51 protein-coding genes (1 of these 51 running past the window's edge) are annotated in these 57,671 nt (G+C 72.6%); 40 read left to right on the forward strand and 11 right to left on the reverse strand.

The window, feature by feature from the left end; translation table 11 throughout:
* The 3 genes from IE217_RS31270 to IE217_RS31280 all read left to right on the forward strand — a co-directional run.
* Positions 1-1,336: vitamin B12 dependent-methionine synthase activation domain-containing protein (locus IE217_RS31270; protein WP_190181332.1), on the forward strand; the 1,336-nt coding region annotated here is incomplete at its 5' end.
* A 202-nt stretch (positions 1,337-1,538) separates the two neighbouring features.
* The gene (locus IE217_RS31275; protein WP_190181333.1) at positions 1,539-2,240 is read left to right on the forward strand and encodes an HAD family hydrolase; all 702 of its coding nucleotides are present in this window, start codon (positions 1,539-1,541) and stop codon (positions 2,238-2,240) included.
* 434 nt (positions 2,241-2,674) lie between these two features.
* Complete coding sequence (locus IE217_RS31280; protein WP_190181334.1) at positions 2,675-4,279, forward strand: ABC transporter substrate-binding protein; 1,605 nt, start codon at positions 2,675-2,677, stop codon at positions 4,277-4,279.
* A gap of 80 nt (positions 4,280-4,359) precedes the next feature.
* On the opposite strand, the gene IE217_RS31285 is transcribed toward IE217_RS31280, so the two are convergent.
* Both IE217_RS31285 and IE217_RS31290 read right to left on the reverse strand, forming a co-directional pair.
* Positions 4,360-5,031 carry a response regulator gene (locus tag IE217_RS31285; RefSeq protein WP_190181335.1) on the reverse strand — a complete coding sequence of 224 codons (672 nt, stop codon included), beginning with the start codon at positions 5,029-5,031 and terminating at the stop codon, positions 4,360-4,362.
* Positions 5,032-5,075: 44 nt separating this feature from the next.
* A complete protein-coding gene (locus IE217_RS31290; RefSeq protein ID WP_373298172.1) occupies positions 5,076-5,993 on the reverse strand; it encodes a RecB family exonuclease in 918 nt (305 codons plus the stop codon).
* 713 nt (positions 5,994-6,706) lie between these two features.
* Here IE217_RS31290 and IE217_RS31295 point away from each other — a divergent pair.
* The 3 genes from IE217_RS31295 (at position 6,707) to IE217_RS31305 (ending at position 10,095) form a co-directional block, all read left to right on the forward strand.
* On the forward strand, positions 6,707-8,275 hold the full coding sequence (locus IE217_RS31295; RefSeq protein WP_190181336.1) for a site-2 protease family protein: 1,569 nt from the start codon (positions 6,707-6,709) through the stop codon (positions 8,273-8,275).
* A 70-nt stretch (positions 8,276-8,345) separates the two neighbouring features.
* Positions 8,346-9,248 carry a tRNA (adenine-N1)-methyltransferase gene (locus tag IE217_RS31300; RefSeq protein ID WP_190181337.1) on the forward strand — a complete coding sequence of 301 codons (903 nt, stop codon included), beginning with the start codon at positions 8,346-8,348 and terminating at the stop codon, positions 9,246-9,248.
* A gap of 265 nt (positions 9,249-9,513) precedes the next feature.
* Positions 9,514-10,095: a hypothetical protein gene (locus IE217_RS31305; RefSeq protein ID WP_190181338.1), complete on the forward strand. Its 582-nt coding sequence runs from the start codon at positions 9,514-9,516 to the stop codon at positions 10,093-10,095.
* A gap of 122 nt (positions 10,096-10,217) precedes the next feature.
* Here IE217_RS31305 and IE217_RS31310 read toward each other — a convergent pair whose 3' ends face one another.
* Positions 10,218-10,523, reverse strand: coding sequence for a ferredoxin (locus tag IE217_RS31310; protein ID WP_190181339.1), 306 nt, complete (start codon positions 10,521-10,523; stop codon positions 10,218-10,220).
* 243 nt (positions 10,524-10,766) lie between these two features.
* On the opposite strand from IE217_RS31310, the gene arc reads away from it, so the two are divergent.
* The 5 genes from arc to prcA all read left to right on the forward strand — a co-directional run bounded on the left by arc (position 10,767) and on the right by prcA (position 16,500).
* Positions 10,767-12,533, forward strand: coding sequence for a proteasome ATPase (gene arc / locus IE217_RS31315; protein WP_190181340.1), 1,767 nt, complete (start codon positions 10,767-10,769; stop codon positions 12,531-12,533).
* Positions 12,534-12,767: 234 nt separating this feature from the next.
* On the forward strand, positions 12,768-14,279 hold the full coding sequence (gene dop, locus IE217_RS31320; protein ID WP_373298170.1) for a depupylase/deamidase Dop: 1,512 nt from the start codon (positions 12,768-12,770) through the stop codon (positions 14,277-14,279).
* A 188-nt stretch (positions 14,280-14,467) separates the two neighbouring features.
* On the forward strand, positions 14,468-14,686 hold the full coding sequence (locus IE217_RS31325; protein WP_189706951.1) for a ubiquitin-like protein Pup: 219 nt from the start codon (positions 14,468-14,470) through the stop codon (positions 14,684-14,686).
* A 150-nt stretch (positions 14,687-14,836) separates the two neighbouring features.
* A complete protein-coding gene (gene prcB, locus IE217_RS31330; protein WP_190181341.1) occupies positions 14,837-15,682 on the forward strand; it encodes a proteasome subunit beta in 846 nt (281 codons plus the stop codon).
* Between the two features lie 62 nt (positions 15,683-15,744).
* Positions 15,745-16,500 carry a proteasome subunit alpha gene (gene prcA / locus IE217_RS31335; RefSeq protein ID WP_190181342.1) on the forward strand — a complete coding sequence of 252 codons (756 nt, stop codon included), beginning with the start codon at positions 15,745-15,747 and terminating at the stop codon, positions 16,498-16,500.
* A 74-nt stretch (positions 16,501-16,574) separates the two neighbouring features.
* Here prcA and IE217_RS31340 read toward each other — a convergent pair whose 3' ends face one another.
* Positions 16,575-17,591, reverse strand: coding sequence for a LacI family DNA-binding transcriptional regulator (locus IE217_RS31340; protein ID WP_190181343.1), 1,017 nt, complete (start codon positions 17,589-17,591; stop codon positions 16,575-16,577).
* A 185-nt stretch (positions 17,592-17,776) separates the two neighbouring features.
* Here IE217_RS31340 and IE217_RS31345 point away from each other — a divergent pair, with 185 nt between their 5' ends.
* The 16 genes from IE217_RS31345 to IE217_RS31420 all read left to right on the forward strand — a co-directional run bounded on the left by IE217_RS31345 (position 17,777) and on the right by IE217_RS31420 (position 34,582).
* A complete protein-coding gene (locus tag IE217_RS31345) occupies positions 17,777-19,045 on the forward strand; it encodes an MFS transporter (protein WP_190181344.1) in 1,269 nt (422 codons plus the stop codon).
* 9 nt (positions 19,046-19,054) lie between these two features.
* Positions 19,055-20,416: a Pup--protein ligase gene (pafA, locus tag IE217_RS31350; RefSeq protein WP_059125684.1), complete on the forward strand. Its 1,362-nt coding sequence runs from the start codon at positions 19,055-19,057 to the stop codon at positions 20,414-20,416.
* Between the two features lie 130 nt (positions 20,417-20,546).
* Positions 20,547-21,557: an FKBP-type peptidyl-prolyl cis-trans isomerase gene (locus IE217_RS31355; protein WP_190181345.1), complete on the forward strand. Its 1,011-nt coding sequence runs from the start codon at positions 20,547-20,549 to the stop codon at positions 21,555-21,557.
* A gap of 112 nt (positions 21,558-21,669) precedes the next feature.
* Positions 21,670-22,041 carry an FKBP-type peptidyl-prolyl cis-trans isomerase gene (locus IE217_RS31360; RefSeq protein WP_190181346.1) on the forward strand — a complete coding sequence of 124 codons (372 nt, stop codon included), beginning with the start codon at positions 21,670-21,672 and terminating at the stop codon, positions 22,039-22,041.
* Between the two features lie 501 nt (positions 22,042-22,542).
* Positions 22,543-23,496 (forward strand): helix-turn-helix transcriptional regulator, encoded by a 954-nt coding sequence (locus IE217_RS31365; protein ID WP_190181347.1) that lies wholly within the window; start codon positions 22,543-22,545, stop codon positions 23,494-23,496.
* Positions 23,497-23,514: 18 nt separating this feature from the next.
* The gene (locus IE217_RS31370; protein ID WP_229865744.1) at positions 23,515-24,639 is read left to right on the forward strand and encodes a helix-turn-helix transcriptional regulator; all 1,125 of its coding nucleotides are present in this window, start codon (positions 23,515-23,517) and stop codon (positions 24,637-24,639) included.
* Positions 24,636-24,929: a hypothetical protein gene (locus IE217_RS31375; RefSeq protein ID WP_190181348.1), complete on the forward strand. Its 294-nt coding sequence runs from the start codon at positions 24,636-24,638 to the stop codon at positions 24,927-24,929. The genes IE217_RS31370 and IE217_RS31375 overlap by 4 nt, the downstream gene beginning before the upstream one ends.
* 10 nt (positions 24,930-24,939) lie before the next feature.
* Positions 24,940-25,134: a hypothetical protein gene (locus IE217_RS31380; RefSeq protein WP_190181349.1), complete on the forward strand. Its 195-nt coding sequence runs from the start codon at positions 24,940-24,942 to the stop codon at positions 25,132-25,134.
* A gap of 257 nt (positions 25,135-25,391) precedes the next feature.
* Entirely contained in the window at positions 25,392-25,673 is a 282-nt protein-coding gene (gene tatA, locus IE217_RS31385; RefSeq protein ID WP_189706972.1) for a Sec-independent protein translocase subunit TatA, read from the forward strand.
* 48 nt (positions 25,674-25,721) lie between these two features.
* Positions 25,722-26,672 carry a twin-arginine translocase subunit TatC gene (gene tatC, locus IE217_RS31390; protein ID WP_190181350.1) on the forward strand — a complete coding sequence of 317 codons (951 nt, stop codon included), beginning with the start codon at positions 25,722-25,724 and terminating at the stop codon, positions 26,670-26,672.
* Between the two features lie 157 nt (positions 26,673-26,829).
* Positions 26,830-29,637, forward strand: a complete 2,808-nt coding sequence (locus IE217_RS31395) for a DEAD/DEAH box helicase (RefSeq protein ID WP_190181351.1) — start codon at positions 26,830-26,832, stop codon at positions 29,635-29,637.
* 385 nt (positions 29,638-30,022) lie between these two features.
* A complete protein-coding gene (locus tag IE217_RS31400; protein ID WP_190181352.1) occupies positions 30,023-31,639 on the forward strand; it encodes an ATP-binding protein in 1,617 nt (538 codons plus the stop codon).
* Positions 31,636-32,043 (forward strand): roadblock/LC7 domain-containing protein, encoded by a 408-nt coding sequence (locus IE217_RS31405; RefSeq protein ID WP_190181353.1) that lies wholly within the window; start codon positions 31,636-31,638, stop codon positions 32,041-32,043. Before IE217_RS31400 ends, IE217_RS31405 begins: the two co-directional genes overlap by 4 nt.
* Positions 32,040-32,447, forward strand: coding sequence for a DUF742 domain-containing protein (locus IE217_RS31410; protein ID WP_190181354.1), 408 nt, complete (start codon positions 32,040-32,042; stop codon positions 32,445-32,447). Before IE217_RS31405 ends, IE217_RS31410 begins: the two co-directional genes overlap by 4 nt.
* Positions 32,428-33,048 carry a GTP-binding protein gene (locus IE217_RS31415; RefSeq protein ID WP_190181355.1) on the forward strand — a complete coding sequence of 207 codons (621 nt, stop codon included), beginning with the start codon at positions 32,428-32,430 and terminating at the stop codon, positions 33,046-33,048. The genes IE217_RS31410 and IE217_RS31415 overlap by 20 nt, the downstream gene beginning before the upstream one ends.
* 43 nt (positions 33,049-33,091) lie before the next feature.
* Entirely contained in the window at positions 33,092-34,582 is a 1,491-nt protein-coding gene (locus tag IE217_RS31420; RefSeq protein ID WP_190181356.1) for a cytochrome P450, read from the forward strand.
* Here IE217_RS31420 and IE217_RS31425 read toward each other — a convergent pair.
* On the reverse strand, positions 34,576-35,526 hold the full coding sequence (locus IE217_RS31425; protein ID WP_190181357.1) for an RluA family pseudouridine synthase: 951 nt from the start codon (positions 35,524-35,526) through the stop codon (positions 34,576-34,578). The genes IE217_RS31420 and IE217_RS31425 overlap by 7 nt on opposite strands.
* Before the next feature lie 142 nt (positions 35,527-35,668).
* On the opposite strand from IE217_RS31425, the gene IE217_RS31430 reads away from it, so the two are divergent.
* The 3 genes from IE217_RS31430 (at position 35,669) to IE217_RS31440 (ending at position 38,377) form a co-directional block, all read left to right on the forward strand.
* Entirely contained in the window at positions 35,669-36,310 is a 642-nt protein-coding gene (locus IE217_RS31430; protein ID WP_190181410.1) for a PadR family transcriptional regulator, read from the forward strand.
* 184 nt (positions 36,311-36,494) lie between these two features.
* The gene (locus IE217_RS31435) at positions 36,495-37,604 is read left to right on the forward strand and encodes an ATP-binding cassette domain-containing protein (protein WP_190181358.1); all 1,110 of its coding nucleotides are present in this window, start codon (positions 36,495-36,497) and stop codon (positions 37,602-37,604) included.
* The gene (locus IE217_RS31440) at positions 37,601-38,377 is read left to right on the forward strand and encodes an ABC transporter permease (protein ID WP_190181359.1); all 777 of its coding nucleotides are present in this window, start codon (positions 37,601-37,603) and stop codon (positions 38,375-38,377) included. The genes IE217_RS31435 and IE217_RS31440 overlap by 4 nt, the downstream gene beginning before the upstream one ends.
* 75 nt (positions 38,378-38,452) lie before the next feature.
* Here IE217_RS31440 and IE217_RS31445 read toward each other — a convergent pair whose 3' ends face one another.
* Positions 38,453-39,298: a siderophore-interacting protein gene (locus IE217_RS31445; RefSeq protein ID WP_190181360.1), complete on the reverse strand. Its 846-nt coding sequence runs from the start codon at positions 39,296-39,298 to the stop codon at positions 38,453-38,455.
* 104 nt (positions 39,299-39,402) lie between these two features.
* Positions 39,403-40,332: a 5'-3' exonuclease gene (locus IE217_RS31450; protein ID WP_229865751.1), complete on the reverse strand. Its 930-nt coding sequence runs from the start codon at positions 40,330-40,332 to the stop codon at positions 39,403-39,405.
* Between the two features lie 294 nt (positions 40,333-40,626).
* Here IE217_RS31450 and IE217_RS31455 point away from each other — a divergent pair, with 294 nt between their 5' ends.
* From IE217_RS31455 to IE217_RS31470, 4 genes are all read left to right on the forward strand, one after another.
* On the forward strand, positions 40,627-41,715 hold the full coding sequence (locus IE217_RS31455; RefSeq protein ID WP_190181362.1) for a quaternary amine ABC transporter ATP-binding protein: 1,089 nt from the start codon (positions 40,627-40,629) through the stop codon (positions 41,713-41,715).
* Positions 41,708-44,332, forward strand: a complete 2,625-nt coding sequence (locus IE217_RS31460) for an ABC transporter permease/substrate binding protein (protein ID WP_190181363.1) — start codon at positions 41,708-41,710, stop codon at positions 44,330-44,332. Before IE217_RS31455 ends, IE217_RS31460 begins: the two co-directional genes overlap by 8 nt.
* A 449-nt stretch (positions 44,333-44,781) precedes the next feature.
* A complete protein-coding gene (locus IE217_RS31465) occupies positions 44,782-45,372 on the forward strand; it encodes a helix-turn-helix domain-containing protein (RefSeq protein ID WP_190181364.1) in 591 nt (196 codons plus the stop codon).
* Positions 45,372-46,094, forward strand: coding sequence for a helical backbone metal receptor (locus tag IE217_RS31470; RefSeq protein ID WP_190181365.1), 723 nt, complete (start codon positions 45,372-45,374; stop codon positions 46,092-46,094). Before IE217_RS31465 ends, IE217_RS31470 begins: the two co-directional genes overlap by 1 nt.
* Here the strand turns inward: IE217_RS31470 and IE217_RS31475 are convergent.
* On the reverse strand, positions 46,006-47,178 hold the full coding sequence (locus IE217_RS31475; RefSeq protein ID WP_190181366.1) for a TDT family transporter: 1,173 nt from the start codon (positions 47,176-47,178) through the stop codon (positions 46,006-46,008). The genes IE217_RS31470 and IE217_RS31475 overlap by 89 nt on opposite strands.
* Before the next feature lie 124 nt (positions 47,179-47,302).
* On the opposite strand from IE217_RS31475, the gene IE217_RS31480 reads away from it, so the two are divergent.
* Complete coding sequence (locus tag IE217_RS31480; protein WP_190181411.1) at positions 47,303-48,226, forward strand: LysR family transcriptional regulator; 924 nt, start codon at positions 47,303-47,305, stop codon at positions 48,224-48,226.
* An 83-nt stretch (positions 48,227-48,309) separates the two neighbouring features.
* Here the strand turns inward: IE217_RS31480 and IE217_RS31485 are convergent, their stop codons facing one another.
* Together IE217_RS31485 and IE217_RS31490 are read right to left on the reverse strand one after the other, a co-directional pair.
* Complete coding sequence (locus IE217_RS31485) at positions 48,310-49,041, reverse strand: gamma-glutamyl-gamma-aminobutyrate hydrolase family protein (protein WP_190181367.1); 732 nt, start codon at positions 49,039-49,041, stop codon at positions 48,310-48,312.
* An 86-nt stretch (positions 49,042-49,127) separates the two neighbouring features.
* Positions 49,128-49,865, reverse strand: a complete 738-nt coding sequence (locus tag IE217_RS31490) for a FadR/GntR family transcriptional regulator (RefSeq protein WP_190181368.1) — start codon at positions 49,863-49,865, stop codon at positions 49,128-49,130.
* Between the two features lie 119 nt (positions 49,866-49,984).
* Between IE217_RS31490 and IE217_RS31495 the strand changes: the two genes are divergently transcribed.
* Genes IE217_RS31495 through IE217_RS31505 form a run of 3 tightly spaced genes read left to right on the forward strand, consistent with a single transcriptional unit; the run spans position 49,985 to position 53,522 of the window.
* Positions 49,985-51,355 (forward strand): glutamine synthetase family protein, encoded by a 1,371-nt coding sequence (locus IE217_RS31495; protein WP_190181369.1) that lies wholly within the window; start codon positions 49,985-49,987, stop codon positions 51,353-51,355.
* Positions 51,356-51,363: 8 nt separating this feature from the next.
* On the forward strand, positions 51,364-52,743 hold the full coding sequence (locus tag IE217_RS31500) for an aldehyde dehydrogenase family protein (RefSeq protein ID WP_190181370.1): 1,380 nt from the start codon (positions 51,364-51,366) through the stop codon (positions 52,741-52,743).
* On the forward strand, positions 52,740-53,522 hold the full coding sequence (locus IE217_RS31505; protein WP_190181371.1) for a 3-oxoacyl-ACP reductase: 783 nt from the start codon (positions 52,740-52,742) through the stop codon (positions 53,520-53,522). Before IE217_RS31500 ends, IE217_RS31505 begins: the two co-directional genes overlap by 4 nt.
* Before the next feature lie 6 nt (positions 53,523-53,528).
* Here IE217_RS31505 and IE217_RS31510 read toward each other — a convergent pair whose 3' ends face one another.
* A complete protein-coding gene (locus IE217_RS31510) occupies positions 53,529-54,731 on the reverse strand; it encodes an amino acid deaminase/aldolase (protein WP_190181372.1) in 1,203 nt (400 codons plus the stop codon).
* 1,249 nt (positions 54,732-55,980) lie between these two features.
* Between IE217_RS31510 and IE217_RS31515 the strand changes: the two genes are divergently transcribed.
* The gene (locus IE217_RS31515; RefSeq protein ID WP_190181412.1) at positions 55,981-56,796 is read left to right on the forward strand and encodes a hypothetical protein; all 816 of its coding nucleotides are present in this window, start codon (positions 55,981-55,983) and stop codon (positions 56,794-56,796) included.
* Positions 56,793-57,671, forward strand: the 5' portion of a protein-coding gene (gene mycP, locus IE217_RS31520; RefSeq protein ID WP_190181373.1) for a type VII secretion-associated serine protease mycosin. Its footprint extends 345 nt past the window's final position; only the first 879 of its 1,224 coding nucleotides appear in the window; its start codon is at positions 56,793-56,795; its stop codon lies off the right edge, out of view. The genes IE217_RS31515 and mycP overlap by 4 nt, the downstream gene beginning before the upstream one ends.

Raw genomic sequence — 57,671 nt, forward strand, 5'->3', positions numbered from 1 at the left:
CATGGAGAAGACCGACGAGGCCGGCAAGGGCACGATCGTGCTCGCCACGGTGCGGGGCGACGTCCACGACATCGGCAAGAACCTGGTCGACATCATCTTGTCCAACAACGGCTACAACGTGGTCAACCTGGGCATCAAGCAGCCGGTCTCGGCGATCCTGGAGGCCGCCGACGAGCACAGGGCCGACGTCATCGGCATGTCGGGCCTGCTGGTCAAGTCGACGGTGATCATGAAGGAGAACCTGGAGGAGCTCAACGCCCGTGGTCTGGCCGCCACTTACCCGGTCATCCTCGGCGGCGCCGCGCTGACCCGGGCGTATGTGGAGCAGGACCTGCACGAGATCTACCAGGGTGAGGTCCGCTACGCCCGTGACGCCTTCGAGGGGCTGCGTCTGATGGACGCCCTCATCGGCGTCAAGCGCGGCGTGCCGGGCGCCAAGCTGCCCGAACTGCGGCCCCGCCGCGTCCGCGCCGCCACCGTCGAGATCGAGGACCGCCCGGAGGAGGGCCACGTCCGCTCCGACGTCGCCACCGACAACCCCATCCCCGCCCCGCCCTTCTGGGGCACCCGCGTGATCAAGGGCATCCAGCTCAAGGAGTATGCCTCCTGGCTGGACGAGGGCGCCCTGTTCAAGGGCCAGTGGGGTCTGAAGCAGGCCCGCACCGGCGCCGGGCCCACCTACGAGGAGCTGGTGGAGACCGAGGGCCGGCCCAGGCTGCGCGGCCTGCTCGACCGGCTCCAGACGGAGAACCTGCTGGAGGCCGCGGTCGTCCACGGCTACTTCCCGTGCGTCTCCAAGGACGACGACCTGATCATCCTCGACGAGCAGGGCAACGAGCGCACCCGGTTCACCTTCCCGCGCCAGCGCCGCGGCCGCCGGCTGTGCCTGGCCGACTTCTTCCGGCCCGAGGAGTCGGGCGAGACGGACGTGGTGGGCTTCCAGGTCGTCACCGTCGGCTCGCGGATCGGTGAGGAGACCGCGCGGCTCTTCGCGGCCGACTCCTACCGCGACTACCTCGAACTGCACGGACTGTCCGTGCAGTTGGCCGAGGCGCTGGCCGAGTACTGGCACGCCCGCGTGCGCGCCGAGCTCGGCTTCGCGGGCGAGGACCCGGCCGGCATGGAGGACATGTTCGCCCTGAAGTACCGGGGCGCCCGCTTCTCCCTCGGCTACGGCGCCTGCCCCGATCTGGAGGACCGCGCCAAGATCGCCGAGCTGCTGCACCCCGAGCGCATCGGGGTCCAGCTGTCGGAGGAGTTCCAGCTGCACCCCGAGCAGTCCACGGACGCCATCGTGATCCACCACCCGGAGGCGAAGTACTTCAACGCGCGCTGAGCCTCAGCGCAAGCCGGGCGGCACCCGCCATGCCCGGCCGGTGGTGCCCGGTGGTGCCCCAGGGCCGGGCGGCGCGCGGTTCCCCGGGCCGAACGGTTCAAACGAGGCGTTCGGCCCGCACAAGTCGTACACTGGTCGGTCCACTGCAGGCCGGTTCCCCGCGCGGGAACCGGCCTGATCGTCCCTCAAGGAGGTAGGCCGGATGACCAGCACGGTCCCCGCGCTCGGAACCCGTACGGCCGAAGGCTCGGCCCTTCAGGCGGTACTCCTCGACATGGACGGAACCCTGGTGGACAGCGAGGGCTTCTGGTGGGACGTCGAAGTGGAGGTCTTCGCGTCCCTCGGACACCGCCTCGACGAGTCCTGGCGGCACGTCGTGGTCGGCGGCCCCATGACCCGCAGCGCGGGGTTCCTCATCGAGGCCACCGGGGCCTCCATCACCCTCGGCGAGCTCACGGTGCTGCTGAACCAGGGCTTCGAGGAGCGCATCGAGAGCGCCCTGCCCCTGATGCCCGGAGCCGCCCGGCTGCTGGCCGAGCTGGCGGAGCACGAGATCCCCACCGCCCTGGTCTCCGCCTCCCACCGGCGCATCATCGACCGGGTCCTGCTCTCGCTCGGCCCGCACCACTTCTCCCTGTCGGTCGCGGGCGACGAGGTGGCGCGCACCAAGCCGCACCCCGACCCGTACCTGCTGGCCGCCTCCGGGCTCGGCGTGGACCCGGCCAGGTGCGCGGTGGTCGAGGACACCGCGACCGGGGTCGCGGCCGCCGAGGCCGCCGGCTGCCGGGTCATCGCCGTGCCGTCCGTGGCGCCCATCGCGCCGACGCCCCGGCGCACCGTGGTCACCTCCCTCCAAGAGGTGGACGTGCCATTCCTGCACGGTCTGATGACGCAAATGCCCTGACCGTTCACCGAGCGTGCAAAGATCGCCCGGACCCGTGGCGGGAATTACGGGCGAGGGCGCGTACGAAAGAATTCGAACCGCTGCGGATGGCTGAATTCCGGTCGACTCCCGCAGAGTTGGCCGTGTGACGTTCCCCACTCCGTGAGGGGTCGACAAGGGGCACGAGGTGTGCTGTTCACCCCCTTTCGGGCGGCGCTCGCGCGCCCTTGTGTCCCGATTGGCGGAACGCTGCACTAATCGTTCCGCGGACGGGTTTTCGGTCCGTCCGCACCCGGTTCCGCTGCGTGATGGGAACTCAACTCCAGCGGCCGCGAACCCTCCTGCGGACGCGGACTAATCTCGTCGCGAGAACATCGCCCCTACCCCCGTGATCCGCCGCACCAACCCTCTGCATGCCGGGTACACGGACATCACAGCTCTGGAGAAACTCGAGCATGAACCGCAAGACTTTGGTGCTGCCGGCGGTGGTCGGCCTGCTCGCCCCGGTACTCGCCGCGTGCGGCGGGTCCGACAGTGGCAGCAAGAGCGGCGACGCCATCGTCGTCGGCACCACGGACCGGTTCACCGCCTCGAAGGAGGACCCGGCGCCCCTGGACCCGGCGTCCGCCTACGACGTCGGCACCTGGAACATCCTGCGTCAGACCGTGCAGACGCTGATGATCCTGCCCAAGGGCGACGGCGACCCCGTCCCCGAGGCCGCCGAGAAGTGCGGTTTCACCGACAGCGGCAACGAGCGCTACGCCTGCACGCTGCGCGAGGGCCTGAAGTTCGCCAACGGCGACCCCGTGACCGCGGCCGACGTGAAGTTCTCCATCGACCGCGCGATCGCCCTCAAGGCGATCAGCGGCGTGGCCGGCCTGCTCTCGACGGTCGACACGGTGGAGACCCAGGGCGACCGCGAGGTCATCTTCCACCTCAACACCGCGGACGCCACCTTCCCGTACAAGCTGTCGACGCCCGTCGCGGGCATCGTCGACCCCAAGGACTACGAGAAGAACAAGCTGCGCGACGGCCTGACGGTGGACGGCTCCGGTCCGTACACCATGAAGGGCACCGTCAAGGACGGCGAGCTCGTCGACGTCGTCTTCACCAAGAACCCCAACTACAAGGGGACGCTGAAGCTCAGCAACAGCAAGGTGGAGATGCGCTCCTTCGACGACGCCGACGCGATGGGCGCCGCCCTGGACAAGGGTGACATCGACGTCATGACCCGCACGATGTCCCCGGATCAGATCCGCAAGCTCTCCAACGCCTCCGGCGGCAACGTCGACCTCGTCGAGATGCCCGGCCTGGAGATCCGCTACCTGGGCTTCAACACCAACGCCCCGACCGTGAAGAGCAGGGCCGTCCGCCAGGCGATGGCCCAGGTCATCAACCGCAGCGCCCTGGTCTCCAAGGTCTACGGCACCCAGGCCGAGCCGCTGTACTCGATGGTCGCGGCCACCGTCACCGGCCACTCCAACTCGTTCTTCAACAAGTACGGCGACCCCAGCGTCTCCAAGGCGAAGAGCACGCTGAGCCAGGCCGGCATCACCACCCCGGTCAAGCTGACGATGCACTACACGACCGACCACTACGGCTCGGCCACCAAGAAGGAATTCGAGATCCTTCAGCAGCAGCTCAACGCCAGCGGCCTGTTCGACGTCCAGATCGAGGGCGCGCCGTGGAAGACCTTCCGCACGGCGGAGCAGAAGGGCCTCTACGACGTCTACGGCATGGGCTGGTTCCCGGACTTCCCGGACGCCGACAACTACCTGGCGCCGTTCCTGGACAAGGACAACACCCTCAACACCCCGTACGTCAACAGCAAGATCCGCAACACGCTGATCCCCGCGTCCCGTCGTGAGGCCGACCGGCTGTCCGCCTCCTCGAGCCTGACGGATATTCAGGACATCGTCGCCAACGACGTGCCGCTGCTGCCGCTGTGGCAGGGCAAGCAGTACGTCGCCGCCCGCGACGACATCACCGGCACCGCCTACGCCATCAACTCCTCGGCCACCCTCCAGCTGTGGGAGCTCGGCCGCGGTGTGAGCGGCTGACGCCCGCCGGACCCCGGCACCAACGAGGGCGCCCCCTCCCGGACTTCCGGGAGCGGGCGCCCTCGTCGCCGCTCGTTTCCCTACTGCGCGCCGGGGCGCACCAGGCCGCTCTCGTACGCGTACACCGCGGCCTGCACCCGGTCGCGCAGACCGAGCTTGGTCAGGACGTGCCCGACGTGCGTCTTGACGGTCGTCTCGCTCACGAAGAGGTCGGCGGCGATCTCGGCGTTGGACAGGCCGCGCGCCACCAGCTTCAGCACCTCGACCTCGCGCTCGGTCAGCGTGTGCAGGGTGTCCGGCACCGGCTCGTCGCCCGAGGGCAGGTGGGTGGCGTACTTGTCGAGCAGACGGCGCGTGATGCTCGGCGCCAGCATCGCCTCGCCGCCCGCGACCACCCGGATCGCCTGCACCAGCTCGTTCGCGGGGGCGTCCTTGAGCAGGAAGCCGCTCGCCCCGGCGCGCAGCGCCTCCACCACGTACTCGTCGAGGTCGAAGGTGGTCAGCACCAGCACCTTCGCCGGGCCGTCGCGCTCCGGGCCGGTGATCTGGCGGGTCGCCTCCACGCCGTCCATCCGCGGCATGCGGATGTCCATCAGCACCACGTCGGGCTGGAGGGCGCGTACCTGGTCCAGGGCCTGAAGGCCGTCTCCGGCCTCGCCCACGACCGCGATGTCCTGCTCCGCCTCCAGGATCATCCGGAACCCTGTGCGCAGCAGTGGCTGGTCGTCGACCAGTAGGACGCGGATGGCCACGTGAGTCTCCTTCGCTAGTCCGGCCCCATTCTGCCCTGCACCGCTCATGTGGCCCGGGTCAGGGGCAGCGGGTAGGGCGGGGGAGTGCCGCCGAACTCCGGGCAGTGCGCGCGGTGGTCGCACCAGCCGCACAGCTTCGTGGGGCGCGGCCGCCAGTCGCCGGTCTCGGTGGCCAGCCTGATCGCCTCCCACAGCGCCAGCAACTTGCGCTCCACGCGCTCCAGATCGGCCAGGACCGGGTCGTACGTCAGCACGTCGCCGCTGCCGAGGTAGACCAGCTGGAGGCGGCGGGGCACGACGTTCTTCAGCCGCCAGACCACCAGGGCGTAGAACTTCATCTGGAACAGGGCGCCCTCGGCGTACTCGGGGCGGGGAGCCTTGCCCGTCTTGTAGTCGACGATCCGCACCTCGCCGGTGGGCGCCACGTCCACCCGGTCGATGATCCCGCGCAGCCGCAGCCCCGACTCCAGCTCGGCCTCGACGAACAGCTCCCGCTCGGCGGGCTCCAGCCGGGTCGGGTCCTCGAGCGTGAACCACCGCTCGACCAGCCGCTCGGCCTCCGTGAGCCAGCGCGCGAGCCGCTCGCCGTCCGCGTCGTCGGCGAACAGCTCCAGCAGCTCGGGCCTGCTCTCGCGCAGCCGGTCCCACTGCCCGGGGATCAGCGCCTTGGCGCGGGGCGCGGTGCGCTCGGCGGCCGGGGCGTCGAAGAGGCGCTCCAGCACCGCGTGCACCAGCGTGCCGCGCGTCGCCGCCTCGCTCGGCTTCTCCGGCAGCCGGTCGATCACCCGGAACCGATAGAGCAACGGACACTGCATGAAGTCCCCGGCCCGGGAAGGCGAAAGCGACCCCGGCCTCCTGGCGACCCCCTCGCCCCGACCACTGGCTCCGTCCGGGCCCGCGACGCCGTCACCTGCGCCTTGCGGGCCCACAGCGCCGTCACCTGCGCCCTGCGGCGCGTCCACGGTGCTGTCGTGCGTGCCTTGCGGGTCCGATGTGCTGTCGTCTGCGCCTTGTGGGTCCACGGTGCCGCTGCCTGTGCCCTGCGGCGCGTCCACGGTGCCGCTGCCCGTGCCCTGCGCGCCGTCCTCGGCCGGCGGGGCGTCGGCGGTGCCGGCGTACGCCGCCTCCGCGCGCGGGCCCGTCGCGGCAGCGCCGAGGGCCGCGGCCGGAGCGTCCGCCCCGGTGAGGGCGACCCCGTCGGGGGCGACGCCCGGGCCGGATCCGGTGGCCGGGCCGGTGGCTCCGGGAGCGGCGGCCGGCCCCGCGGCGGCCGGCACCGCCGCCGCGGCGCCCACCGCGTCCGCTGCCGGCGCGCCCGCCCCCTCCGCCGAGCCCGCTGCCGGCGCCGGCTCCGCCGAGCGCGGCGCCGGTGCCGCCTCCCGCGCCGGTGCGGGGGCCGGGGCCGGGGGTGCCGGCTCCGGCGAGGGCGAGGTTCGCTTCGGCGCGCGCTCTCCTGCGCCTTCGTCGCGGGGCGCCGCCTCGCCCTCCGTGGTCGTCTCCATGCCACAGACCTTACGGCCGGCCACCGACAGTGAGCCGGCCGCGGTCATGAACCGCACGAAGAGGGGAAAACACAGGGGGTGCCGGGCGGAACCGTCCGCCCCGGCCGCATACCATCGACCCGAGACCTTCCGGCCGCCAGGCGCGGGAGACGCGCTTCGAACGAGGGGACACCGTGGACGTGAGCGGCGGGAACGGGCAGCCGCGGTCCGGCAGCGACGAGTCGGCCGAGCGCCCCACGGGCCCGACGGCCCCGGCCGCCGGCTCCGCGCGCCCCGGCACCGACCCGGCCGCGCCCGCGGACCCGGCGGGCCCCGCGGAGGCCGGTGCGGGCGCCGCCGGTCCGGAGCGGCCCACGCAGCCGGCGGACACCCCCGCCGATCCACCGCAGGAACGCTCCGCCGCCGCACCCCCCGAGAAGCCCCCCGCCCATCCGGACACCCATCCCGACCGCGCCCACGCCCACCACTCCGGTGAGCCCGGCGCGCCCCACGCCTCCGGCCGTTCCGACACCCACCCCGACCGCGGCCACGCCCACTCGGGCGCCGGGCAGGCCGGGCCGCCGCGGAGGCGGCGGGAGCCCGGGGGCGGGCTGCTCATGGGGCGGCCCTTCGGCGTGCCGGTGTACGTGGCGCCCAGCTGGTTCCTGGTGGCCGCCCTGATCACCTGGGTGTTCGGCGGCCAGCTCGACCGCGTGCTGCCCGAGCTCGGCGCCGCCCGCTACCTCGTCGCCCTCTTCTTCGCCGTCGCCTTCTACGGCTCCGTACTGGTCCACGAGCTCGCCCACACCATCGCCGCGATCCGCTTCAAGCTCCCGGTGCGCCGCATCCAGCTCCAGTTCTTCGGCGGTGTCTCCGAGATCGAGAAGGAGGCCGAGACACCGGGCCGCGAGTTCGTGCTGGCCTTCGTCGGCCCGCTGCTCTCCCTGGTCCTGGCCGGGGTCTTCTACCTCGCCCTCCTGCCCGTCCAGAGGGGCACGGTCCCCGGTGTCCTGCTCGCCGGCCTGATGATCTCCAACCTCATCGTCGCCGTCTTCAACCTGCTGCCCGGCCTGCCCCTGGACGGCGGCCGCATGCTCCGCGCCGTCGTCTGGAAGATCACCGGCAAGCCGATGAGCGGCACGGTCGCCGCCGCCTGGGTCGGCCGCGCGCTCGCCGTCTCCGTCCTCATCGGGCTGCCGCTGCTCACCCAGTCCGGCACCCTCGGCTCCACCGCCGAGGACAGCGTCGGCATGGACACCGTCACCGACGCCCTGCTGGCCGCCATCCTCGCCGCGATCATCTGGACCGGCGCCGGCAACAGCCTGCGCATGGCCCGCCTGCGCGAGCACCTGCCCGAGCTGCGCGCCCGCACCCTCACCCGGCGTGCCGTGCCCGTGGAGACCGGCACCTCCCTCGCGGAGGCCCTGCGCCGCGCCAACGAGGCCGGGGCCCGCGCCCTGGTCGTCGTGGACGCCCAGGGAGAGCCCCTCTCCCTCGTCCGCGAGTCCGCCATCGTGGGCGTACCCGAACACCGCCGCCCGTGGGTGCAGGCCAGCGAGCTCGCCCAGGAGCTGACCGACGGCATGCGGGTGTCCGCCGAGCTGTCCGGCGAGGACCTCCTCGACGTCCTGCGCGCCACCCCGGCCACCGAGTACCTGGTGGTCGAGGACACCGGCGAGATCTACGGCGTCCTGTCGGCGGCCGACGTCGAGCGCGCCTTCGTGAAGGCCATGGGCCGCCCCACAGCGGCGGCCCCCCGCTGACCGCCCGGCCCGCCCCCGGCGGCGCCGCGAGGTGGTCGGTGGCCCTCCGGGGGACCGGTAGGCTGGTCACATGTCCGAACCGACCGGTGCCGCCCGCCGTCGCGGGCCCTTCAAGGTCGGGGACCAGGTACAGCTGACCGACCCCAAGGGCCGCCACTACACGTTCACGCTCGAAGCCGGGAAGAACTTCCACACCCACAAGGGGTCCTTCCCGCACGACGAACTGATCGGCGCACCCGAGGGCAGCGTTGTCCGCACCACCGGCAACGTCGCCTACCTCGCGCTGCGTCCCCTGCTCCCCGACTACGTCCTGTCCATGCCCCGCGGGGCAGCCGTCGTCTACCCCAAGGACGCGGGGCACATCCTGGCCTTCGCCGACATCTTCCCCGGCGCACGCGTCGTGGAGGCCGGCGTGGGCTCCGGCTCGCTCAGCAGCTTCCTGCTGCGGGCCATCGGCGACCAGGGCATGCTGCACAGCTACGAGCGCCGCGCCGACTTCGCCGAGATCGCCCAGGCGAACGTGGAGCGCTACTTCGGCGGCCCGCACCCCGCCTGGCAGCTCACCGTGGGCGACCTCCAGGACAACCTGTCCGACACGGACGTCGACCGCGTCATCCTCGACATGCTGGCCCCCTGGGAGTGCCTGGAGGCCGTCTCCAAGGCGCTCGTGCCCGGCGGCATCCTGTGCTGCTACGTCGCCACCACCACCCAACTCGCGCGGACCGTGGAGTCCATCCGTGAGATCGGCTGCTTCAACGAGCCGACCTCCTGGGAGACGATGATCCGCAACTGGCACGTCGAGGGCCTGGCCGTCCGCCCCGACCACCGCATGATCGGGCACACCGGCTTCCTGCTCACCGCGCGCCGCCTCGCGGACGGCGTCGAGCCGCCCATGCGCCGCCGCCGCCCCGCCAAGGGCGCCTACGGCGAGGACTACGAGGGTCCCAACGCCGACGGAGGAGCCGGCCGCTGACGCGGCCCGTCGCCGCACCAACGAACGGGCGCCGTGGCGCAGTTCCCGCACCGAGCCGGGAACTGCGCCACGGCGCCCGCGCATTGACCCCGCACCAGGCCCGCACCAGGCCCGCGCCGCGCCCGCACCACGTACCCGCCCGCATCCCGCGCGGACGCGCGACGGCGAACCCGCGCGGGTACCCGCCCCACCGTTCCCCCGCACTGTGACGTGTGGCACGATGCTGGCCACCCCACCGGCACAGCCCTCACGGGAGACACTCCTAGTGCAGCACTCCGCCGTCCCGGAACTGGCACACACGCACACCCGGCCCATCCACTGGGTGGCCACCGCCGCCGCCGTGGCCGGCGTGATCGCACTCTCCCCGCTGCTCCAGCCCGGCTCGGCCACCGCAGCCCAGTCGGCGGGCGGCCCGGCGCCGAAGCCCGCCCGGGCCGCCGCGGCACCCCCGAGCACCACCGGCGTGACGTTTCCCGTGCAGTGCGGCCCGCTCAAGCCCGTCGTCGTGAAGAAGGCCTCCGGGGACCTCGACGGCGACGGCCGCCCCGAGACCGTCGCCGTGGTGCACTGCGACGGCTCCATGGGCACCCCGCCCGACGGCGTCTACGTCCTCACCGGGGCCGCCGGCGCCACGACCCCGCGCGTGGTCGCCACTCTCGTCGCGCCCAAGGACCGGTACACCGTCACGGACTTCGCGGTGCGCGACGGCGCGGTCACAGCCACCCTGCTCGGCTACTCCTCGTCCGACGTGCCCAATTGCTGCCCCGACCTCAAAGAGGGCGTGAAGTGGCAGTGGCGCAACGGCGCGTTCGTCCGCTCCACGCCCGGCCGGGCGCGCGGCGTGTGACCCCACGCCCCACGGCCCCGCGGCACCTCACCACAATTCGCCCCGCCTCGTCGGAGCCCACCGCCCGCCGGAGCGGCGCCCTGTGAGAAATCAGACAGCGGTCACCACCAGCACGCACGCGGTCACGACGCGTCAGGTCCGTACACCTCGACCTTGTCCGAGACGCGCCGTACATGGATGCACTCGCCGGGGCACTCCTTCGCCGAGTCGGCCACGTCCGTGAGAAGCGGCAGCGGCACGGGCGTTGTGGCCCCCTTGGCCTGCAACAGCTCGTCGTCCGCGCCCTTCACGTAGGCCAGGCCGTCGATGTCCAGCTCGAACACCTCCGCCGCGTACTGCGCGCAGATGCCGTCGCCGGTGCACAGGTCCTGGTCGATCCAGACCTCCAGTGCCTCGCCACCGTCCGAGGTCCGCTGCTGCACGTTCATCTCTCCTGCCGTGTACGTCGAGCCGTACGGGGAATCAGGCCAGCTCTGACGGGTGTTGAACGTCTCGACCCTACCTCCGGCGGCTTTCCAATCATGTTCGGTGGGTATTCCCCTGGCGTGAGGGAGAGCGCAAGGGTGAAGATCGGACACACCCCGACAGACTTTGTGATCTAGGGGTTTCAATCGACACCCGCCCAGGTAGGGTCTGGAAGCGTCCAGCTCCCCTTGGAGGAGGTGAGGACCGTGGCAGCCCACGACGACGACATGAACCGCGGCATCCGCCCGGGACGAGGGTCCGAGGACCCGTCCGGGCAGATCGCCTACCTTGAGCAGGAGATCGCCGTCCTGCGACGCAAGCTCGCCGACTCTCCGCGACACACGAGGATTCTCGAAGAGCGGATCGTCGAGCTGCAGACCAACCTGGCCGGCGTGTCCGCGCAGAACGAGCGGCTGGCGAACACGCTCCGCGAGGCGCGCGACCAGATCGTGGCCCTCAAGGAGGAGGTCGACCGGCTCGCCCAGCCTCCGGCCGGCTTCGGCGTCTTCCTTCAGGCCAACGAGGACGGCACGGCGGACATCTTCACCGGCGGCCGCAAGCTGAGGGTGAACGTCAGCCCGAGCGTCGAGCTCGACGACCTCCGCCGTGGCCAGGAAGTGATGCTCAACGAAGCGCTCAACGTGGTCGAGGCCATGGAGTTCGAGCGCGTCGGCGACATCGTGACCCTCAAGGAGATCCTCGAGGACGGCGAGCGGGCCCTGGTGCTCGGGCACACCGACGAGGAGCGGGTGGTGCGGCTCGCCGAGCCGCTGCTGGACGTCACCATCCGCGCCGGCGACGCCCTCCTGCTGGAGCCCCGCTCCGGGTACGTCTACGAGGTCGTGCCCAAGAGCGAGGTCGAGGAGCTCGTCCTCGAAGAGGTCCCCGACATCGGCTACGAGCAGATCGGCGGCCTCGGCAACCAGATCGAGGCCATCCGCGACGCGGTCGAGCTGCCGTACCTCTACCCGGACCTGTTCAAGGAGCACGAACTGCGTCCGCCCAAGGGCGTCCTGCTCTACGGGCCCCCCGGATGCGGCAAGACGCTCATCGCCAAGGCGGTGGCCAACTCTCTGGCCAAGAAGGTCGCCGAGGTGACCGGCCAGGCCGCCGGCAAGAGCTTCTTCCTCAACATCAAGGGCCCCGAGCTGCTGAACAAGTACGTCGGCGAGACCGAGCGGCAGATCCGCCTGGTCTTCCAGCGGGCCAGGGAGAAGGCATCCGAGGGCACCCCCGTCATCGTCTTCTTCGACGAGATGGAGTCCCTCTTCCGCACCCGCGGCTCCGGCGTCAGCTCGGACGTGGAGAACACCATCGTCCCGCAGCTGCTCGCCGAGATCGACGGCGTGGAGGGCCTGCAGAACGTGGTCGTGATCGGCGCCTCCAACCGCGAGGACATGATCGACCCGGCCATCCTGCGGCCCGGCCGGCTGGACGTGAAGATCAAGATCGAGCGTCCGGACGCCGAGGCGGCCAAGGACATCTTCGGCAAGTACCTCACCGAGCGGCTCCCGCTGCACGGCGACGACCTCGCCGAGCACGGCGGCGACAAGGACTCGACGGTCCAGGGCATGATCCAGACCGCCGTCGAGCACATGTACGCCGAATCCGAGGAGAACCGCTTCCTGGAGGTCACCTACGCCAACGGCGACAAGGAAGTCCTGTACTTCAAGGACTTCAACTCCGGCGCCATGATCGAGAACATCGTGGGCCGCGCCAAGAAGATGGCGATCAAGGACTTCCTCGAGAAGAACCAGAAGGGCCTTCGCGTCTCCCACCTGCTCCAGGCTTGCGTGGACGAGTTCAAGGAGAACGAGGACCTGCCCAACACCACCAACCCGGACGACTGGGCCCGGATCTCCGGAAAGAAGGGCGAGCGGATCGTCTACATCCGCACCCTCATCACCGGAAAGCAGGGCGCGGACACCGGACGCTCCATCGACACGGTGGCGAACACCGGTCAGTACCTGTAAAAGCGGGGCGGCTGCGGGTGCCCTCAGCGGGTACCCGCAGCCGGCTGTTTTCCGGGGCCACCGCATGGAGCAGGCAATGACGCAAATGATCTCCCCACCAGCGCAAAGGCGTTCTAGGCTCTTTCGTACCGCCGGATCGCGCAGTGCGGGGACGGGCACCGCACAGGCACCTGCGTCCCAGCGGTACTTGAGCGGCGCCCACGACCGAGGCCGCCGCCGGGCAAGGAGGGCCGCATGACCGTACGGCGAGTAATGGGCATCGAGACCGAGTACGGGATCTCCGTCCCCGGCCACCCCAACGCCAATGCCATGCTCACCTCGTCCCAGATCGTCAACGCCTACGCGGCGGCGATGCACCGGGCCCGCCGGGCCCGCTGGGACTTCGAGGAGGAGAACCCGCTCCGGGACGCCCGAGGCTTCGACCTCGCCCGCGAGGCCGCCGACTCCAGCCAGCTCACCGACGAGGACATCGGCCTGGCCAACGTCATCCTCACCAACGGCGCACGGCTCTACGTCGACCACGCCCACCCCGAGTACAGCGCCCCCGAGGTCACCAACCCCCGCGACGCCGTCCTGTGGGACAAGGCCGGCGAGCGGATCATGGCCGAGGCCGCCGAACGGGCCGCCCAGCTGCCCGGCGCGCAGCCGATCCACCTGTACAAGAACAACACCGACAACAAGGGCGCCAGCTACGGCACGCACGAGAACTACCTGATGAAGCGGGAGACCGCCTTCTCGGACATCGTGCGCCACCTCACGCCCTTCTTCGTCTCCCGCCAGGTCTTCGCCGGCGCCGGCCGCGTCGGCATCGGCCAGGACGGCCACGAGCACGGCTTCCAGCTCAGCCAGCGCGCCGACTACTTCGAGGTCGAGGTCGGGCTGGAGACCACGCTCAAGCGCCCCATCATCAACACCCGCGACGAACCGCACGCCGACGCCGAGAAGTACCGCCGGCTGCACGTGATCATCGGGGACGCCAACCTCTCCGAGATCTCCACCTACCTCAAGCTGGGCACCACGGCCCTGGTCCTGTCCATGATCGAGGACGGCTTCATCGCCGTCGACCTGGCCGTCGACCAGCCCGTGCGCACCCTGCACCAGGTCTCGCACGACCCCACGCTCAAGCGCCTGGTCACGCTGCGCAGCGGCCGCACACTCACCGCGGTGCAGCTCCAGATGGAGTACTTCGAGCTGTCGCGCAAGTACGTCGAGGAGCGCTTCGGCGCCGACGCCGACGAGCAGACCAAGGACGTCCTGGCCCGCTGGGAGGACACCCTCAACCGCCTGGAGAACGACCCGATGAGCCTGTCCGGCGAGCTGGACTGGGTCGCCAAGCGCGAGCTCATGGAGGGCTACCGGCGCCGTGACGGCCTGGACTGGGACGCGGCCCGGCTGCACCTGGTCGACCTCCAGTACTCCGACGTGCGCCCCGACAAGGGCCTCTACAACCGTCTGGCGGCCCGCGGGCGGATCAAGCGCCTCCTGGACGAGTCCGAGGTCGACACGGCGCGTACGAAGCCGCCGGAGGACACCCGCGCCTACTTCCGCGGCCGCTGCCTGGAGCAGTACGCCGACGACGTGGCCGCGGCCTCCTGGGACTCGGTGATCTTCGACCTGCCGGGCCGTGACTCGCTCCAGCGGGTCCCAACCCTGGAACCGCTTCGCGGAACGCGTAATCACGTCAAGGAGCTCCTGGACCGCTGCCGTACGGCCGAGGACCTGGTCAGGGTCCTGTCCGGCGGCTGAGTGGGTACCCGGGGCGAGCAGGCCGGACGGGGTGAAATCCCGGCGTCCGGGAATCATCGAGGTGGGCCTCGTACGTTGGAGAAACTGCGGGGCCGATGTCGGACCCGGCTTGTAGGGTCTGATCATCACCGATCGACCGATCGGCCGTAATGCCGACCATGTCGGGCGAACTGAGCGGGGTGAGGGTTATGGCAACGAAGGACACCGGCGGCGGACAGCAGAAGGCCACGCGGTCCTCCGAGGAGGTCGAGGAGCAGGCCCAGGACGCACAGGCCTCGGACGACCTCAAGGAACGCCACGAGAAGCTGAGCGACGACGTGGACGACGTCCTGGACGAGATCGACGACGTCCTGGAGTCCAACGCCGAGGACTTCGTGCGCTCCTTCGTGCAAAAGGGCGGCGAGTAACGCCCGGCGCCCGTCCCGGCGCGGGCCCGCGGCGAGCGGGTCGGCGCCGGGACGGATGACCGGCGCCGGTACGGGTATGGTCCGTGCACGGATTTGATGATCGGCTCGGCCGTTCCCGGCGGGGCCGCAGCCTTACGTGGAAGGAATCGCGTGGAACCCAACCCTCGTAGCACCGGGCGTCTGCCGGCTGCCTTCCTGACGCCCGGGTCCTCCTCCTTCATGGACTTCCTCTCCGAGCACCAGCCGGAGCTGCTGCCCGGCAGGCGGCAGCTGCCGCCGGTCCAGGGCGTGATCGAGGCGCCGCACGGGACGACCATCGTGGCCGCCACGTTCCCGGGGGGCGTCGTGCTGGCCGGCGACCGGCGGGCCACCATGGGGAACGTCATCGCGCAGCGGGACATCGAGAAGGTGTTCCCGGCGGACGAGTACTCGGCCGTCGGAATCGCCGGCACCGCGGGCCTCGCGGTGGAGATGGTCAAGCTGTTCCAGCTCGAACTGGAGCACTTCGAGAAGGTCGAGGGGGCGCAGCTCTCGCTCGAGGGCAAGGCGAACCGGCTGTCGACCATGATCCGTTCCAATCTGGGGATGGCCATGCAGGGCCTGGCCGTGGTGCCCCTCTTCGCGGGCTACGACCTCGACCGCGACAAGGGCCGCATCTTCTCCTACGACGTGACGGGCGGCCGCTCCGAGGAGCACGGCTACGCGGCGACGGGCTCCGGCTCGATCTTCGCGCGCGGCGCCATGAAGAAGCTCTTCCGCGAGGACCTGTCCGAGGCCGAGGCCACCACGCTGGTGGTCCAGGCGCTGTACGACGCGGCAGACGACGACTCGGCGACCGGCGGTCCCGATGTCGCCCGCCGGATCTATCCGATCGTCACCGTGATCACCGAGGACGGCTTCCGCCGGCTCACCGAGGACGAGTCCTCCGAGATCGCCCGGTCGGTGCTCCAGCGGCGCCTGGAGCAGCCTGACGGCCCGAGGGCCGCGCTGCTGTAGGGCCGGCGAGGGTCCGAGCCGAGGGTGATCGAGTGACTTCCACAGAAAGGGATGGATGACCGGTGTCGACGCCGTTCTACGTCTCACCCCAGCAGGCGATGGCGGACCGGGCGGAGTACGCCCGCAAGGGCATCGCCCGCGGCCGCAGCCTGGTCGTGCTGCAGTACGCCGACGGGATCGTCTTCGTCGGTGAGAATCCGTCCCGCGCGCTGCACAAGTTCAGCGAGATCTACGACCGGATCGGCTTCGCCGCGGCCGGCAAGTACAACGAGTACGAGAACCTGCGCATCGGCGGCGTCCGCTACGCCGACCTGCGCGGCTACACCTACGACCGCGACGACGTGACCGCCCGCGGCCTGGCCAACGTCTACGCCCAGACGCTGGGCACGATCTTCTCCAGCGCGGCCGAGAAGCCGTACGAGGTGGAGCTGGTGGTCGCCGAGGTGGGGGAGACCCCGGAGGGCGACCAGATCTACCGGCTGCCGCACGACGGCTCGATCGTGGACGAGCACGGCTCGGTCGCGGTCGGCGGCAACGCGGAGCAGATCAGTGGCTATCTCGACCAGCGGCACCGCGACGGCATGACGCTGGCCGAGGCGCTCAAGCTCGCCGTGCAGGCCCTGTCCCGCGACACCAACGGCAGCGAGCGGGAGATCCCCGCCGAGCGGCTGGAGGTGGCGGTCCTGGACCGTACGCGCCCGCAGCAGCGCAAGTTCCGGCGCATCGTCGGCCGTCAGCTCGCCCGCCTGCTGGAGGCGGACGGCGCGGCGACGGCGGCGGACGCGGACGCCGAGGCGGACGGCTCCGAGGAGGAGTAGCCGGCAGGCCCACTCGCCCGTCACGCACGTGGTGCGCGCCCCGGCCGGATTCACCGGCCGGGGCGCCACGCGTCTCAGGAGGCCCTGGGCGGCGCCGTGGAGCCCCGAACGACGAGTTCCACGGGGATGTCGCCGCCCTCGGGCGTACGGCCGTCCATGACCGCCAGCAGGGCCCGCATGCCGCGCTCGCCGAACAGCTCGGCGTCCAGCCGGACCGTGGTCAGCTCCGGGTCGATGGCCGTGGCCAGGGCCAGGTCGTCCAGGCCGGTGACGGACATGTCGTCGGGCACCCGCAGCCCGAGCCGGCGCAGTGCCTTGTAGGCGCCGGCGGCGAGTTTGTCGTCGTCGCAGACGAGCGCGGTGGGACGCGGCCCGGGCGCGGCGAGCGCGGCCTCGGTGGCGGCGCGGGCGTCCTCGATGGAGATGGGGGCCCGCGCGGTGCGGACCGAGCCGCCGGGCACCGCGCCCACGCGCGCGGACAGCTCCCGCGCCCGCACCTCGAAGGTCCAGGAGGGCACGTCCGCCGCCAGGTGCAGGAAGCGCCGGTGGCCGAGCCCGAGCAGGTGCCCGGCGACCTGGCGCACCCCGTCCGCGATGTCCAGGTTCACGGTGGCGGCGCCGAGGCTGCCCCCCGGGTCGCTGTCCAGCATGACCAGTGGCAGCGCCTCGCCGCGGATCGCGGTCAGCGCGTCGGCCGCCATGGAGGAGGCGATGACGCCGTCCAGGGCCGCCTGGGCCGAGGCGAAGGGGTTCCTGGCGGGGCCTACGCCCTCGGGGGAGGGGTACAGGACGACGCCGAAGCCGTGCTCGGCGGCCACCCGCGCGGCGCCGGTGTAGACGCCGGCGAAGAACTCCGTGGTCAGCGCGGGCACGACGAGGAGGACCGTACGGGTGCGGCCGAGGCGCAGGTTGCGGGCGGCCAGGTTGGGCCGGTAGCCGAGTTCGAGGGCGGCCCGCCGTACCCGCTCCGCGGTCGCCTCGGCCACCCGGCCGCGCCACTTGTCGCCGAGGACGAGGGAGACGGCGGCCTGGGACACCCCGGCGGCCCGGGCGACGTCACGGCTCGTGGGGCGCGTGCTGGCTGGTGCCACCGTACGGCTGCTCCTCTTCGTCTCCTCGCCGGGCGGGCGCCGTCCGGCGACTGTGTCCGCCAGGTCGTACGCCTGGACTGCCGAACAGCGCACATGGTACGTATGACAGAGCACGTTATACGTACAACCTGACCCTGGGCCGGACCGGCGCCCCCGGGCGGGGCGAGGCCGACGGGGGCTGGGCGATGGCCGCGGGATTCGCGGGATACCTGGAGATCCTCCGGGCGCGGCACGCCGCCCGGCTGCTGGCCGGCACCCTCGTGGGGCGGCTGCCCAACGCCACCGCGGCCATCTCGATCGTGCTGTTCGTCCGCGCCGAGGGCGGCACCTACAGCCTCGCGGGGGCCCTGGCGGCGGTGTACGGCGTGGCCAACGCGGTGGGCCAGCCCGTGCTCGGCCGGCTCGTGGACCTGTACGGGCAGCCCCGCGTCCAGCTGCCCGCCGCGCTCGCCGCGGCCCTGGCGATGACCGTGTTCGCCCTCACCGGCACCGGGCCCCGCGCGCTCGCCTGCGCCGCCGTGGCGGCCGCGGGACTGTTCACACCGCCCCTGGAGGGCGGCCTGCGCGCACTGTGGCCCGGCGTGCTGCGCCGGGAGGAGCAGGTGCACACGGCGTACGCGATGGACGCGGTCGCCCAGGAAGTCATGTTCACCGCCGGACCGTTGCTCGTGACCCTGTGCGTGTCGCTGTGGTCCGCGCGCACCGCGCTGGTGGTGCTCAACGCCATCGGCGTCCTCGGGGCGCTCAGCGTGGTCTGCTCGCCGCCCTCGCGCGCGTGGCGGTCGGCGTCGCGCGAGGCGCACTGGCTCGGCGCGCTGCGCTCGCCCGGGCTGCTGGCCCTGCTCGGCGCGTTCCTCTTCGTCGGCCTCGCGCTGGGCTCCATCACCGTGGCCGCCGTGCCCTACGCGGACGGTCACGGCGGCGACGCGGTGTACGGCTGGCTGATGGCGGCGCTGGGCCTCGGCGCGCTCGCCGGCGGGACGGTGTACGGGGCGCGGCAGTGGCGGGGGCGGCCCGAGCGGCGACTGCTGGTGCTGGTGGCCCTTCTGGCGGTGTGTTACCTGCCGCTGACGCTGATGCCGGGCGCGGTGGCCATGGTGGGGCTGACGGTGCTGTCCGGGGTGTTCCTGGCGCCCTGCATCGCCTGCGCGTTCGTCATCGTGGACCGGCACGCGCCGGCCGGGACGGTGACGGAGGCGTTCTCCTGGCTGGTGACCACGTTCACCGTCGGCGCGTCGGTGGGAACGGGCGTCGCGGGCCCCGTGGTCCAGGCTGGCGGCGCGCTGTGGGGCTTCGCGGTGCCCGGCGCCGCGGGGGCCGTCTCGGCGCTGGTGCTGCTGGCCACCGGAAGGGTCCTCGCAGCTCCCGCCGGGCGGGCGGTCGTTGCGGCTTCATCGGAAAATGATCCAAATCGTGCTGCCGAACCCCGTTTCAGCTCGGGGGATCGGGCGTAATGTTCACTCATGGACCGCCGCATTTTCGGGCTGGAGAACGAGTACGGCGTCACGTGCACGTTCAGGGGACAGCGCCGCCTGTCGCCTGACGAGGTGGCGCGGTACCTCTTCCGCCGTGTCGTGTCATGGGGCCGCAGCAGCAATGTCTTTCTGCGAAACGGCGCCCGGCTCTATCTCGACGTGGGGTCACATCCGGAATACGCGACACCCGAATGTGACAATGTGATCGAACTGGTCACCCACGACAAGGCCGGCGAGCGCATTCTCGAAGGACTCCTGGTAGACGCGGAACGACGCCTGCACGAGGAGGGAATCGCGGGCGACGTCTACCTCTTCAAGAACAACACGGACTCGGCGGGCAACTCCTACGGCTGCCACGAGAACTATCTGGTGGCACGGCACGGGGAGTTCTCGCGGCTCGCGGACATCCTCATCCCCTTCCTGGTCACCAGGCAGCTGCTGTGCGGGGCGGGCAAGGTCCTGCAGACCCCGCGCGGGGCGGTGTACTGCGTGAGCCAGCGGGCCGAGCACATCTGGGAGGGCGTCTCCTCGGCGACGACCCGCTCCCGGCCCATCATCAACACCCGCGACGAGCCGCACGCGGACGCCGAGCGCTACCGCCGGCTGCACGTCATCGTGGGCGACTCCAACATGTCCGAGACCACGATGCTGCTCAAGGTCGGCGCGACCGACCTGGTGCTGCGCATGATCGAGGCCGGCACTGTCATGCGCGACCTCACCCTGGAGAACCCGATCCGGGCGATCCGCGAGGTCAGCCACGACATCACGGGCCGCCGCAAGGTGCGCCTGGCCAGCGGCCGCGAGGCCTCCGCGCTCGAGGTGCAGCGGGAGTACTACGAGAAGGCCGTGGACTTCTGCGAGCGCCGCGGCATCCGCACCGGCACCGTCGAGCAGGTGCTGGAGCTGTGGGGCCGCACGCTGGACGCGATCGAGAGCGAGGACCTCGACCGCATCGGCACCGAGATCGACTGGGTGATGAAGTACAAGCTCATCGAGCGGTACCGGGCCAAGCACAACATGACGATGTCGCACCCGCGGGTCGCCCAGATAGACCTCGCCTACCATGACATCCACCGCCGTCGTGGCCTGTACTACCTGCTGGAGAAAAAGGGCCAAGCCACCCGGATCTGCAACGACTTGAAGATCTTCGAAGGCAAGTCGGTCCCCCCGCAGACCACTCGGGCGAGGCTGCGCGGCGACTTCATCCGGCGGGCCCAGGAACAGCGCCGGGACTTCACCGTCGACTGGGTGCACCTGAAGCTCAACGACCAGGCACAGCGCACCGTGTTGTGCAAGGACCCGTTCCGTTCGGTGGACGACCGGGTGGAGAAGCTGATCGCGGGAATGTGAGACAGGCTCCGGCGCAATTGCCCGCCGGGACGCAACACGGGCGCCGTACGTTTCCCGTACGGCGCCCTTGTCACGCCGTAGAGTTGCGCGCACGCCATCAACAAGATCGACCGATTACGAGGCCCCCACCGTGCGTCGACGCTCACTCCTCCTTTCCGTCCCCGCGGGACTGATCACGCTGGCCGCCTGCGGCAATGACAAGGCCGATTCCAGCAAGCCCAGCGACAGCGCGTCGCCGTCCGCGTCGGCCACCTCCGCCCCGCCGCCGCCCAAGCTCGTCTCCGGGCCGCTGCCGGCGATCACCGCGGGCACCAAGTTCGGCGAGAAGCCGACCGTGGCCAAGGGCAGCGGCGAGCCGTCCAAGGACCTCGCCGTCAGGACGGTCATCGCCGGCGGCGGCCGCACGGTCGCGGAGAACGACTTCATCAAGGCCAACTACCTGGGCCAGATCTGGAGCTCCGCGAAGGTCTTCGACAACTCCTACGACCGCAAGTCGCCCCTGCTCATCCAGCTCTCCCAGGGCAGCATCATCGACGGCTGGCGCTACGGCCTGACCGGCAAGAAGGTCGGCAGCCGCGTCGAGATGGCCGTCCCCCCGACCTGGGGCTACGGCGCGCAGGGCAACGCGCAGGCGGGCATCAAGGGCACCGACACCCTGGTGTTCGTGATCGACCTGATCGACAGCTTCAACACCAAGAGCTCCGCGCACGGCAAGGTGGTCGCGCGCAAGGACGCGAGCCTGCCGACGGTGGGCACCAACACCGACGGCCAGGCCCCCGAGGTCAAGGTGCCCAAGACGGCCGCGCCGAAGAGGCTCGTGTCGGAGTACGTCCTGGAGGGCGACGGCGCCGAGGTCAAGGCCTCGCAGACCGTGCTGTGCCAGTTCGTGGGCGTGGTGTGGGAGAGCGGCAAGACGTTCGAGTCGACGTACCGGCAGGGCCGGCTCAGCCAGTTCGCGCTGCCGCAGATGGAGCAGGTCGTCAAGGGGCTGGCCCAGGGCGTGGCCGGCAAGAAGACGGGCAGCCGTGTGCTGATCGTCGTACCGGCGAACCTGGCCTACGGGGACAACCCGCCGCCCAACAGCGGCATCCAGAAGGGCTCCACCCTCGTCTTCGCGGTGGACATCCTCGCCGCGATGTGACGGGGCCGCCACGCGCGGCGCGCGGGCCGGCGCGGGCTCGTGCGGGCGGCCTGGCGGTGGTGATGAAAGACTGTGCGCGTTGCCTTGTCGTAGATGAGCAGGAGCGAAAGACGTGAACATCGAGAAGCCCGAGATCGACTTCCCGGGCGGCGAGCCCCCGGCCGACCTCGAGATCAAGGACATCTGGGAGGGCGACGGTCCGGAGGCCAAGGCGGGCGACACCGTCTCCGTCCACTACGTCGGAGTGGCCTTCTCCACCGGCGAGGAGTTCGACGCGTCGTGGAACCGGGGCACGCCGCTCCGCTTCCAGCTGGGCGTCGGCCAGGTCATCGCCGGCTGGGACCGGGGCGTGCAGGGCATGAAGGTCGGCGGCCGCCGCCAGCTGATCATCCCCGCCCACCTCGCCTACGGCGACCGCGGCGCCGGCGGCCGCATCAAGCCCGGCGAGACGCTGATCTTCGTCTGCGACCTGGTCGGAGTCTGACAGCACCCGCCCGCGCCGGGGCCCCGGTCGCGGCCGGCGCCCCGGCCCGCTGAGCCGACCCCGGCGCGGGCACGGGGCCACGGTCGTGGGTGCGCCCCCCTACCGGGGCCGGCCTCTTGCACGGGGGCGGGCCCGGCACGCTGAGCGCCAGCGAGCCGCCCGTGCCCGGTGGCGACGCCGGGCACGGGCGCGGCCCTCCCGGCCGTGCGGTGGCCGGCGGCCTCGGCCCTCGGGCTCCAGCCGTCGCCGCGCCGGTTCTGGTCGCCGCCGACGTGATCGTGGCCGACGGTCTGGGAGCGGCGCAGTCCGGTGGTGGCCCCCGGCCCGTGATCGGTGGCGTTCGGGCGTGGGCTGTTGGTGATCGGCGGGGGTCGGGGGGCGGCTGGAAATGGCCGGGTGGGGGGCGGGCCCGTGTGGGCGTGGGGTCTCGGCTTTTGCCTGCGCAGTTCGGGGCGGTACGGTCATCGGTCGTAAGCACCATAGGGAAGGTGACGGGCGTCGATGGCCATTGCCAAGGCCGAGCGGCTGATGAACCTGGCGCTGTGTCTGCTCGGGACGCGGCGTCCGCTCAGCAAGCGCGAGCTGCGCGAGTCCATCGAGGCCTACCTCGAGGCGGGCACCGACGACTCCTTCAACCGCATGTTCGAGCGCGACAAGGACGACCTGCGCGAGCTCGGCCTGGTCATCGCGACGGTCGAGGGCCTGGACGGCGAGGTCGGCTATCTCGCCCGCCGCGACAGCAACCGCCTGCCGCCCATCACCCTGGACGCCGAGGAGGCCGCCGCGCTCGGGCTGGCCGCCAAGGTCTGGCAGCAGGCCCGCCTCGCCGGAGCGGCCAGCGGCGCCCTCCAGAAGCTGCGCGCGGCCGGACTGCCCGAGGACGTCGACCCCTACGAGGCGCACGGCGCCCTGGAGCCGCGCATCCCGGTCCACGAGGCAGCCTTCGAGCCGCTGATGCTGGCCTGCCGCGACCGCCGCCCGGTCGTCTTCGACTACCGCAAGGCCAACGCCGCCCACCCCGAGACCCGGCACGTCGAGCCGTGGGCCCTGGAGTGCTGGCGCGGCCACTGGTACCTGGCCGGCTTCGACCGCGACCGCGGTGCCGAGCGCGTCTTCCGGCTCTCCCGGATCACCGGCAGGGTGCGCAGCCGCGGCACCGGCTTCACCGCCCCGGTGCCCGACGTGGTCACCGTGCGCGAGACCGTCGCGAGCTGGGCGGGCGAGAGCGCCGACCGCTCCGCCCTGATCCGGCTGCGCGCCGGCGCCGGCTACCCGCTGCGGGCGAGGGCGAGCTCCGTACGGGAACTCGGCGACGGCTGGGACGAGTTGGAGATCCCGTACGGGCACGGGCTGGACGCCTGGCTGGTGGAGTTCGGGCCGGACGTGGTGGTGCTGGAGCCGGCCGAGCTGCGGGCGGACGTCGTGGACCGGCTGCGTGCCGTGGCCAAGGGCTGAGGGGGAGCGAGCGACACAGTGGCAGGCAAACCGGTCAGGCCCGTCAACGCCATCGACCAGACCCGGCGGATGCTCTCCCTGGTGACGTATCTGCGCGAGCGCCCCGGCGCCCGGGTCGAGGACGTCGCGCGCGCCTTCGGCATCACCGAGGACGAGCTGGTCTCCGACCTCGACGTGCTGCCCATGTGCGGCACCAGCTTCCGCGGCGGGGACCTGCTGGACATCGACACCGACGGCGAGCGCATCTGGTGGCACAACCCCGCCGCGCTCGGCGCCGAGGCCGCCGAGCCGCTGCGGCTGGCCGCCGACGAGGCGACCGCCCTGCTGGTGGCGGCCCGCGCCGTGGCCACCCTGCCGGGCCTGCGCGAGGGCGACCGGCAGGCGCTGCTGCGCGCGACCGCCAAGGTCGAGGCCGCGGCCGGGGAGGCCGCCGGGGCCAGCTCCCGGCTGTCGGTCACCTTCGAGTCCGAGGGCGGCGTGTTCGCCGACGTGGACCGCGCGATCTCCGAGCGCCGCCGGCTGTGGATCCGCTACTACTCGCCCGCCCGCGACGAGGTCACCGAGCGCGAGATCGACCCCATCCGCCTGGTCAGCGTCGGGCACACCTACGTCGAGGCCTGGTGCCGCCGCTCCGAGGCACGCCGCACCTTCCGGCTCGACCGGGTCGCCGAGATCAAGATCCTCGACGAGCCGTCCGCGCCGCCCGAGATCGAGCTGCGGGACCTGTCGCAGGCGCTGGTGCAGCCCGCCGCGGAGGACCCGGAGGTCGTCGTCGAGGTCGGTCCCGGCGGCCGCTGGGTTGCCGAGTACTACCCGCACGACAGCGCCGATGAGCTTCCCGACGGCGGTCTGCGTATTACCCTGCGCACCCCCGATCCGGCGTCCCTGCGGCGCCTGGCGCTGCGCCTGGGCCGGGACGGCCGGATCGTCGCTCCGAGCGAGCTGGCCGACAGCGCCCGCCGGGCCGCCCGCGAGGCCCTGGCCGCGTACGAAACCGCCTACGAGGTCGGGTACGACGCCGCGTACGGCACCGGGCAGGGCACCGGTCGTGGCGCGGCGGACGCCGGTGACGCCGGCGCCGGGGTGCCGGCCGGGGCCGACCCGGCAGGCGGGCCGCACGACAGGCAGGAGCAGGGGCTTTGAGCGACTCGGCGGCGAGCGGTGTGCGGGGGATCTCGGTGGCGGCCGCGTTCGCCGGGATGAGAAGCGTGGCCCCCGTGATGTTCAGGGCCGGGTGCCCCGACTGCCGCGGCCGCTTCGAGCTCGCCGCGAGCGCGCTGCGCCTGGCCATCGGCGCCAGCAGCCGGACCACGTTCTACTCCTTCACCTGCCCCGAGTGCGGCGCCGCGGTGCGCAAGCCGGCCGGGGAGCGCGTCGTCGAACTGCTCACCGGCGGCGGGGTGCGCACCCTGCGGCTGCACTCCACCCTTTAGGCTTCTGGGCATGTTCTGGCCGATGTTCGCGGTAGCCGCGGGGTTCGTGGGTCTCGCCGTCCTCGGGGTGCTCGCCGTGCGGGTGTTCCTGGAGGCGCAGCGCCTCGGGAGGCAGGTCACGGAGTCGGCGCGCCGCATCAGCAGGGCCGCGGACGACTTGGAGCGGGCGACGGTGAGCGCGGCCCGGTCGGTGGACTCGCTGTGAGGGCCCGCGGCCGACGTGTGAGTCCGGTGAGACGGCCGGTTTGCGCCGCTTCGCCCTGTCATGCTGTCGCTCCCGGCAGGTACGCTGCTGCTCGCGGACCGGAGAACGAGGCCCGGCCGCGGACGGGAGTACGCACGGGGATTGCCTCACGTTCACCCCTGAGCGTTACGATCGCTGCCATGGCGATTGATCGGACATCTGTCCGGCCGGTCGGACAGCATCCCACCCCAGCCGCCTCGGTGAGAAGGTAAAGACTTATGTTCGGAAGGCTCGGAGCTCCCGAGATCATTCTCATCCTCGTCGTCATCGTCCTGCTGTTCGGCGCGAAGAAGCTTCCGGACATGGCGCGCTCGCTCGGCAAGTCCGCCCGCATCCTCAAGAGCGAGGCCAAGGCGATGAAGGAGGAGGGCAACACCGCCTCCGCCCCGGCCCCCACGGGCAACGAGCAGCCTCCCGCGCAGCGCACCATCAAGGCCGCCCCGGGCGACGTGACGAGCTCGCGCCCGGTCAACGAGCCGACGGACACCACCCAGCGCTGACGCGCGGCCGGAGCGATCCGGCCGTGCCGCACGAGATGAGGACGTGGGTTGCTCAAGCCTGCCCGCAAGAAGGAGAAGGACCCCGAGGGGCGGATGCCCCTCGCGGACCATCTTCGTGAGCTCCGCAACCGGCTCGCGAAGGCACTGCTGGCCATCGTCCTGGTGACGGTCGTCGCCGCCTTCTACTACAACGACATCATCAACTTCCTCACCAAGCCGATCCTCGACTCGGTCGGCTGCACCAAGAGCTTCGCGGAGCTGACGAACTCGACCGCGCAGTCCCAGAGCTGCGCGCGGATCACGATCAACGGCCTGCTCGCGCCGTTCACCCTGGCCCTCCAGGTCTCCCTGATGACCGGTGTCGTCTTCGCCTCGCCGGTCTGGCTCTACCAGCTGTGGGCCTTCGTCGCGCCCGGCCTGCACCGGCACGAGAAGAAGTACGCCTACGGGTTCGTCGCCAGCGGCGTCCCGCTCTTCCTCGCCGGCGGCTTCTTCGCGTACAAGGTGCTGCCCACCACCGCCAAGGTGCTGATCGGCTTCACCCCGCACGACGTGGACAACCTGCTGCCGCTGGACGACCTGCTCCAGCTCGTGACGCGCATGGTGATCGTCTTCGGGCTCTCCTTCGAGCTGCCGCTGCTGCTGATCATGCTCAACCTCACCGGGATCCTCAGCGGCCGGCGCATGCTCGGCTGGTGGCGCGGCATGATCCTCGGCATCACGATCTTCGCGGCCGTGGCCACGCCCAGCACCGACCCGCCGACCATGCTGGCCCTCGCGGTGCCGATCTGGGTGCTGTACTTCGGCGCGGTCCTCTTCGCCCTGGGCAACGACCGCCGCAAGCGCCGCCGCGAGGAGGCCGGCCCCGGCGACGACGAGGCCTCCGAGCTCGACCTCACCCCCGAGGACATCGGCGAGATCGAGTCCGTCAACGCCAGCCGCGCCCTGCCCGAGCAGACCGGCACGGACCGGGTCAACGGCTACGACGACGCGACCTGAGCCCGTCCCCGCTCCTCCGGCACGCCCCGGCGACGAGCCGGCCGCCCCGCACCCGGCGTGCGAGCGGCCGGCTTCCCTGTTCAGGGGCCTGTGACCGGGCCTGATCCAGATAAAGATCGTCCTGTTGTCAGTGCGGCCCGGTACGCTCGAAAGCACGATGACACAGGACCTCTCACCGGCCGAGCGGTACGCGGCAGCGCGCAGGCGAGCTGCCGAGCAGGCCACCGCGCTCGCGGGCTTCAGCGAGATGTACGACTTCGGCCTCGACCCCTTCCAGATCGAGGCCTGCCGGGCGCTCGAGGCCGGCAAGGGCGTGCTGGTCGCCGCGCCCACCGGCTCCGGGAAGACGATCGTCGGCGAGTTCGCCGTCCACCTCGCCCTCCAGCAGGGCAAGAAGTGCTTCTACACGACCCCCATCAAGGCGCTGTCGAACCAGAAGTACTCCGACCTGTGCCGGCGCTACGGCAGCGGCAAGGTCGGCCTGCTCACCGGCGACAACAGCCTGAACTCCGACGCCCCGGTGGTCGTGATGACCACCGAGGTGCTGCGCAACATGCTCTACGCGGGCTCCCAGACCCTCCTGGGCCTCGGGTACGTGGTCATGGACGAGGTGCACTACCTCTCCGACCGCTTCCGCGGCGCGGTCTGGGAAGAGGTGATCATCCACCTGCCCGAGTCGGTGACGCTGGTGTCGCTGTCGGCGACCGTCTCCAACGCCGAGGAGTTCGGCGACTGGCTGGACACGGTCCGCGGCGACACCGAGGTCATCGTCTCCGAGCACCGGCCCGTGCCGCTGTTCCAGCACGTGCTGGCCGGGCGGCGGATGTACGACCTGTTCGAGGAGGGCGAGGGCCACCGCAAGGCGGTCAACCCCGACCTGGTGCGCCTGGCCCGCATGGAGGCCAGCAGGCCGTCGTACGCGGACCGCAGGCGCGGCCGCGCCATGCGGGAGGCCGACCGCGAGCGCGAGCGCAGACAGCGCTCGAGGATCTGGACCCCGGGCCGCCCCGAGGTCATCGAGCGGCTCGACGCCGAGGGCCTGCTGCCCGCGATCACCTTCATCTTCAGCCGCGCCGCCTGCGAGGCCGCCGTCCAGCAGTGCCTGTACGCGGGGCTGAGGCTCAACGACGAGGAGGCGCGCGAGCAGGTCCGCGCCCTGGTCGAGGAGCGCACCGCCGCCATCCCGCCCGAGGACCTGCACGTCCTCGGGTACTACGAGTGGCTGGAGGGCCTGGAGCGGGGCATCGCCGCGCACCACGCGGGCATGCTGCCGACCTTCAAGGAGGTCGTCGAGGAGCTGTTCGTGCGCGGACTGGTCAAGGCGGTCTTCGCCACCGAGACCCTCGCGCTCGGCATCAACATGCCCGCCCGCTCGGTGGTCCTGGAAAAGCTCGTCAAGTGGAACGGCGAGCAGCACGCCGACATCACCCCCGGCGAGTACACCCAGCTCACCGGCCGGGCCGGCCGCCGCGGCATCGACGTCGAGGGCCACGCGGTGGTCCTGTGGCAGCGCGGGATGAACCCCGAGCAGGTGGCGGGCCTGGCCGGCACGCGCACCTATCCGCTGCGCTCCAGCTTCAAGCCGTCGTACAACATGGCGGTCAACCTGGTCGAGCAGTTCGGCCGGCATCGCTCGCGCGAGCTGCTGGAGACGTCCTTCGCGCAGTTCCAGGCCGACAAGTCGGTGGTCGGGATCTCCCGGCAGGTGCAGCGCAACGAGGAGGGCCTGGAGGGCTACAAGGAGTCGATGACCTGCCACCTCGGCGACTTCTCCGAGTACGCGCGGCTGCGCCGGGAGCTGAAGGACCGCGAGACGGAGCTGGCCCGCCAGGGCGCCGCCCAGCGGCGGGCCGAGGCTGCCGTCGCCCTGGAGCGGCTCAAGCCCGGCGACATCATCCACGTGCCCACCGGCAAGTACGCGGGCCTGGCCCTGGTCCTCGACCCGGGGCTGCCCGCCGGCCGGTCCAACGGCCACCGCGGCCTCGAGCACCACGACGGCCCGCGCCCCCTGGTGCTCACCGCCGAGCGGCAGGTCAAGCGGCTGGCGGCGATCGACTTCCCGGTGCCCGTCGAGGCGCTGGAGCGGATGCGGATCCCCAAGTCCTTCAACCCCCGCTCCCCGCAGTCCCGCAGGGACCTGGCGTCCGCGCTGCGCACCAAGGCCGGGCACATCCCGCCCGAGCGGCACCGCAAGCGGCGCTCCCAGGCGGCCGACGACCGGGAGATCGCCCGGCTGCGCGCCGCCCTGCGCGCCCACCCCTGCCACGGCTGCAACGACCGTGAGGACCACGCCCGCTGGGCCGAGCGCTACCATCGGCTGCTGCGCGACACCAAGCAGCTCGAGCACCGCATCGAGGGCCGTACGAACACCATCGCCCGGACCTTCGACCGGATCGTCGCGCTGCTCACCGAGCTCGACTACCTGCGCGGCAACGAGGTGACCGAGCACGGCAAGCGCCTGGCCCGGCTCTACGGCGAACTGGACCTGCTGGCCAGCGAGTGCCTGCGCGAGCGGGTCTGGGAGGGCCTCGCCCCGGCCGAACTGGCCGCCTGCGTGTCGGCGTTGGTCTACGAGGCGCGGGTCAGCGACGACGCCATGGCGCCCAAGCTGCCCTCGGGCAGGGCGAAGGCCGCGCTCGGCGACATGGTGCGGATCTGGGGCCGGCTGGACGCCCTGGAGGAGGAGTTCCGCATCAGCCAGACCGAGGGCGTCGGCCAGCGCGAGCCCGACCTGGGCTTTGCCTGGGCCGCGTACATGTGGGCGTCCGGCAAGGGCCTGGACGAGGTGCTGCGCGAGGCGGAGATGCCGGCCGGCGACTTCGTGCGGTGGTGCAAGCAGGTGATCGACGTCCTCGGGCAGATCTCGGCCGCCGCCCCCGGCGAGGGCTCCACGGTCGCGAAGAACGCGCGCAAGGCCGTGGACGGCCTGCTGCGCGGAGTGGTCGCCTACTCGTCCGTCGGCTGACGCCCCGAGACGTCCAGCGGAAGCGGTCCCCCGCCCTGTGCCAAGGGCGGGGGACCGCTTCGTGGTTACGGGCCCGGGCGACGCGGAATCCCTATTCACCCGTCACGGTGAGTCGTTTTCGTACGCCCGTACGCCGTGACCCTCCGCGTTCGAACGGAGTCACAGCGTGTAAACGACAGGAGCGTACTCCTGTCGCGAGGGCCGTTTCAGGTGCTTGCTGAATATGACATGGCGATGATCCGGTCGGACTAGGCTCGCCCGCGGCGCACCGGGTTGAGCCAATTCGCGCGCCTGTTCCCAAAGGTCTGGAAAATCCCGTCAGTTCTCTGACATACCCCCCGCAAGCTGCCCCGAACCCCCCAGCCGATTCGTTGAGAAGGCCTACATGGTGAGTGTTCAATCGCCTCCCGGCGGCCGCGAACTTCCCTACGCGCGCGTGCTGTTGCTGCCCGTCATAGTCATGGCGGCGGTCACCGGAGCCGCCGTCGCCCTGGTGGCGGACCCGGCCCGCCTCGCCGTCGGCTGCTGCGGCGCCGTCGCCACCCTGCTCGTGCTCGCCACGGCCGCCGAGGCCGCGCGCCGCGGTCGTGTCATCCGCGCCGGACAGGCCGAACACGCCCGTCACAGCCAGTATCTGGAGCGGCGCCTGGCCGCCCACGACGCGGACATCGCCCGCCTCGGGAACGAGATCATCCCCACCGCCGTCCGGCACCTGCGGTTCAACAACACGCCCCAGGAGACGATGCGCGACATCGTCGACGCCAACCCGGAGTGGCGGCGCATCCCCGAGTCCCAGCGCGCGGTGCTCTGGACGATCCTGAACATCGTCGACACCGAGGAGAACCTGCGCGACTCCACCCAGCGCTCCTTCGTCGCCCTCGCCCGGCGCGTGCAGGCGATCGTGCACCAGCAGGCCAAGGAACTGCGGGAGATGGAGGAGGACCACGGCCGCAGCCCCGAGGTCTTCGACGACCTGCTGCGCATCGACCACGGCACCGCCCTGATCGGCCGCCTCGCCGACTCCATCTCCGTCATCGGCGGCGGCCGCCCCGGCCGCCAGTGGCCCAACCCCGTCACCCTCTACAGCGTGCTGCGCGGCGCCATGTCGCGGATCCTGGAGTACCGCCGCATCGAGCTGCACTCCATCGCCAAGGTCAACATCAAGGGCACCGACGTAGAGCCCGTCATCCACGCCGCGGCCGAACTCCTCGACAACGCCACCCGCTACTCCCCGCCCCAGACCAAGGTGCACGTCACCGCGATCGAGGTGCAGAGCGGCGTCGCCATCGAGATCGAGGACGGTGGGGTCAGCCTCAACGAGGAGTCCCGCAACCGGCTGGAGAAGATCCTCGAGGCCGCCAAGGCCGGCGTCGACCTCCAGGAACTCGGCGAGAGCCCGCGCCTGGGCCTCGCGGTCGTCGGCCGCCTGTGCTCCAGGTACGACATGCAGATCTCCCTGCGGGCCTCCGCCTACGGCGGCGTCCGGGCCGTACTGGTGGTGCCCGGCAACATGATGACCACCGACCCGGCGCCCGGACTCGCCCACGGCATCGGCGCCACCTCCATCCCGCGGCCCGGCGAGGACGCCGTGGAGGGACCCAAGCGCGCCCCCAAGCGCCGCCGCCCCACCAGCCCCCGCATCCCCGCCTCGGTGTCCCTGGAGGACGACGACGTCCCCGAGGTCACCGAGTGGACGGAGAACGGGCTGCCGCAGCGCCGCAGCCGCGTCAAGATCCCGCTCAGCCAGCGGATCGCCGAGCAGGCCGCCGCCGAGCGCGCCGAGAAGGAGGGCCGCTCGGTGTGGCCGACGCCGGAGCCCGAGCCGGCGCCCGCCGAGAAGGAACCCGAACCGGGCCTGTGGGTCGAGGCCTTCTGGGACGGGCTGAAGAAGGACAACCCGGGCCCCGACCCGACCGCGTTCACGCAGAACCCGACCGCTTTCACCCACCTGATCGAGAAGCCGGCCCGTGCCGAGGCCGACGACGAGGGGGACCTCAAGTGATCCAGCAGCGAGCCAACTTCGACTGGATGCTCAAGGAGCTCAACGACGGTGTACCGGGCATCGAGATGATCGTGGTGCTCTCGTCCGACGGGCTGCGCATCGCCCGCTACGGCGGCGACCCCGACGCCGCCGACCGCGTCGCCGCGGCCTGCGCCGGACTGCAGAGCCTGGCCAGTGCCGTCGCCGTGGAGATCCCCGACAGCGACGGTCGGATGAAGCTGGTCATCATCGAGATCGACGGCGGCTACTTCTACCTCATGTCCGCCGGCGCCAACGCCTACCTCGCGGTGCTCGCCGACATCCGCACCGAGCCCGGTCTCATGAGCGCCCGCATGCGCGACCTCGTGGTCCGCATCGGCGCCCACCTGACCAGTCCGCCCCGGCGGAACGGGCAGACCGTATGACTCCTCCGCGACGCACGAGGCGCTACCCCCGGCACGAACCGACGCCGCCCCCCAAGCCCGCCAAGGAGGGCGAGGAGAAGAACCCCGAGCGGCTGTACGTGGTCGCCGGGGCGGCGGAGGACGGCGCCCGCGCGGCCCTCGACCTGGTGACCCTGATCGTGGCACGCGCCGAGGCGCCGCCCTCGGCCACCCCGGAGCAGGCGGCCGTGCTGCGGCTGTGCACCGCCCCGCTGTCGGTGGCCGAGCTGTCGGCCTACCTCAGCCTGCCGTTCAGCGCGATGACGGTCCTGATCACCGAGCTGCTCACGGCCGAACTGGTGCAGGCGCGCGCCCCGATCGTCCGCCAGGCGGTACCCGACCGTTCCCTTCTCGAAGCGGTGATGCATGGACTTCAACGGCTCTGACACCATCCCCGGCCCGCGCACCGAGGACCACCTGCCGCACACGGCCCAGGCCGCGGCGAAGATCGTCATCGTCGGCGGGTTCGGGGTCGGCAAGACCACGATGGTCGGCTCGGTCAGCGAGATCAGGCCGCTGACCACCGAGGAGACCATGACGCAGGCCGGCGTCGGGGTCGACGACAACTACGGCTCCGAGACCAAGACGGCCACCACCGTGGCGATGGACTTCGGCCGCATCAGCATCACCGACCAGCTGGTGCTCTACCTCTTCGGCACCCCCGGCCAGCAGCGCTTCTGGTTCCTGTGGAACGGGCTGTTCGAGGGGGCGCTGGGCGCGGTCGTGCTGGTCGACACCCGCCGGCTGGAGGTCAGCTTCGACGTCATAGGGCGCCTGGAGGAGCGCGGCGTGCCCTTCGTCGTGGCCATCAACTCCTTCCCGGACGCGCCCCGTTACCCGATCCCCCAGCTGCGCACGGCGCTCGATCTGACCGAGGACATCCCGATGGTCGAGTGCGACGTACGCCGCCGGGCCTCCAGCCGGGACGTACTGCTGACCCTGATGCGCTTCCTGCACTCCCTGACCATGACCGGCTCGCTCACCTGACCGCCTCTTCCCCGCTTCCTCATACGTCCCGAAAGCGACCGCTGTGACGCCTGAAACCCACTACCCGACCGGTCCGGACGACCTCGCCCCCACCCCGCCCCCCGGCTGCCCCGCGCACGGCGCCGGACCCGGCGGGCTGCACCGGCTCCAGGAGGCACGGGACCTCAAAGCGCTCTACGCCCGGCTGCGCGAGCGGTACGGCCCGGTGGCGCCGGTGCTGCTCCACGACGACGTGCCGATGTGGGTGGTGCTCGGCCACGCCGAGAACCTGCACATGGTGCGCACGCCCTCGCACTTCACCCGGGACAGCCGCATCTGGACCCCGCTGGCCGAGGGCATGGTCAAGCCCGACCACCCGCTGATGCCGCACATCGCCTGGCAGCCGATCTGCTCCCACGCCGAGGGCGACGAGCACAAGCGGCTGCGTGGCGCGGTCACCGCGGCCATGGCGACGATCGACCACCGCGGACTGCGCCGCCACATCGGCCGCGCCACCCAGCGGCTGGTCAACCGCTTCTGCGAGACGGGCCGCGCCGAGCTCGTCGACCAGTTCTCCGAGCATCTGCCGATGGCGGTGATGTGCCAGGTCCTCGGCATGCCCGAGGAGTACGACGACCGGATCGTGCACGCGGCCCGGGACATGCTCAAGGGCACCGAGACCGCGATCGCCAGCAACGAGTACATCATGGGCTGCCTGCGGCGCCTGGCCGCCCGCCGCCGGACGCAGCCCGAGGACGACTTCGCCAGCCACCTGGTCAACGACCCGGCCGGACTCACCGACGACGAGGTCGGCCAGCACCTGCGGGTGGTGCTGATCGCCGCGTACGAGGCGACCGCGAACCTGCTCGCCAACACGATCCGCCGGGTGCTCACCGAGCCCGGCTTCCGCGCCCAGCTCAACGGCGGCCAGATGACGGTGCCGGAGGCGGTCGAGCAGTCCCTGTGGGACGAGCCGCCCTTCAGCACGGTCCTCGGCTACTTCGCCAAGGAGGACACCGAACTCGGCGGGCAGCGCATCCGCAAGGGCGACGGGCTGCTGTTCGGCATCGCGCCCGGCAACGTCGACCCGCGGGTGCGCCCCGACCCCACGGCCGACATGCAGGGCAACCGGTCCCACCTCGCCTTCGGCGGCGGACCGCACGAGTGCCCCGGCCAGGACATCGGGCGGGCCATCGCCGACGTGGGCGTCGACGCGCTGCTCATGCGGCTGCCGGACATCCAGCTGGACTGCGAAGAGGACGAGCTGCGCTGGAAGGAGTCGATCGCCTCGCAGCACCTCGTGGAGCTGCCGGTGCGCTTCACCCCGCGCCCGCAGCAGTCCGAGACGGCCAAGCCCAGCCACACCCCGGTGGAGATCCCCGAGCGCCGGATCGTGTGGGACATGAGCGACATGCCTCCCCGCACGGTCCCCGACGAGGAGCCGCCTCCGCCCGAGTGGCGGACCGGTCCGATGCCGCCCGCCGGCCAGGAGGACGCGGCGGCACGTCCGCCCGGCCGCCTGCGGCGCTTCCTGCGCTGGTGGCGCGGCTACTGACCGGCCCAGCCGCCGGGTGAGGACCAGGCCGCCAGGTCCCGCCCGCTGCGGAACCGGTGTTCGGCGCCGGTGACCGGGTCGGTGAACTCCAGCGTCCGCGCGAGCAGTTGCAGCGGACGCCGGAAGTCGCCGGCCGGCGCCGGGCCGGTCACCACCGGATAGAGCGGGTCGCCGAGGATGGGCACGCCCAGCGCGTTCATGTGCACCCGCAGCTGGTGCGTCTGCCCGGTCGCGGGCGCCAGCCGGTAGCGGGCGAGGCCGTCCGCGCGGTGCTCCACCGCCCGCACGAGGGTGACCGCGTTGGGCTCGCCCGGCACCTCGCGGGCGGTCAGCACCCCGCGCTCCTTGACGATCCGGCTGCGCACGGTGCGCGGCGCGTCGAGCGCGGGGTCGTGGGGTGCGACGGCCTCGTACTCCTTGCGCACCCGCCGGTCGCGGAAGAGCGTCTGGTAAGCGCCGCGCTCCTCGGGCCGCACGGTGAACAGCACCAGTCCGGCGGTGAGCCGGTCCAGGCGGTGCGCGGCGGTCAGCTCCGGCAGGCCGAGCTCGCGGCGCAGCCGCGCCAGCGCCGTCTCGGCCACGTGCGCGCCGCGCGGGGTGGTGGCGAGGAAGTGCGGCTTGTCCACGACGACGAGATGCTCGTCGCGGTGGACCACCTTAAGCGGGAACGGCACCGGCACCTCCTCCGGCAGCTCCCGGTGGAACCACACGAACAGACCCGGTTCGTACGGCGTCCCGGCCGCGACCGGACGCCCGTCGGCCCCGACGATCCGCCCGGCCGCCAGCATCTCCTCGACCACTCCGGGACCGGCCCCCGACAGCCGCTCCACCAGGTGCTCGCCCACGGTGGCCCACGGGCCCGCCGCGGGCAGCCGCACCCGCACCGCGTCCACCCCGCGCCGCTGCGGCAGGGGAGAGGGCGGTGCCCCTGACCTTCGCCTCATCCCACGAACCCTACGGCGGACTCGACAAGCGCCCCGAAACGCGATACATCGTGTGCGTTGACGCACCTCGACGGACGCGATATGTTCGGCTACGGATATTCGGTAGCAAGGATCTAGGGAAAGCGGGGTGGTCCTCGTGGCGATGAAGCGGCGCAAGCTGGGCAATCCGCTGGCGCTCGCCGTGATGGCGACCCTCAGGCAGAAGCCGATGCACCCCTACGAGATCGCGCAGACCCTGCGCCGCCAGGGCAAGGACGCGAGCACGAAGATCAACTACGGCTCGCTCTACACGGTCGTGCAGAACCTGGAGAAGCACGGCTTCGTGGCGGTCACCGAGGTCGAACGCCAGGGCAACCGGCCCGAGCGCACGATCTACGGCCTGACCGACGCCGGGCGCGAGGAGATGGTCCAGTGGATGTCGGACCTCGTGGCCGTCCCGGCCAAGGAGTTCCCCATCTTCGAGACGGCGCTCTCCCTCCTCGGCGTCCTGCACCCCGATGACGTCGTACGCCTCCTGCGGGAGCGGCTGAACGCGCTGGAGGTGCAGGCGGCGAGCGCGCGCGGCGGACTCGAGAAGCTCTACGAGACGCTGCCGCGGCTCTTCCTGATCGAGAACGAGTACCAACTGCACATGATCGAGGCCCAGGCCGGCTGGGTGCGCGGCTTCCTCCGGGAACTCCAGGAGGGCTCGCTGCCCGGCATCGAGCAGTGGCGGCGCTTCCACGAGACGGGACAGGTCCCGCAGGACCTCGACGACTGGGAGGCGCCCGGCACCGAGAACTGACGCGAGCGAACGACCCCGGCGGAGCTGTTGCAGCAGCCCCGCCGGAGTCTCGAACCCCGAGCCGAATCCACCGTGAGGCTTCCTCCGGGCGATCGAGGTGCGGCACACCCAGGATAGCCCGGCGCTCCTCACGTGGATCTTCCGTCGGCCACCGGCCGATCCGTCCTCACCACAGGAGCACCGCATGAGCGGCACCCGTGCGCCCGCCGTCGAGGCGCGGCAGCTGATCAAGACCTACCCGGGCGGCGTCACCGCCCTGAACGGCATGGACCTCACCGTCGAACCCGGCACCGTCCTCGGACTGCTCGGCCCGAACGGCGCCGGCAAGTCCACCACCGTCAAGATCCTCACCACCCTGGCCCGCCCCGACTCCGGCTCGGCGACCGTGGCCGGCCACGACGTGCTGCGCCACCCCGACCGGGTGCGCCGCGCCATCGGCGTGGTCGCGCAGAACTCGGGCGCCGACCCGGTGGCCACCGGCCGGGAGAACCTCCGCCTCCAGGGCCGGCTCCACGGCCTCAGGGGCGCCGCGCTCGACCGGCGCGCCGACGAACTCCTGGAGCGCTTCTCCCTCACCGACGCGGCCAGGCGCCCGGTCAAGGGCTACTCCGGCGGCATGCGGCGGCGCCTGGACGTGGCGCTCGGCCTGGTGCACCGGCCCGAGGTGCTCTTCCTCGACGAGCCCACCACCGGCCTCGACCCCGAGGCCCGCGGCGCGATGTGGGACGAGATCGGCCACCTGGCCGGCGAGGAGGGCCTGACCATCCTGCTCACCACGCACTATCTGGAGGAGGCCGACCGGCTCGCCGAGCGCGTCGCCATCGTGGACCGCGGCCGGATCGTCGTCGAGGGCGCCCCCGACGCCCTCAAGGGCGAACTCCGGGGCGACGCCGTCCACTTGGAGCTGCGCGAGCCGCTCGGGGAGGGCGGGCGCACCCTGATCACCGGGGCGCTCGGCGCGCTGCCCGGAGTGCGCGAGGCGCTGGTCGACGGGCGCCGGATCAGCGTCCGCGCCGACGACGGGGCCGCCGCGATGCCCGCGCTGCTCGCGGCGCTGGAGCGCGCGGGGGTGACCGTCGCGGCGGCGACCGTGGCCCGCCCCTCACTCGACGACGTCTACCTGCGCTACGCCGGACGCCGTTACGCCGACGCGGAGGCCGCCGGGGCCCGCACGGCCGGCGACGAGGCGGACGCCGGCACCGCACCCCGCACCGGACCCGGCACCGCACCCGGCACCGCACCCGGCACCGGCCCTGGCACCGACTCCGTCTCCCTCACCGGAGGTGCCCGATGAGCACCGCGATCGCCCAGACCTGGTACATGACCCAGCGGCAGCTCATGGTGTTCGCGCGCCAGCCCGCGTACGCGGTCATCACGCTGATCCAGCCGGTGATCTGGCTGTTCCTGTTCGGCAGCCTCTTCCGCGAGGTCGTCGAGCTCGGCGGCTTCGGGACCACGTCCTACCTGGACTACCTGGTGCCGGGCGTGGTCGTGATGAGCGCGCTCAGCTCCAGCATGTGGGCCGGGATGGGCACGCTGGAGGAGATCCAGCGCGGCACCCTGGACCGCTTCCTGACCACCCCGGTCGGCCGGGCGGCCCTGATGAACGGCAACGTCGTCCACAACGGGCTGGTCACCGCCCTCCAGTCGGTCGTCATCGTGCTGCTGGGCCTGCTCGGCGGTGCGGACTACCCGGGCGGGGCCGGGGGCGTCGCGGTCCTGGTGCTCGCCTCGGTGCTGCTGGGCACGGTGTTCGGGGCGCTGTCCAACGCGCTGGGGATGCTGGTGCGCGAGCGGGAGTCGATCATCGGGATCAACACCTTCCTGCTGCTCCCGCTCACCTTCCTGTCCTCCGCCTTCATGGCGCCGGCCCGGATGCCCGGCTGGATGCGGCACATCGCCGACTTCAACCCGCTCAACTGGGCGATGCTGGCGGGCCGTTCGGCCATGTCCGCGGACCCCGACTGGGGTGTCGTGGCGAGCCGCGGCGGTGCGCTGCTGGGCCTCGCCCTGATCGGCGTATGGCTCTCGATCCGGGCCCTGCGGTCCTACCAGCGCTCGATCTGAACGGAACGCGGAACGGCGGCCCCTTCCTCGGGGCCGCCGTTCCGGCTCGGGCTCCTCGGGGGCCGCCGTCCGGGCTCACGCCGCCGGTGCGGCGCCCTCCTGCTCGGCCTCGACACGGGCGTTCCACTCGCGCTTGGAGGCCTGCCAGCCGTCCTCGTTGTGGCCGAGGCGCCAGTAGCCGGAGATCGACAGGTGCTCGCGCGGGACGCCGTGCTCGACGCGCAGCAGGTGGCGCAGCTGCTTCACGAACCCGGCCTCGCCGTGCACGAAGGCGTGGACCCGGCCCTCGGGGAACTCCAGCGCACGTACCGCCTCCACCAGCGCCTCGCCGACCGGCCGGTTGCCGCGGTGCAGCCAGACCACCTCCACGTCGGAGTCGATCTTCTGCTCCTCCTCCGGGCCGGACACCTCGACGAAGGCATGCGCCGTCGAACCCTCGGGCAGCGCCTCGAGGGAGCGGGCGATGGCGGGCAGGGCGCTCTCGTCACCGGCGAACAGATGCCAGTCGGCGCTCGCGTCGGGGGCGTAGGCGCCGCCGGGGCCCATGAAGCGGACGGTCTCGCCGGGACGCGCCAGCAGCGACCAGGGGCCGGCCAGGCCCTCGTCGCCGTGGACGACGAAGTCCAGGGTCAGCTCCCGGTGTCCGGGGTCCCAGGCGCGCACGGTGTACGTGCGGGTCACGGGCCACTGCTCGCGCGGGAACTCCGCCCTTACGCGCTCCATGTCGAAGGGCTCGGGATACGTGGCGCCGCCGGACGGGAACAGCAGCTTCACGTAGTGGTCCGTGCACGTGCCGGCCGAGAAGCCGGCCAGTCCCTCGCCGCCGAGCACCACGCGCTGCATGTGCGGGGTCAGCCGTTCGGTACGGACGACCTGCGCGGTGTGGGTCCTGCGCGGCTTGCGCGCCGGACGTTCTGCCATGACGGCCTCCCAGTTCCCCATGCTTAGGCTTGCCTAAGTTAGCACCTTCCCCCGGTGAACACCTCTCTCATGAGCACTTCTTGAGCATCCCCGTGCCGCGGCCGTCACGCGCCGAGCGTGGTGAGCAGCCGCTGGAGGGAACCGCCCAGCCCCCAGCGGCCGGCCAGCCGCTCCAGCTCCGCCCGATCGCGCGGCGCGCGCGGCAGCGCCGTGCCGACGTCCGGCAGCGGCACGTCGGCCGCCACCCGCACCACCTTCGGCGCCACCGCCAGGTACGGCCCCGCCTCCCGCAGCCGCTTGCGCTGCGACGGCGTGAGCTTGGCACCCGGGTCGTCGACGGCGGCCAGGATCCCGGCCAGGTCGCCGAACTCGGCGAGCAGCCGGGCCGCCGTCTTCTCCCCGATGCCGGGCACGCCCGGCAGCCCGTCGCTGGGGTCGCCGCGCAGCAGCGCCAGATCCGCGTACCCCCTGCCGTCGACGCCATACTTCTCGCGCAGCAGCGCCTCGTCGGTGGTCTGCAGGGTGCCGACGCCCTTGAGCGGGTACAGCACGCGCACGCCCCGCGCGTCGTCCACCAGCTGGTACAGGTCCCGGTCGCCGGTGACGATGTCGACCGGGCCCTTCGCGCGCGCGGTGAAGGTGCCGATCACGTCGTCCGCCTCGTACTCCGGCACGCCCACGCGGGCGATGCCGACCGCGTCCAGCACCGCCTCGATCACCGGGACCTGCGGGGAGAGGGTGTCCGGCACCTCCTCCTCGTCGGGCCCTGCCTCGTGCTCCTCGGCGACGCGGTGCGCCTTGTAGGAGGGGATCAGCTCCACCCGCCAGGCCGGGCGCCAGTCGGCGTCCATACAGGCCACCAGATGATCGGGCCGGTGGTCCTTGACCAGGCGGTCGATGAAGTCGAGCAGTCCGCGCACGGCGTTCACCGGCGTGCCGTCCGGGGCCCTGACCGAGTCCGGGACGCCGAAGTAGGCGCGGAAGTACAGGGAGGCGGTGTCGAGGAGCATCAGTCGTCCGGTCACGTCTCGCATCATGCCGCACACCACTGACAGTCACGGGGCACGCGACAGGGCGCCGTCCGCGAGGCAAGGCACCGCCCGCGCCGACAGGGCACCGTCCGCGCCGACAGGGCACCGTCCGCGCCGGCAAGGCGCCGTCGTCCGCGCAACAGGTTGCGCTGTGCGCTCACCCGGTGAGGTGGCCCACTTCCGAGTTTGCCCGGGGGGCGCTTGGGCAGGTGCGGCCTCGGAACGAAAGTGATTGCGTTATTCAACTGTTAGCGGCCTTTCGTGTCCGTGCCCCCGGCCCCGAGACGAGAGGTTCGCGTGTCATCCAGGCTTGAGACAGAGCACCTGTTCAAGGTGTTCGGCAGACGACCGGACGCGGCGGTGGAAAGGCTCCGCCAGGGAGCCGACCGCGAGGAACTGCGCGCCGAAGGAACCACCGCCGCGGTCATCGACGCCTCCTTCACCGTCGAGCCCGGCCAGATCTTCGTGGTCATGGGCCTGTCCGGCTCCGGCAAGTCCACGCTGCTGCGCATGCTCAACGGACTGCTGGAACCCACCGCCGGCCAGGTGCGCTTCGACGGCCAGGACCTGACCGCGCTCACCGGCAGGGAGCTGCGCGAGGTCCGCGCCAGGAAGATCAGCATGGTCTTCCAGCACTTCGCGCTGTTCCCGCACCGCAGCGTCCGTGAGAACGCCGCCTACGGCCTGGAAGTGCAGGGCGTGCCCCGCGCCGAGCGCGAACGCCGCGCCGACGAGGCGCTCGCCCTGTGCGGCCTGGCCGGCTGGGAGAAGTCCTGGCCCGACGAACTCTCCGGCGGCATGCAGCAGCGCGTGGGCCTGGCCCGCGCGCTCGCCACCGACGCCGGGCTGCTGCTCATGGACGAGTCCTTCAGCGCCCTGGACCCGCTGATCCGCCGCGACATGCAGGACCAGCTGCTCCAGCTCCAGAAGACCCTGAAGAAGACCATCGTCTTCATCACCCACGACCTCAACGAGGCCATGCGCCTGGGCGACCGCATCGCCGTCATGCGCGACGGCCGCATCGTCCAGATCGGCGGCGCCGAGGACATCCTGCTGCGCCCCGCCGACGACTACGTCGCCTCCTTCACCCAGGACGTCGACCGCTCCCGGGTACTGACCGCGCGGGCCGTCATGGACCGCGGCGTGCGCGGCGACGAGGCCGACTGCGCCTGCGAGACGGCCCGCGAGGACACCCCGTTCACCGAACTGTGCGCGATCAGCGCCCGCGTGCCCCACCCCGTCGCCGTACGGGACGCCAGCGGCGCGCTCGTCGGCGTCGTACCCCGGCAGCGCCTGGTCGGCTTCCTCGGCGACGAGCAGGCCGCGCCCGTGAGCTGCGACGCGCCGCGGGACAAGGGCGGCGAGAAGGCGGTGGCCCGTGCCTAGGATCCCGCTCGGCGACTGGGTCAACTCAGCGGTCGACTGGCTGCTCGGGCACATGGCCTGGCTCTTCGACTTCCTCAAGCTGGTGTTCACCGGCACCTACGACGGCATCAACGCCGTGCTGCAGGCCCCCGAGCCGCTGCTGCTCGCCGGCATCTTCGCCGTGCTCGCCTTCTGGCTGCGCGGCACCCTCGCCGGTGTCCTCACCTTCGTGGGCTTCGCCTTCATCGACTCCCTCCAACTGTGGGGCGACGCGATGGTCACCCTCGCGCTCGTCCTGGTGGCCACGCTCATCGCGCTGGTGATCTCGGTGCCGGCCGGCATCTGGGCGGCCCGCTCCAACCGGGTCAGCGCCCTGGTCAGGCCGGTCCTGGACTTCATGCAGACGCTGCCCGCGATGATCTACCTCATCCCGGCGATCCTGTTCTTCGGCACGGGCGCCTCCGCGGGCATCGTCGCCACCCTGATCTTCGCCCTCGCGCCCGGCGTGCGCATGACCGAGCTGGGCATCCGCCAGGTCGACAAGGAACTGGTGGAGGCGGCCGAGGCGTTCGGCACCACGCCCCGCAACACCCTGCTGCGGGTCCAGCTGCCGCTGGCCCTGCCCACCGTCATGGCCGGCGTCAACCAGGTGATCATGCTCGGCCTGTCCATGGCCGCGATCGCCGGCATGGTCGGCACCGGCGGCCTCGGCGGCGACGTGAACGAGGCGATCGGCCAGCTCAACGTGGGCCTCGGCTCGGAGTCCGGCATCGCCATCGTCATCCTCGCGATCTACCTCGACCGCATGACCAGCGCCCTGGGCACCCAGGTCTCGCCGCTCGGCCGGCGCGCGGCCGCCCGGCTCCGCGCCGCGCGCGGCCTGCGGATCTGGTCCTACCGGCCGCAGCCGCAGATCGCCGTCATCGGCATGGTGATCCTCGCGCTCGTCGCCGGTGGCATGGGCGTCTTCGGCGGCTCAGGCACCGCGGCCACCGCCGACGACCAGGGCGGCGGCAACGACGTCGGCAAGGGCAAGAAGATCTCCATCGGCTACATCCCTTGGGACGAGGGCGTCGCCTCCACCTTCCTGTGGAAGGAGATCCTCGAACAGCGCGGCTTCAAGGTGGACGCCCGCCAGTTCGACGCGGGCCCGCTCTACACCTCGCTCGCCCAGGGCAGCGTCGACTTCGAGACCGACTCCTGGCTGCCGACGACCCACGCCCAGTACTGGAAGAAGTACGGCGACCGGCTCGACGACCTCGGCTCCTGGTACGGCCCCACCTCCCTGGAGCTGAGCGTGCCCTCGTACGTGAAGGGCGTCGACTCGCTCGCCGACCTCAAGGGCAAGGCCTCCCTCTTCGGCGGCCGGATCACCGGCATCGAGTCCAGCGCCGGCGAGATGGGCCTGCTCAAGAGCAAGGTCCTCAAGGACTACGGCCTGGACAAGGAGTACAAGGTCGTCGACAGCTCCACGCCCGCGATGCTGGCCGAGCTCAAGCGCGCCTACAGCAAGAAGGAACCGATCGTCGTCACGCTCTGGTCCCCGCACTGGGCGTACAACGACTACAGCCTGAAGAAGCTCAAGGACCCCAAGGGCGCCTGGGGCAAGGGCGACGGCGTGCACACCCTGGCCCGCAAGGGCTTCGCCGGGGACAACCCGGTCGTCGCCAAGTGGCTGAAGGACTTCAGGCTGGACGAGAAGCAGCTCACCAGCCTGGAGGCCGAGATCAACAAGGCGGGCAAGGGCCGCCAGCAGGACGCGGTGCGCACCTGGCTGAAGGCCAACCCCGGCGTCGTCGGCAAGCTGGCCCCGGTGCCGGGCGGCTCCACCGCCGCGCCGGCCGAGGCGAAGCGGACGCTGAACGTCGCCTGGTTCCCCTGGGACGAGGACATCGCCGTCACCCGGCTGTGGAAGAACGTCCTGGAACGGCGCGGCTACAAGCTCAACCTCAAGCAGATGGACGTCGGCCCCGTCTACACCGGCCTCGCCGGCGGGGACATCGACCTCAACTTCGACGCCTGGCTGCCCTACGCCCAGAAGAACTACTGGGACAAGAGCAAGGACAAGCTCCGCGATCTCGGCACCTGGTACCAGCCGACCTCCCTGGAGATCGCCGTGCCGTCGTACGTCAAGGACGTGAAGTCGCTGGAGGACCTCAAGGGCAAGGCGTCCGCCTTCGGCGGGCGGATCATCGGCATCGAGCCGGGCACCGGCGAGATGAACCTGCTCAAGACCAAGGTCCTGCCCGGCTACGGCCTGGACAAGGAGTACAAGGTCGTCGACGGCTCCACCCCGGCGATGCTGGCCGAGCTCAAGCGGGCGTACGCGCAGAAGAAGCCGGTCGCGGTCGTCCTGTGGTCGCCCCACTGGGCGTACAGCCGCTACGACCTGACCAGGCTGAAGGACGGCAAGAAGCTCTTCGGCGAGGGCAACACCATCCGCACCGTCTCCAGCGGGAAGTTCCCCGAGCAGTACCCGCAGCTCACCCGGTGGATCAAGAACTTCCGGATGAGCGAGGACGAGCTCGGCAGCCTGGAGAGCGAGATCAACGCGCGCGGCCAGGGACACGAGGACGAGGCCGTCGCCGCCTGGCTGAAGCAGCACCCGGACGTGGCGGACCGCATGACGGGGAAGTAGCCCCCGAGACCACCGCGCCGCACACCGCCCGAGGGGCGGGCCCGCCCACGCGTCCTGACCGCGTGGGGCCGGACCCGCCCCTCGGGCCGTTCCACGGAACGGATCCGGCCAACCACGAAGAGCGATGCCCATGCCCCGGCCCCGCCCCCGCCGGTACGCTGACCATGCCGTCGCCCGCGGTGACCGGGCACCGGCCGGGCACCCGGCCGTTGCGAGGGGCCGCCGCACCCCACCGGGCGCCCCGAGTGAGCCCGCGCCGCCCCCCGCAGGCCCCCTGATCCACTGGCGCGAACCGTCGGGTCGGCACCACACGATCCTTACGGGGATGTGACGGCCGCATGAAACGGTTTGCCGAACATGCGTAGGGTGCAGAGAACTCATCAGGAGAAGTGGGCCCGGACCCGGGCCCGCGCACGGCGCGGCGACGAGCGAAGGAGGGAGCCGGAGCGATGGGCGACAACAAAGAACAGCCGCTTCGAGTGGGCGCGGCCGTACGGCGGCGGCGCCGCGCGCTGGAGCTCACCCTCGCCGTCGTGGCCAGGCGCAGCGGCCTGTCGGTGCCCTTCCTGAGCCAGGTCGAGAACGACAGAGCCCGCCCCAGCAGAAGCTCCCTGGAGAAGGTCGCCGACGCGCTGCGCACCACCGCCGTCGAACTGCTCGCCGCGGCCGATCCGGCGTGCAGCGTCGACGTGGTCCGCGCCGAGATCGCCGAGCCGGAACCGGTCAGCGGTCCCCACCTCGAGCCGGAGCCCCGGGTGCGCTCCCTCGTGCGCGGCCATCACCAGCTGCATGCCTCGGAGTTCACCGGGGACCACGACGCCGGACGCGAGTTCCAGCACCGCAACGACGAGCTGATGTACGTGGCGGACGGCGCGGTGGAGATCGAGGCGGAGGGCCGCGCCTACCGGCTGGCGCGCGGCGACACCATGTACCTGACCGGCGGGGTGCGCCACCGCTGGCGGGCTACCGTGCCGGACACGCGCGTGATCGTGGTGGCGGTGGCCGAGCACATCGAGGCGGTGCAGGACCGGTCGCGCTGATGCGGGTCGTCTCCCTGGTGCCCTCGCTCACCGAGGCGGTGGCGGTGACGCTGCCCGGCGTGCTGGCCGCGGCCACCGACTGGTGCAGCCATCCGGTGGACCTGGACGTGCCCCGGATCGGCGGCACCAAGAACCCGAAGACCGAGCGGATCGCCGCGCTCGCCCCCGACCTGGTCATCGCCAATGAGGAGGAGAACCGCCCCGCCGACCTGGACGCCCTGCGCGCGGCCGGCCTCGAGGTGCTGGTGACCGAGGTGCGCGACGTGCCGGGGGCGTTCGCCGAACTGGCGCGGGTGCTGACGGCCTGCGGCGCGGCGGCCCGCCCGCGCTGGCTGGAGGAGGCCGAGGCCGCCTGGTCGGCGCCGCCGCCCGTGGCCGCCCGCCGTCCCACCGCCGTGGTGCCCGTCTGGCGGCGGCCCTGGATGGTGCTGGGCCGGGACACCTTCGCGGGCGACGTCCTCGCCCGGCTCGGCGTGGACCACCTGTACGCGGGCCACGCCGAGCGCTATCCGCGCGTCGCCCTGGAGGAGTTGCGGGCGGCCGCCCCGGACCTCGTCGTACTGCCCGACGAGCCCTACCGGTTCACCGCGGGCGACGGCCCGGAGGCCTTCGGCGGCCTGCCGTGCGCCCTGGTCAGCGGACGGCACCTGACGTGGTACGGGCCGTCGCTGGCCGAGGCGCCGGGGCTGCTGGGCGGGGCGCTGCGAGCAGCGCTCTGCTGACCAGCCCGCGCGCGGTGCCGACCGCGGCGGCGGCCCAGGCGGCGACCAGGACGGCGTACAGGCACACCGCGAGCCCTTCGTAGGCGGCGAGGTGGGTGTGCCGGGCGAGAGCAGCGGCGCCGGTGACGCAGGTGCCCACCGGGAAGGTCAGCGACCACCACGTCATGGCGAAGCCCATGCCCCGCCTGCCGGCCCGCACCACGTGCGCCGCGGCGAGGAGGAACCACATCAGCGCGAACCCCATGACCGGCACGCCGTACAGCACGGCGAGGACGGCGAAGCCGCCGGCGTACGGCGCGGGGACGGTCCCCGGCGCGGTGTCGGCGAAGGCTCCCACGGCGGTCGTGGACTGCCCGAGCGGGCCGAGGACCAGGAACAGCGTCGGGGTGAGCGCGAGCGGCAGCGGCCCGCCGGTGAGCAGCCGGCCGAGGATCACGGGCAGCGTGGCCAGGGTCGCCAGCAGACTGAGCCCGAACATCGCCACGCACGCGAGGAGCAGCGTCTGACGTGCCTGCCCGGCGGGCAGATGCGGCACCAGCGCGGGCCCGAGCGCGGCGGACACCATGGGCGCCACCAGCGGCAGCAGCCACACCGGCGTGGCCTGGTGCGGCTCGATCCGGTGGTGCACGGCCATGAGGTACGGCACCGCGACCGCCGCCGCGAGCCCCACGGCCGTACCGGCGGTGAACAGCACGGCGTCCAGGGCGACCGCGGCCCGGACGCCGATCCAGTCCCGGCCCACCGACAGGGCGCCGCCGCCGACGGCCAGCAGTGCCATGGACAGGCAGCCGTAGAAGGGCGCCGCCGTCGCGTCGAGGAGGTGGGCGCGGGCCTGGTCGCGGTGGTGGGTCCAGTGCAGGGCCCGCGCGGCGAGCAGGGCCACCAGCAGGATCAGGGACAGGGCCCACACGGCGGTGCACAGGGCACGCGGCCCGGGAAGGTGCGTCGGCAGTGCGGCGCCCGCGGTGCCGACCGCGGCGGTGCCCATCACGCAGGCGTACCAATTGGGGCCCAGGTGGCGGACGGCGGGGAAGCGCGGCCGGGGCGCGTCCGGCAGGGGCAGGGAATGTGCTGCGGTGACCATGGGTTCAGGCTTGCCGGGGGCGGCTGCCGCGACCAGGGGGTTTGTGTCTATCGGGGCATAAGCTGGCTTTATGGCCGACCGGTCGGCCGGACGGAAGAACGACGGGACCAGGAGGGCCGCGGGGATGGAAGGGAGCGGGGCGGGGCGGCCGTCGGCGGGTCCGCTGGCGCACCGGGTGCCGGATCTGGGCGCGCTGGAGCTGCTGCTGGCGGTGGCGCGGCTGGGCAGCCTGGGCGGGGCGGCGCGGGAGCTCGGCATCACCCAGCCCGCGGCGAGCAGCCGGATCCGTTCCATGGAGCGGCAGTTGGGCGTGGCGCTGGTGGACCGCTCGCCGCGCGGGTCGCGGCTGACGGACGCCGGCGCGCTGGTGACCGACTGGGCGCGGCGGGTGGTGGAGGCCGCCGAGGCCTTCGACGCGGGCGCGCAGGCACTGCGGGACCGGCGCGACTCGCGGCTGCGGGTGGCGGCCAGCATGACGATCGCGGAGTACCTGCTGCCCGGGTGGCTGGTCGCGCTGCGCGCGCGGCGCCCGGACACGGCGGTGTCGCTGCTCGCCGGGAACTCGGCCGTGGTGGCGGAGCGGCTGCTGGCGGGGGAGGCGGACCTGGGCTTCGTGGAGGGGCTGTCGGTGCCGTCCGGCCTGGACTCGGTGGTGATCGCCCGCGACCGGCTGATCGTGGTGACCGCGCCCGGCCACCCGTGGGCCCGCCGCAGGCGCTCCCTGTCCGCTAAGGAGCTGGCCTCCACGCCGCTCATCCTGCGCGAGACCGGCTCCGGCACCCGCCAGGTCCTCGACGTGGCCCTGGGCGGTCTCGCGCGCCCGCTGATCGAGCTGTCCTCGACCACCGCGGTGAAGGCCGCCGCGGTGAGCGGCGCGGGCCCGGCCGTACTGAGCGAACTCGCGGTCGGCGAGGAGCTGTCCCTGCGCCGCCTGGTGGCCGTCCCGGTGGACGAGGTGGCCCTGCGCCGCGACCTGAGGGCCGTCTGGCCCACGGGCCACCGCCCGACCGGCCCGGCCCGCGAACTGCTCTCCCTCACGCGTAGCTAGGGCTCCTCTTCCGGAGCCTGCCGCCGGTCGTGGCGCCCGGCACGCCCTCCTGCGAGTTCTTCGAGCAGGGGGCCCCGTCATCATCAAAGGTCCTGGGGCCCGTCGTCGCGTTCAGCCGGATCGCCGGCCGACGCGGCGGCCTCCACCAGCGCCCGCATCACGCGGACGTCGTCGGCCATCTCCGGATGCCACTGCACGCCCAGCGCCCAGCCCCTCGCCGGCGGCAGTTCGACCGCCTCGACCGTGCCGTCCGCCGCGTGCGCCGACACGATCAGGTCGGCGCCGAGCCGGTCCACGGCCTGGTGGTGATAGGTGGGCACGCTCGTCTCCTCGGGGACGGCGGCCGCGTACCGCGTGCCCGGCACGGGCTGGACCGCGTGCCCGCCGAAGACCCCGGTCACCTCGGCGTGCCCGTCGAGGTGCTGGACCAGGGTGCCGCCGAGGGCCACGTTCAGCAGCTGCATGCCCCGGCAGATGCCCAGCAGCGGGACGCGCGCGGCGAGGGCCGCCTCGATCAGCGCCAGCTCCCAGGCGTCCCGCGCGGGGGAGGGAGGCCCGGTGCGCGGACCGGGCTCGGCGCCGTAGCGGACCGGCTCGACGTCCGGGCCGCCCGCGATCACCAGCCCGTCCAGCCGCGCCACGGCGTCCGCCGCCCGCTCCGGCTCGTCCGGGGGCAGCATCGCGGCCAGCCCGCCAGCCCGCTGCACCAGCCGCGGATAGCCGGCGGGCAGCAGCGCCGCCTCCAGCTCCCACACGCCCCAGCGCGCCCCCGCCTCCAGGTACGTGCTGACGCCGATCAGCGGTCGTACGGTCATACGGCCCTCCCCGGCCCGCAATGGTGTGGTCGACTACCTTTACCCGATCACCTTGGGCGACCGCCGGCCCCGGCGGCAAGCCCCCCTCAGGCGAGAAAGCCCCGCAGCAGCGCCGCCGTCCCCGCGCAGTGCTCGCGCATCGCCTCCCGCGCCCCCTCCGCGTCCCCGGCGAGCACCGCCTCGACCAGCGCGCCGTGCTGCCGCTGGGAGTGCTCCAGGTTGCGCACCAGCAGCGGGATGCAGTCGAGCAGCTCGTTGACCGTGGCCCGCACCCCGGCGTACTGCGCGGCCAGCGTGGGCGAACCGCTCAGCTCGGCCAGCGTGAGGTGCAGCAGCGTGTCCACGCGCCGGTACTGCGCCGGGGGCGCGTCGCGCGTGCGGTCCAGCGCCGCGCGTAGCCGCTCCGCCCCCGCGGCCGTCAGCCCGTGCGCCGCGCACAGACCGGCCGCGCCGACCTCCAGCACCTCCCGGAAGCGCAGTACGTCCTCGACGTCGACCCCGGCGATCCGCCGCCGCAGCTCCTCCTCGCCGCCCGCGTCCGCCCGCGGCAGCACGAACGTGCCCCCGTAGCGCCCCCGCCGCGCCTCTACGAGCCCCTGGTCCTGAAGCACCCTCAGCACCTCGCGCAGCGTCACCCGGCTGATCCCCAGCCGCTCCGCGAGGTCGCGCTCGGACGGCAGCCGCCCGCCGCCCGGCACCAGGCCGAGCCGCACCACCTGGAGGATCTGCTCCAGCGCCTCCTCGAAGCCGTTGCCCGCCCGGACCGGCCGCAGCACCGTGGCGAGGCGGTCGGCCGGCCCGTCCGGTTCGCTGCCCTGCGCCATCCGGCCGCGCCCCCTTCCCAGGCAATGGTCATCGCCCATACCTTATGGCCATCGCGTCATGGCCGCGACGGCCGTGACGCCGGACGGTTTTGGCGCAGCAGGCCGAAGGAGGCCCTCCCGTGGCAGACCGCACACCCCCGCTCGGCGTCGAGGAACTGCACGCGCTCGTCGCGAGCGGCGAGATCGACACGGTCGTCCTCGCCTTCCCCGACATGCAGGGCCGCCTCCAGGGCAAGCGGTTCGCCGCCCGCTTCTTCCTCGACGAGGTCCTCCACCACGGCACCGAGGGCTGCAACTACCTCCTCGCCGTCGACACCGAGATGAACACCGTCGAGGGCTACGCCATGTCCTCCTGGGACCGCGGCTACGGCGACTTCGCCATGCACCCCGACCTCGCCACCCTGCGCCGCGTCCCCTGGAACCCCGGCACCGCGCTGGCCCTCGCCGACCTCGCCTGGCACGACGGCACCCCGGTCGCCGCCGCGCCCCGCCAGATCCTGCGCCGCCAGCTGGAGCGCCTCGCGGAGCACGGCCTCACCGCCCAGGTCGGCACCGAGCTGGAGTTCATCGTCTTCAAGGACACCTACGAGCAGGCCTGGGACGCCGGCTACCGCGGGCTCACCCCGGCCAACCAGTACAACGTCGACTACTCCATCCTCGGCACCGGCCGCATCGAGCCCCTGCTGCGGCGGCTGCGCAACGACATGGCGGGCGCCGGACTCACCGTCGAGTCCGCCAAGGGCGAGTGCAACCCCGGCCAGCACGAGATCGCCTTCCGCTACGACGAGGCCCTGGTCACCTGCGACCAGCACGCCGTCTACAAGACCGGCGCCAAGGAGATCGCCGCGCAGGAGGGCGTCTCGATCACCTTCATGGCCAAGTACAACGAGCGCGAGGGCAACTCCTGCCACATCCACCTCTCGCTCGCCGACGCCGACGGCCACAGCGTCATGGCCGGGGCACCCGGCGACCCGCACGGCATGTCCGGGGTCATGCGCCACTTCCTCGCCGGACAACTGGCCGCGCTGCGGGAGTTCGCCCTCCTCTACGCGCCCGGCATCAACTCCTACAAGCGCTTCCAGCCCGGCTCCTTCGCCCCCACCGCCGTCGCCTGGGGCCACGACAACCGCACCTGCGCCCTGCGCGTCGTCGGCCACGGCCCCTCCCTGCGCTTCGAGAACCGGCTGCCCGGCGGCGACGTCAATCCGCACCTCGCGGTCGCCGGCCTGGTCGCCGCCGGCCTCCACGGCATCGAACAGAAGCTGGAGCTGCCCGAGCCCTGCCCCGGCAACGCCTACGCCGCCGACTACGAGCACGTCCCGGCCACCCTGCGCGAGGCCGCCGGGCTCTGGGAGAACAGCGCGATCGCCAAGGCCGCCTTCGGCGACGAGGTCGTCGCCCACTACCGCAACATGGCGCGGGTCGAACTGGACGCCTACGACGCCGCGATCACCGACTGGGAGCTGCGCCGCTCCTTCGAACGCATGTGAGGGCCTCCTTGACCGACCAGCACGAACAGCACCTCCAGGTGATCAACCCCGCCACCGAGGAGGTCGTCGCCACCGTCCCCGCCGCCGACGCCCACGACATCGACCGGGCGGTGGCCCGCGCCGTCGCCGCGCAGCGCTCCTGGGCCGCCGCCGCTCCCGCCGACCGGGCCCGCCTGCTGCGCCGCTTCGCCGACGTCGTCGACACCCACGCCGAGGAACTGGCCCGGCTGGAGGTCCGCGAGGCCGGCCATCTGATCGGCAACGCCCGCTGGGAGGCAGAAAACGCCCGGGACCTGCTGCTCTACGCGGCCGGCGGCGCCGAGCGCCTGCTGGGCCGGCAGATCCCCGTGCCCGGCGGCTGGGACGTCACCTTCCAGGAGCCCCTGGGCGTGGTCGGCGTGATCGCCCCCTGGAACTTCCCCATGCCCATCGCCGCCTGGGGCTCCTTCCCGGCGCTCGCCGCCGGCAACGCCGTCGTCCTCAAGCCCGCCGAGACCACCCCGCTGACCGCGCTGCGCCTGGCCGGACTCGCCCTCGACGCCGGACTGCCCGAGCACCTCTTCCAAGTGCTGCCCGGCCACGGCCACATCGCCGGACGCGCCCTGGTGGACCACCCGGACGTCGCCAAGATCGTGTTCACCGGCTCCACGACCACCGGCCGCGAGGTCATGGAGCGCTGCGCCCGGCACGTCAAGCCGGTCACCCTCGAACTCGGCGGCAAGAGCCCGAACATCGTCTTCGCCGACGCCGAACTCACCGCCGCCCTCGACCCGTTCTCCTTCCTGGACAACTCCGGCCAGGACTGCTGCGCCCGCACCCGCGTCCTCGTCCAGGAGTCCGTCTACGAGGAGGCACGCGCGTTCCTCGCCGACGCGCTCGCCGCCGTGGTGGTCGGCGACCCGGCCGACGAGAAGACCCGCATGGGCCCGCTGATCTCCCGCCGGCAGCTCGAACGCGTACGGTCCCACGTCCCCGAGGACGCCCCCGCACTGCGCGGCAGCGCACCCGACGGCCCCGGCTTCTGGTTCCCGCCGACCGTCCTGACCGGCGAGCGGCCCCACTCCGCGGCGGCCCGCGAGGAGATCTTCGGACCGGTCGCCGTACTGCTGCCGTTCACGGACGAGGAGGACGCGATCCGCCTCGCCAACGACACCCCGTACGGACTCGCGGGGTCGCTGTGGACCCGGGACCTGGGACGCGCCCTGCGCGTCTCGCGGGCCGTCCGGATCGGGAACCTGTCCGTCAACTCCCACTCCAGCGTGCGCTACTGGACCCCGTTCGGCGGGTTCAAGCAGTCCGGACTCGGCCGCGAACTCGGCCCGGACGCGCTGACCGCCTTCACCGAGACCAAGAACGTCTTCATCAGCACGGAGGGCCCCTCACAGTGACCGAGGACATCATCTGCCGCCGGCTTCCCGGCCGTACCGCCGTCGTCACCGGAGCCGGCAGCGGCATCGGACTCGCCACCGCCCGCCGCCTCGCCGCCGAGGGCGCGCACGTGGTGTGCGCCGACGTCGACGAGGAGCGCGGCAAGGCGGCCGCCGAGGAGACCGGCGGCCTCTTCGTGCTCACCGACGTCACCGACCCCGAGCAGGTCGAGGCCCTCTTCGCGACGGCCCACGACACCTACGGCAGCGTCGACGTCGCCTTCAACAACGCGGGCATCTCCCCGCCCGACGACGACTCCATCCTGGAGACCGGCCTCGAGGCGTGGAAGCGCGTCCAGGAGGTCAACCTCACCTCCGTCTACCTGTGCTGCAAGGCCGTCATCCCGTACATGCGCCGCCGGCGCCGGGGCTCGATCATCAACACCGCGTCCTTCGTGGCCCGCATGGGCGCGGCCACCTCGCAGATCTCCTACACCGCGTCCAAGGGCGGCGTGCTCGCCATGTCCCGGGAACTGGGCGTGCAGTTCGCGCGGGAGGGCATCCGCGTCAACGCGCTGTGCCCCGGGCCGGTCAACACCCCGCTGCTTCAGGAACTGTTCGCCAAGGACCCCGAGCGGGCCGCGCGCCGTCTGGTGCACATCCCGCTCGGGCGGTTCGCCGCCGCCGAGGAGATCGCCGCCGCCGTCGCCTTCCTCGCCAGCGACGACTCCTCCTTCGTCAACGCCACCGACTTCCTGGTCGACGGCGGTATCTCGGGGGCGTACGTGACACCGCTGTAGGGCGGGTCAGAGGAAGGTGTGGCCCTCGCCCCGGTACGTCGGGACGGTGGCCGTGATCCGGTCGCCCTCGACCAGGTGCAGGGCGTCGAACCGCTCGCACAGCTCGCCGGCCTTCGCGTGCCGGAACCACACCTTGTCGCCGATCAGCAGATCGTCGGCCGGCGAGCCGAGCAGCGGGGTCTGCACCTCGCCGGGGCCCTCCTGCGGGTCGTAGCGCAGCCCCTCGGGCAGGTACGGCACCGGAAGCCGGTCCGGGCCGGCCGCGCCGGAGGCCGGATAGCCGCCGCCGAGGACGGTCACCACGCCCACTCCCGGCCGCCGCACCACCGGCACGGCGAACAGGGCCGCCGGACGGCCCCGGAACGACGTGTAGTTGTCGAACAGCCGGGGCACGTACAGCCCCGAGCCCGCCGCGATCTCCGTGACGGCGTCCTCCGCGGCCGTGTGCTGGACGCTGCCCGTGCCGCCGCCGTTGACGAACTCCAGGTCCGGCGCCACCGCGCGGACCGCCCGCACCACCGCCGCGCGGCGCTCGGCCAGCTCCCGGCGCGCGGCCGCCTGCATCAGCCGGATCGCCCGCGACCGCAGCGGCCGCCCGGCCACCGCGTCGCCCACGCCCGCCACATGACCCTCGTACGCCATGATCCCCACCAGCCGGAACCCCGGCCGCCGGGTCACCGTGCGGGCCATCTCGGCGACCTGGGCGGGGGAGTGCAGCGGGGAGCGGCGCGCCCCGACCCGCACCCGGCCGCCCAGCAGCTTCAGCGAGGTGTCCAACTCCAGGCAGACACGCACCACTTCGCGGCCGCCACCGCGCGAGGCGTCGATCAGGTCGAGCTGCGCCGGGTCGTCGATCATGACGGTCACGGCGGCGGCGAGCTTGGGGTCGGCGGCGAGTTCGGCGAAGGCGGCGCGGTCGGCGGACGGGTAGGCGAGGAGCACGTCCTCGAACCCGGAACGGGCCAGCCACAGCGACTCGGCCATGGTGAACGACATGATCCCCGCGAAGCCGTCCCGCGCCAGGGCGCGTTCCAGCAGCGCGCGGCAGCGTACGGACTTGCTGGCGACCCGGACCGGCTTGCCGCCGGCCCTGCGGACGAGGTCGTCGGCGTTGGCGTCGAAGGCGTCCAGGTCGACGATCGCGACGGGGGCGTCGAGATGGGCGGTGGCCCGGTCGTAACGGGCCCTGTCGGCGGCGAGCGCAGTCATGGACGAAGCCTGCCAGACGCGATTACCGCAGGGTAGGGGGACGTTCCGGGCAGATGCCCCGCCCTCGCGGACCAGTTCCCTCCACAGCCCGGGCAACCCGTAGAGTGACGCGCGCGGACCGCGCGACGAACGGCGGAACGATCCCTGCCACGTCGTTGAGCCGGGATGGCAGTTCGCTCGTACGGGTATGCGTGCCCGGTGACGAGCAGTCCGCGCCGGGCGGGGCAACGAGGACGGCCGCCCAGGGGAAACGGCCCGGGCACGAGGAAACGGGGGGTGCATGAGCACGGAAGCGCGCCACGCCCCCGTCCCGCCCCGGCCCCCGCACCCCCCACACCCCCCGCACAGCACCCACCCGTCCCCGGCCGGGCCCGGGGTGCCTGCGCCCGAGGCCGCGAACGGTTCCGGCGGTGCAGGCGGTTCCGGCGGTGCCGGTAAGGACGGCGGGGCCGGGGCCGCGAGCGGCTCCGGTGAGCGCTCGGGCGGGGCGGTGCCCGTCGCCTCCGCCCCGCTGCGCGGGCCGGGCCGCCACGACTTCCGCCGCACGGGCCTGGCGGGCTCCGCCTCCGCGGCGCGCGGCACCACCGCCCCGTCGACCGCCCCACCGCCCCCGGCCTCGGCCCGCTTCCCGGACAGCCCCCCGCCCCGCGGCACCACCGACCCTCACACCCCGCGCCCGGGGCGGGACGCCACCCCGGCCGCCGGCCGGAACACCGCCCGGGGCACGGGCGGGGACACCGGCTCGCGCCCTGGCCGCGACGCCGAACGGACCCCGGACCGGAACACCGGCCAGGACGCCGGTCGCGGCGCGGACGAGTCCGCCCCCCACGCCGGCACCGTGCCGCCGCCCCCGGCACCGGGGCGCCCGGCACCGCCGTCCCACCGCCCGGCCCAGCCGGCCGAGGCGCCGTCGGCCGGTGGTCCGTCCGCCCCGTCCGGGCCGCCGCCGGGCCGGCTTCCCGGCCCTCCCGCCGGGGCGCCGTGGGCGAGCCGCACCACCGGCCCGCTCGGCACCCCGCAGGCCGGCCGCGCCGACGCCGGCGCCAGCGCCGACGCCGGATCGCCGGGGCGTCCCGGTGGCGCGCGCGCCGAGGCGGCCGGGGAGAGCACCACTCGGCTGCGGGTCCTCCCCGGGCGGGGTCTGCCCCCGCGGCCGGCGGGCGCCCCGCCGGGGGGATCCGTGTCGCCGGATCCGGCGTTGTCCTGGAGCGGGCCCGTGGGGGCGTCCGGCGGCGGGACCCGGCCCGTCGTGGCGCTCGGCGAACCCGAGGGGTACGACGAGCACGGCCGGGCCCGGCCCCTGGGCGAGCGGGTACGCAGCCGCACCGCCGCCGCCGCGGCCTGCGTAGTGCTCGGCGTGGGCCTCATCGGCGGTGCCGTGACCGGCAGTTGGCTCACCGGCGACGACGGCGGCACCGGCGCACCCCGCGGCTTCGCGGCCGCGAGCACCCTCTGGCACAGCGTCCCCGTCGACCGGCTCTTCCCGCCCACCGTCCAGGGCACCGGCGCCGGCCCCGGCGGAGCCGACCGCACCTGGACGCGCATCGCCGTCGCCCCCGACAGCGGCTGCGCGGGCGCCTTCGACCCGCTGCTGCGCAAGGCGCTCGCCCCCGTCGGCTGCGACCGCCTGCTGCGCGCCACCTACACGGACGCCACCCAGAGCTACGTCACCACCGTCGGCCTGCTGTTCGCCAAGGCCGACGCGCCCGCCATGAGCGCCCTCGCCACCCGCTTCAGGACCGAGGGCCTGGACCGCCGCACCGACCTCATGCCCCGCCCCTACGCGGCCAAGGGCACCGTCGCCGCCGCCTTCGGCGACCGCGGGCGCGCCTCGTGGACCATCCACGTGCTGACCGAGGCACCGGTGATCGTCTACGCCGTCTCCGGCTGGGCCGACGGCCGCACCGTGGACACCCCGCAGCCCGCCTCCGACGCGCTGCGCGCCGGTGCCGACACCGCCGTCGCCCAGGCGGGTCTGGGCAACGAGGCCCAGGGCCTGGCCGACCGCATCGAACGCGGCCTGCGCAGGGACAACGCCGGCACGGCCACGGAGAAGCCCTCGTGAGAACCGTACGCAACACCACGACCGTCACCCGGCGGACCGCCGCGCTGAGCCTCCTGCTCGCCGCCTCGCTCACCCTGGTCCCCGCCACCACGGCCCACGCCGACGGCATACGCGCCCAGCAGTGGGCCCTGGACGCCCTGCACACCCAGCAGGCCTGGCGGACCACCAAGGGCAAGGGCGTCACCGTCGCCGTACTGGACACCGGCGTCGAGGCCGACCATCCCGACCTGTCCGGCAACGTCCTGCCCGCCAAGGACATGATCGGCTTCGGCGCCCGGCCCGGCGACCGGGACTGGGCCCGCCACGGCACCGCCATGGCCGGCATCATCGCCGGTCACGGCCACGGCGCCGGAGACTCCGACGGAGTCATGGGCGTCGCCCCGGAGGCGAGGATCCTGCCGGTGCGGGTGATCCTCGAGGACGGCGACCCGGCCCGCGCCCGCGCCCGCACCTCCCGCGGCAACGCCCTCGCCGACGGCATCCGCTGGGCCGCCGACCACGGCGCCGACGTCATCAACCTCTCCCTCGGCGACGACTCCGCCTCCGCGCACCCCGAACCCACCGAGGACGAGGCCGTCCAGTACGCGCTGGGCAAGGGCGTGGTCGTCGTCGCCTCGGCCGGCAACGGCGGCGAGAAGGGCGACCACATCTCCTACCCGGCCGCCTACCCGGGCGTGATCGCCGCGACCGCCGTCGACCGCTACGGCACCCGCGGCGCGTTCTCCACCCGCCGCTGGTACGCCACGATCAGCGCGCCCGGCGTCGACGTCGTCATCGCCGACCCCGACCACAAGTACTACGAGGGCTGGGGCACGAGCGCGGCCTCCGCCTTCGTCTCCGGGGCCGTCGCCCTCGTCAAGGCCGCCCACCCGGGC

Origin of the sequence: Streptomyces naganishii JCM 4654 (assembly GCF_014650575.1) — a bacterium.
Taxonomy (GTDB): Bacteria; Actinomycetota; Actinomycetes; order Streptomycetales; family Streptomycetaceae; genus Streptomyces; species Streptomyces naganishii.

Coding starts and splice junctions, on each gene's coding strand:
- IE217_RS31470 (WP_190181365.1), top strand. CDS start 45,372: ATGCGGGTCGTCTCCCTGGTGCCCTCGCTCACCGAGGCGGTGGCGGTG.
- IE217_RS31275 (WP_190181333.1), top strand. CDS start 1,539: ATGACCAGCACGGTCCCCGCGCTCGGAACCCGTACGGCCGAAGGCTCG.
- IE217_RS31400 (WP_190181352.1), top strand. CDS start 30,023: ATGGTGAGTGTTCAATCGCCTCCCGGCGGCCGCGAACTTCCCTACGCG.
- tatA (WP_189706972.1), top strand. CDS start 25,392: ATGTTCGGAAGGCTCGGAGCTCCCGAGATCATTCTCATCCTCGTCGTC.
- IE217_RS31380 (WP_190181349.1), top strand. CDS start 24,940: ATGTTCTGGCCGATGTTCGCGGTAGCCGCGGGGTTCGTGGGTCTCGCC.
- IE217_RS31490 (WP_190181368.1), bottom strand. CDS start 49,865: ATGGCGCAGGGCAGCGAACCGGACGGGCCGGCCGACCGCCTCGCCACG.
- IE217_RS31435 (WP_190181358.1), top strand. CDS start 36,495: ATGAGCGGCACCCGTGCGCCCGCCGTCGAGGCGCGGCAGCTGATCAAG.
- IE217_RS31300 (WP_190181337.1), top strand. CDS start 8,346: ATGTCCGAACCGACCGGTGCCGCCCGCCGTCGCGGGCCCTTCAAGGTC.
- IE217_RS31440 (WP_190181359.1), top strand. CDS start 37,601: ATGAGCACCGCGATCGCCCAGACCTGGTACATGACCCAGCGGCAGCTC.
- dop (WP_373298170.1), top strand. CDS start 12,768: ATGACCGTACGGCGAGTAATGGGCATCGAGACCGAGTACGGGATCTCC.
- IE217_RS31485 (WP_190181367.1), bottom strand. CDS start 49,041: ATGACCGTACGACCGCTGATCGGCGTCAGCACGTACCTGGAGGCGGGG.
- pafA (WP_059125684.1), top strand. CDS start 19,055: ATGGACCGCCGCATTTTCGGGCTGGAGAACGAGTACGGCGTCACGTGC.
- IE217_RS31325 (WP_189706951.1), top strand. CDS start 14,468: ATGGCAACGAAGGACACCGGCGGCGGACAGCAGAAGGCCACGCGGTCC.
- IE217_RS31430 (WP_190181410.1), top strand. CDS start 35,669: ATGAAGCGGCGCAAGCTGGGCAATCCGCTGGCGCTCGCCGTGATGGCG.
- IE217_RS31445 (WP_190181360.1), bottom strand. CDS start 39,298: ATGGCAGAACGTCCGGCGCGCAAGCCGCGCAGGACCCACACCGCGCAG.
- IE217_RS31415 (WP_190181355.1), top strand. CDS start 32,428: ATGGACTTCAACGGCTCTGACACCATCCCCGGCCCGCGCACCGAGGAC.
- IE217_RS31365 (WP_190181347.1), top strand. CDS start 22,543: ATGGCCATTGCCAAGGCCGAGCGGCTGATGAACCTGGCGCTGTGTCTG.
- IE217_RS31410 (WP_190181354.1), top strand. CDS start 32,040: ATGACTCCTCCGCGACGCACGAGGCGCTACCCCCGGCACGAACCGACG.
- IE217_RS31475 (WP_190181366.1), bottom strand. CDS start 47,178: ATGGTCACCGCAGCACATTCCCTGCCCCTGCCGGACGCGCCCCGGCCG.
- IE217_RS31465 (WP_190181364.1), top strand. CDS start 44,782: ATGGGCGACAACAAAGAACAGCCGCTTCGAGTGGGCGCGGCCGTACGG.
- IE217_RS31510 (WP_190181372.1), bottom strand. CDS start 54,731: ATGACTGCGCTCGCCGCCGACAGGGCCCGTTACGACCGGGCCACCGCC.
- IE217_RS31345 (WP_190181344.1), top strand. CDS start 17,777: ATGGCCGCGGGATTCGCGGGATACCTGGAGATCCTCCGGGCGCGGCAC.
- IE217_RS31450 (WP_229865751.1), bottom strand. CDS start 40,332: ATGCGAGACGTGACCGGACGACTGATGCTCCTCGACACCGCCTCCCTG.
- IE217_RS31395 (WP_190181351.1), top strand. CDS start 26,830: ATGACACAGGACCTCTCACCGGCCGAGCGGTACGCGGCAGCGCGCAGG.
- IE217_RS31310 (WP_190181339.1), bottom strand. CDS start 10,523: ATGAACGTGCAGCAGCGGACCTCGGACGGTGGCGAGGCACTGGAGGTC.
- IE217_RS31280 (WP_190181334.1), top strand. CDS start 2,675: ATGAACCGCAAGACTTTGGTGCTGCCGGCGGTGGTCGGCCTGCTCGCC.
- IE217_RS31480 (WP_190181411.1), top strand. CDS start 47,303: ATGGAAGGGAGCGGGGCGGGGCGGCCGTCGGCGGGTCCGCTGGCGCAC.
- IE217_RS31425 (WP_190181357.1), bottom strand. CDS start 35,526: ATGAGGCGAAGGTCAGGGGCACCGCCCTCTCCCCTGCCGCAGCGGCGC.